Raw genomic sequence first — 57,671 nt, 5'->3', positions numbered from 1 at the left:
GCGGAGGTTCTCCAGGCAGGTCATGTCGCTGATGATCCGGCGCCCCTCCATCACCTGGAAGATGCCCTTGCGGACGATCTGGTGCGCCTCGATGCCATTAAGGCGCTCGCCGGCGAAGCGGATGTCGCCGCGCGTCACCTCCCCCTCCTCCGACTTCAGCAGGCCGGAGATCGCCTTCAGCGTGGTGGACTTGCCTGCGCCATTCGCACCCAGCAGCGCGACGATCTTTCCCTGGGGCACCGCCAGCGACAGGCCACGCAGCACGAGGATAACGTCGTTGTAGACGACCTCGATGTTGTTCACCTCCAGCAGAGGTGGCTCCCCCGTCGCCGGGGGAGCCTTCACGCCGAGGCCAGCCGTCTCGCTCACCAGCCGAGCCAGTCGCGGCGGCGGTCGAGTTCGACGACCGTCACCGGTTCGACCTTGATCGTTCCCGCCTGCACCAGTTCGGCCACGGAACCGGCCGAGGTATTGCCGCTGACGACGGCGCGGTAGATGCCGACGCGCAGCGTGCCGCGATGGTCATCCGGCGCGAAGTTGGAGGGGTTGCACACGCCCTCGAAGCCCCGCGGCACCCAGTTCTGCCGGGCGTAGAAGCCCTCCCGGATGCGCTCCGACGCCACCTGGCCGCCATTCGCCGCGGCGTGCTCCATCGCCTCCACCATCAGCATCGCGCTGCAGATGCCGGCGAGGTAGTGGACGGGTCGATAGGCCGTGCCGGCGCTGTCGGAGACGCGACTGATCTCCCGCACCGTGCGCATCCCCTGCACATCCTGGCCCCACACGGCGCCGGTGCGGACGGGGAAGACGACGCCATTCGCCGCCGTGCCCGCCGCCTTCATGGCGTTCTCGTCCATGCCCCAGACATTGCCCATGAACTGCACGTTCACGCCGGCGGTCTGGCAGGCCCGCAGCACGGAGATGTTGGACCCCGCCGTATTGCCGAGATAGGCGTAGTTGGCGCCGCCATTGCGCAGCGTCAGGCATTGCGCGGTGTAGTCGCCCGGCGTCAGCGCGAACTGGATGGCGGGCAGCACATCGAAGCCGAGCTCCCGCGCCAGCGTCTCACCCGCTTCCTTCGGCGAATTCGGATAGGGGTGGTTCGCGCCCATGTGGACGTATTTCGGCCGCCCCTGCTGGCCGCGCGCGCGCCAATCCTGCGCCGCCCATTGCAGCATGGCGCGCAGCGCATCCGAATAGGACGGGCCGTAGAAGAAGTTGAAGGGCGCGGCCTCCACGCCCTGTCGGCCGGAACGCCCCGCGGCATCCGTCAGCGTCGCGGCGTAGGATCCGCTGATATAGGGGATGCGGTCGCGCGTGACGAAGCGGACCAGCGCTTCCGTATCCGCCGTGCCCCAGCCCTGGATCGCGACGACGCGCTGGCGGCCCGTCCAGGCCTGGTACTGGCTGACGGCGCGCGGCGCGGCATAGCCATAGTCGAAGCCGGAGACGTCGAGCTGCCTTCCGTTGATCCCGTTGCGCGTGCGGTTCACCCACTGCAACGCATCCGCGACACCCTGGCCATAGGGCACACCGACATCGCTGGTGGCGCCGGAATTGTCCATGAGGTGCCCGACCGGGATGCGCTGCGCGGCCGCAGGCAGCGCCGCCGCCATCGCCGCCACGGCCCCCATCAGCAGATGCTTGACCTTCATCGCCTTGGTCCTCCCTAACGCCGGCTTCAGCCGGTCAGTGTGAATACGGGTAGAGTTTCCAGTACGCCTTGATCAGGCGCCACCGCCTCGCGAGCCCATCGGGCTCGAAGATCAGGAACAGGATGATGGCCGCGCCCACCACCATCTCCCGCAGGAAGGAGATGGAGGCGCCGAGCCTCAGCGCCTGGTCGATCGCACTCCCCGCCAACGCCTCCGCCCCCCATTGCGTCACTTCCGGCAGCATCACCATGAAGGCCGCGCCCATCAGGCTGCCCATGACGGAGCCGAGCCCGCCGATGATGACCATGCCGAGGAACTGGATGGAGAAGAGGATGTTGAAAGCCTCCACGCTGACGAAGAGCAGGTAGTGAGCGTAGAGCGCGCCGCCGATGCCGGCATAGAGGCTCGCGATGCCGAAGCTCAGCGTGCGGTAATAGGCCAGGTTGATGCCCATCATCTCCGCGGACAGATAGTGGTCCCGCACCGCCACCAGCGCCCGCCCGTCACGCGACCGCATGAGGTTGGCGGCGGCGACGAACATGATCACCACCCAGGCCAGCGTCAGGTAGAAGAAGGTCTCGTCCCGGTCGAAGGCGAAGCCGAACAGCACGGGGCTTTCCGTCATGCGCCCCGCGACGCCGCCGGTGAACCAGCGCGCGCGGGCGAAGAAATCCTCCAGGATGAACTGCGCGGCGAGCGTCGCGATGGCGAGATACAAGCCCTTAAGCCGCGCCGCCGGCGCCCCGAAGACCAGCCCGATCAGCGCCGTCACGATCCCCGCCAGCGGGATGCAGAGCATGACGGGAATGCCGAGATGCTCATGCAGCCAGGCGGAGGTGAAGGCGCCCAGCCCGAAGAAGGCGGCATGGCCGATGCTGATCTGCCCGGTGAAGCCCACCAGGATGTTGAGCCCGAGGGCGGCGATGCCGAGGAAGCCGATATTGATCAGCAGGCTCAGCTCATACCGCCCCAGCAGCAGCGGCGCGCAGCACAACAGGGCCAGGCCGATGAACAGCGCGATGCGGCTGTTGCGCGTCGGGAAAATGGTGGTGTCGGCGCGGTAGCTGGTGCGGTAGTCGCCAGCGGGGGTCATGGCCACCATGGGTCAGACGCGCTCGATATTCTTGGTGCCGAACAGGCCGTAGGGCTTGATCAGCAGGATGATGACCAGCGCGTAGAAGGGCGCGATCTGGAACATGTTGCCCCAGTTGAGCCATTCGCTGTCGATGTAGTGCGCCCAGTTCTCCAGCAGCCCCACGATGACGCCGCCCAGCACCGCGCCGATGATGCTGTCGAGCCCGCCCAGGATCACCGCCGGGAAGACCTTGATGCCATAGAAGGACAGGGCGGAGGACACGCCGTTCACCACGCCGACGACGACGCCGGCGACGGAGGACACGACGGCCGAGATCGCCCAGGACATGGCGAAGACCTTGGGCACGGAAACGCCGAGGGACTGCGCCACCTGCTGGTCGAAGGCCGTGGCCCGCATCGCCAGCCCGTGCTTCGACGCCGTGAAGAACCAGCCGAAGGCCGCCATGATGAGCAGCGAGATGCCGAGGCTCACCAGATAGACCGTCTGCACCTCCAGCCCCAGGAGGCTGACGCGCTCGGTCTCGAAGATCGGCGGGAAGGGCTTGGCGAAGACGCCGAAGATCCACTTCATCAGCGCCTGGAAGAAAATGCCGAGGCCGATGGTCGCCATGATCACGCTGATCACCGGCTCCCCGATCAGCGGCCGCAGCACCACCACCTGCAGCACCAGGCCGAACAGCGTCATGAAGACCAGGGTGAACAGGAAGCCGGCATAGAAGGGCAGCTGCCATTCCGTCAGGAACCACCAGCAGACCCAGGCGCCGACCAGGAGGAACTCCCCCTGCGCGAAGTTCACGACCTGGGACGCCTTGTAGATCAGCACGAAGGACATGGCGACGACGCCGTACAATGCACCGACGATCAGCCCGTTCAGCGTGAGTTGCAGCAGCAGCGCGAGATCCATGGCTTCCCCTTACTCCGCCGCCATCGCCGGCGCCGCCGCATCGGTCACGATCACGGCCAGCGTGGTGCGGATGCGCTGCTTCGTGCCGTCCTGGAAGGCGATCGTCGTATCCACCGGAATCGTCGCATCGCCGCGATAGATGGCCGCGATGATGTCGCCGTATTTCTGTGCGATGACGCCGCGGCGCACCTTGCGCGTGCGCGTCAGCTCCTCGTCATCCGCATCCAGCTCCTTGTAGAGCAGCACGAATTGCCTGAGGCGCTGCGCCGGCGGCAGGGTCGCGTTCACCTTCGCCACCTCCGCCCGCAGCAGGTCCAGCACCTGCGGGCGCGCGGCCAGGTCGGAATAGGTGGTGAAGGCGATGCGGTTGCGCTCCGCCCATTTGCTGACGATGGGGAAGCGGATGCAGATCATCGCGGCCAGATGCGGCTGCCCCGCGCCCAGCACCACCGCCTCCGCCACATAGGGCGAGAATTTCAGCTTGTTCTCGATGTATTGCGGGCTGAAGCGGTCGCCGCCGGTCGTCTCCGCGATGTCCTTGATTCGGTCGATGACGACCAGCTGCCCGCCCTTGCCGAAATAGCCGGCGTCGCCGGTGTGCAGCCAGCCATCGCGCAGATCGGCCGGCGCCTCCAGGCCGAAATAGCCGCTGAACATGTTGGGGTGGCGCGTCACGATCTCGCCGACGCCATTGGCGTCGGGCTCATGCACGCGCAGCTCGATCGTCTCGTCGAAGGGCACGCCGACCGTGTCGAAATCGACCTCGCCTGCCTTGTGGAGCGTATAGGCGCCGAGCAGCTCCGTCTGGCCATAGAGCTGGCGCAGCGGCACGCCCATGGCCTGGAAGAAGCGGAAGGTCTCCGGCCCCAGCGCGGCGCCGCCCGTGGCGGCCGAGGTCAAATTGGTGAAGCCGAGCCGGTCTCGCAGCGCACGGAACAGCAGCGTATCCGCCAGGCCGGACCGCGTGCCCCTCGCCACCGCCTCCAGCCCCAATCTCATACCCATGTCGAACATGCGCCGCTTCAGCGGTGACGCATCCATCACCCGCGCGCGGACCTCCGCCGCCAGCGCTTCCCAGACCCGGGGCGCAAACAGCACGAAGGTCGGGCCGATCTCCCGGAAATCGGCCATCATCGTCTCGGGCTCCTCGACGAAGTTGACCTTCATGCGCGCGATCAGCCCCCAGCCGAGGACGTAGATCTGCTCCATGATCCAGGGCAGCGGCAGGACGGAGACGTATTCGTCCTGCGGCCCCTTGGGGTCCGCCTGGAGGTAGGCGCGGCAATGCCGCACCAGCGCGGCACTCGTCAGCATGGCGAGCTTCGGCCGTGCCGTGGTGCCTGATGTCGTGCAGAGGATCGCGATATCCTCGGCATCCATCGCCGCCAGCAGCGCGTCATACCCGGCCGGGTCTTCGCCTGCGCCGATCCTGCAGAGCTCGTCCGCCGACATCAGCCGCGGATCGTCCAGCTTCCGCATCCCGCGCGGATCGCTGTAGATGATCCGCGTCAGCCCCGGCACCTGGTCCGAGACGGCGAGCAGCTTGTCCACCTGCTCCTCATCCTCGGCGAAGACGATGCTGGCGCCGGCATGCGCCAGCAGATAGGCCACTTCATCATCCAGCGCGTCGCGATAGATGCCGAGGCTGCGGCACCCCAGCGCATGGGCCGCGATCTCCCCCATCACCCAGTCCGGCCGGTTGTCGCCGATCAGCGCGATCACCTCGCCCCGCTGCACGCCGAGGCGCCTGAGCCCCAGCGCGAAGAGCCGCGTGCGCGCGTGGTAGTCGGCCCAGGTGACGCTGCGCCAGATGCCGAACTGCTTCTCCCGCAGCGCGATCTCGCCGCCGAACCTGGCAGCATTTTCCGCCAGCAATCTCGGCAGGGTGTCGGTCATGCGTCGATCTCGGCGGGATTCACCGCCTCGTCATCCACGCCGAGATAGGCGCGGCGGACCTGCGGATGCGCCATCACCTCCTCCGGCAGCCCCTCCGCGATCTTGCGGCCGAAATCCAGCACCATGACGCGGTGGCTGATATCCATCACCACGCCCATGTCGTGCTCGATCATCAGCACGGTCATGCCCCATTCCTGGTTCAGATCCAGGATGAAGCGGGCCATGTCCTCCTTCTCCTCGAGGTTCATGCCCGCCATCGGCTCATCCAGAAGGATCAGCTTCGGCTTCAGCGCCACCGCGCGCGCCAGTTCCACGCGCTTGCGCAGCCCATAGGGCAGCGTGCCGGCCTGCGCCTTGCGCACATGCTGGATCTCGAGGAAGTCGATGATCTCCTCGACTTCCGCGCGATGCGCGAGTTCCTCCCGCTGCGCGCCGCCCCACCAATAGACCATGCCGCGCAGGAAGCCGGCCTTCAGCAGGTGGTGTCGCCCGACCATGATGTTGTCGAGCACGCTCATGTGGCCGAACAGCGCCAGGTTCTGGAAGGTGCGGCCGATGCCGAGCCCCGCGCGGCGATTGGGGCCGAGCTTCGTGATATCCTGCCCGTCGAACAGGATGCGTCCCTCGGTCGGGCGGTAGCGGCCGGAGACGCAATTGACCATGGAGGTCTTGCCCGCGCCGTTCGGGCCGATGATGGAGAAGACCTCGCCCTTGCGGACGTTGAAGGAGACGTCGGTCAGCGCCTTCACGCCGCCGAAGCGCAGGCTCACGCCCTCCGCCGACAGAATCGGTTCTTCGCCGGCCACGCCGCCGTGTCCCCCCTGGTTTGTCTCCTTGGGGGGAAGCTTACGCATGCGGCGCGGCTGGCCGCAACCCGTTACACCGCGTCCGCCAACTCGCCCATCGTGTGAGACATGTTACGCCGCGCCGTCCCGCATCGCGATGGCCAGCGGCGGGTCGTCGGTGGCGAAGATGTCGACGCCGATCTCCAGCATCCGCCGGATGCTGGGCGCGTGGTTCGCCCCCCAGGTGCCGACGCCGAGCCCCGCCGCGCGGCAGCGCGCCAGGAACTCCGCATCGATCACGCCCTCCGTCACGCCGATCTCGGGGAAGCCGTGCTGCTTCGCCACCGCGATGATGCCGTCGAGCCCGATGTCGCGAAGCGTCGAGAGCTCCGACAGCCAGGCGACGCCCGCCAGCCCACCCGCCCGCAGCGCCTCCGCCATGGTGTCGGCCTGGAAGCCGATGATCCAGCTGCGCGCACGCTGGCCGCTGGCATCCAGCGCCTGCATGACCTTGGGCACGATCCCGGGATGCGGGCGGTTGTCGGCGCCGACCTTGATCTCGACCCGCGGCGCGACCGGCGTCGGCGCCAGGATCGCCAGGTACTCCGCCAGCGTTGGCGGTGCCTCCCCCGCCGTGCCGCGGACACGCACGCGTGACAGCTCCGCGGCCGTCAGCGCGGCGACGGGCCCCCGCGTATCGGTGGTGCGGTCCAGCGTCGCGTCATGCATCACGATGACCTCCCCGTCGGCGGAAAGGTGCACGTCGCATTCCGCCTGTTCGACGGCCAGGCGGGCGGATTCGCTGAAGGCCCGGGCGCTGTTCTCGGGCCAGAGGAAGAGGCCGCCGCGATGCGCGGCGATCAGGGTGCGGTGTGGCATGGCGGGATGCTGCCGCGCCCCGCCGCTGAAATCCAGCCGGGGAAATCCAGCCTGGGTGGAGGAACCGTTGCCCCCCTTTCGCGCTACGGGCGGGCACGGAGTTGTCAGCGGCGCGTGGCAGGCTGGATGCCATATTGCACTGCACAATCGTGCTCGCGTTCACGTCGTTCGCGTCCCTGGCCAAGGATCACTGCCCTGCGACTCCCAGCCTCCCGCTCCCCCGCATGGGTCCTGGCGGAGACGGCGACCTCCGCCGTGTTCTCGCTGATGTCGATGCTGGTCATCGGCAGGGTCATCGGGCCTGAAGCCACCGGCACCGGCATGATGGCGATTGCGGCCTTCATGCTGCTGGACGTCGCGGGCGCCACCCTCTTCACCGATGCGGTGGTGCAGCATCCGCGCCTGACGCCGCGCCACGCCGGCAGCGCGCTGATCGGCGCCACGCTGGTGGGCTGCGTCGCGGCCGTCATCCTGGTCCTGGGCGCGCCGCTGCTCGCGAGTTCCGCCGATGCGCCGGCCGTCGCCGCGCTGGCGCTCACCCTCGCGCCGCTGCTGCCGATCTCGGCCTTCGCGGGCTGCGCCTCCGGCCTCGTGCTGCGGCAGCAGCGCTTCATGCTACTGGCCGCCCGCGTGCTGGTCGGCCAGCCACTCGCGCTGGCGGTCGGGCTCGGCCTGGCTGCCACGGGGCACGGCCCCTGGGCCATGATCGGCAACCAGGTCGTCGCCACCATCACCGCCTTCCTGCTGCTGGTCTGCCTCGGCCGCTTCGTGGCGCGGCCGGCGATCGACCGGGAATCGCTCAAGGCGCTCTGGCCCGTCGCGGGCCCGCAGGTGCTGGCCGTCTTCGTCATGGTCGGACGCTACCGGCTGTTCCTGCTGGCACTCGGCCTCGTGACGACGGAGGCGGTGCTGGCGGTCTGCCACTTCGCCTTCCGGATGCTGGATGCCGCCCTCGTCATGGTGTGGCAGGCGACGTCGCGCATCGCCATGCCGCGGCTCTGCGGCCTTCAGGGCGATGACCACGCGCAGGCCGAGGCCTTCGGGGATCTGGCGCAGCTGCAGGCGCTGCTCGGCATGCCGCTGGCGGCCGGCATCGCGCTGACGGCGCCGGACCTGGTGCAGGCACTGCTCGGCCCCGCCTGGTACCAGACGGCGCATGCCGCGCAGATCGTCGGGCTCAGCGCCATCGTCACCTTCATCCATGGCGACACCACCAGCCTTTTCGTGGCGCGGGGCAAGCCCAAGCGGAACGTGACGGTCGCGGCCGCCGCGACCATCATCCCGCTGACGGCGCTGGCGGTCTTCCAGCCCGCCACGCCCTCCGGCGTCGCGCTCGCCTGGGCATCCCAGGCGCTGATCATGCCGCCGATCCTGACCTGGATGGTGCTGCGGGAAGTGAACCGCCCGGCCTCCTGGCTGCTGGCCCGCATCGCGCCCGCGCTGGTGGCGACCGGTGCGCTGGCCGCGGTGGTGATCGCGCTGGAACTGACGCTGAAGATGTCGGCGCTGACGGAGCTGATCGTGGCCGCGATCGCCGGCGCCAGCGTCTATGGCGCCGTCGCCTGGATGATGCTGCGCGGCCGCCTGCCGCGCGCGCTGTCCGGCCGCGCCACCGTCATCGCCGCCGAATAGCCCGCATGAGGCGCAGGATGCCCGCCCGCACGCTGCTGCTGTTGCAGACGCACTACTTCGACGCCGGATCGGAACGCGCCTTCCGCCGGCTGGTGCGGCAGGCGCCGTCCCATTTCGACTGCCGCGTGCTGATCCACCTGCCGCCCGGCAAGCCCGTGCCGCCGCGCCTGCTGCGCCACCCCCACCACGTGGTCCGCACCGATGAGCTGCGCGCCATGCCCTATCCCCGCAAGAACGCGGCGGAGGACTGGACCGGCCGGCCCTGGGAACTCTGGGGCGGCGGCCATTGCGACCTGATCCCGCTGCACGCCATGCGCGCACTGCCGGATTTCGACCGCTGCTGGGTGATGGAATACGACGTCGCCTTCACCGGCCATTGGGGCCGCTTCTTCGACGCGTTCGAGGCCAGCGAGGCCGATCTGCTGACCACCTGCGTGCGGTCGCGGCAGCACGACCCGCACTGGGTCTGCTGGCCCTCGCTGGCAGGGATCGAGACGCCGGAGGCGCTGTCACAGGCCGCCACCGCCGCCTTCCTGCCGCTGTTCCGCGTCAGCCAGCGCATGTTCCGCGCGATGGACGAGGCCTATGCCGCCGGCTTCGGCGGGCACCTGGAAGCCACCTGGTCCACGCTGGCGGCGCTGCGCGGCTTCGCGATCGAGGATATCGGCGGCGAGGGCCCCTTCGTCGCGCCGGGCAATGAGCGGCGCTTCTACACCTCCGCCGCCTCCAGCGCCGTGCAGTTCTACCTCGCGCCCGGCACCTTCTTCGCCAAGCCCGCGATGTACCGCGTCGGCACGCGCCGGGACACGCTGTGGCATCCCGTGAAGCCATGGCACTGGAAGGACGAGATCGGCGCGGGCTTCCGCGAATGGCGGGTCATCGCCGGCGCCAAGCGCCGCGCGCTGCTCGCCTGGATCGCCCGGCGCCGGGGTGGACCGGCGCCAGGCTGAAGCGCGTCAGGCCGCGCTGGCGGCGACCTCATTCGCGGGCTGCGCCACGTTTCCCGTCTGCCGGCGCAGCTCGCCATCGATGCGGCCGCGGTTGCGCAGCGCGTCCAGCACGCGCAGGCGGATGAAGCGGCCTTCGCGGTAGTGACGGTCGGCGAAGCCGATGGCGTTCAGCCCATCCCGCAGGCCCTGGATCGCCTCGCTCACGCCGATGCGGGGCTGGTGGTTCGGCGCCAGGCTGCGGAACAGGCCGAAATCGACGCGGTAGCTGCGCTTGTCCGGCGGCGCGTCCGCATTGATGGAAAGCCGCGTGCCGGGGATTTCCCGCACGCAGGCCTCGGCCAGGTCCTTCACCTGCAGGTTCCAGCCATCCGATCCCGCATTCACGCTCAGCACACGGCCGCCCGCGCCGGGATCGCGCGTGATCGCCCATTCGATGGCTCGCGCCATGTCGCGCACCTCGATCAACGGGCGCCAGGGCGTGCCATCCGACAGCACGCTGATCTCGCCATTGGCCAGCGCGCCCGCGACGAAGTCGTTCAGCACCAGGTCGAGCCGCGTGCGGGGGGAGGCACCGCAGGCGGTGGCGAAGCGCAGGCAGGTCACGGTCATGTCGCGCGGCGCCATGGCATGCAGCCCTTCCTCCGTCGCCACCTTGCTGCGGGCATAGGCGGTCAGCGGGTTCAGCGCATCGCCTTCCTTCCGCGGCCCGCCCTCGGCGAAGCCGTAGATGGAGCAGGAGGAGGCGAAGACGAAGCGCGAGACGCCGGCTTCCCGCGCCAGCGCGGCAAGGCGGAGGGAGGCGCGCGCATTGATCTCCGCCGTCGGCGCCTCATACCGCAGGCCCATCGGGTCGTTGGAGATGGCGGCCAGGTGCACCACCGCGTCCACATCCTGCAGCAGGGCGGAGGGCAGGTCGCGCACATCGCCGAAATGCTGCGCGTCGAGCACCGACTCCGGCAGGCCCTCCGGCGTCGTCAGGCAATCCGCGAAGAAGGCGGCGTCGTAGCCGATCAGCGTGGCGCCGGGGATCGTCGCGCGCAGATGCGCCGCGACCACGGGCCCGACATAGCCCATGTTGCCGGTGATCAGGATGCGCATGGAATTCTTCCTCAGAAGATGTCGATGGTGGGAAGAGGCACGACATAGCGTCCGCCCCAGGCCCGGATGTCGGGCAGGCCGGAAGCAAGCTCCGCGCGGGATACGGCGGACAGCACGAGGACGTAGTCCGGCCGCGCGGCGACGAGCGCGGAGGGCGGGCGGATCGGGATGCTGGTGCCGGGCAGCACCATCCCCTCATGCCGCGGGTCGTCGTCCACGGTGAAGGCCAGCAGTTCGGGTCCGACTCCGCACCAGGTCAGCAGCGTCGCCGCGCCATCCGGCACGCCGATCCCCACCACGTGTCGTCCGCCGCGCTGCGCGCCGACCAGGAAATCGAGCAGCGCGCATTTCGCCTCCACCAGCTGCCGCGCGAAGTCGCGATAGGCCGCGGCGGCGCCAAGGCCGGCGGCCGTCTCCTCCCGCCGCAGGGCCTCGATCGTCGAGGTCAGCGGCTTGAAGCGGTCCTCCGCATGGCGGGCCAGCAGCCGCAGCCCGCCGCCCTCGCGCCCGGTGCGGGCGACATCGAAGATGACGAGGCCGTGTTGCGCCAGCACCATCTCCGCCGTCGCCAGCGTGAACCAGGACAGGCGCCCATGCCGCACCAGGTTGATCCGCCTTCCTTCCATCAGGCGTTGCAGCGACGGCATCTCCAGCACCGCGATGCCACCCGGCGCCAGCCATTCGCGGATGCCCGCGACAAGATCGTGCAGCGCCGCGACCTCCGCCATCGCGTCGGGCACCAGCAACAGGACGGGCTCCAGCCCCTCCGCCCGCAATCGCCGCGCCTCGCCGATGCCGAAGCCCTGCGCGTCCTGCCGCAGCGTCGGGATCCCGCGCCGGGCGAAGGCCGGCAGCATGGCGCCTGGGCCGATCTCCGCCACCGGCGTCCAGCCATCCAGGCGCAGCCCGGCGATGGCCTCCGCCGCGAAGGCTTCCTCGCGCCACGGGGGGGGTGACTGCGGTGGCGGCGCCTGCGGGATGCAGCCGGGCTGCTGCACCAGCCGGCAGTCGGAACAGACAAGGAGCCGCAGCGGATGGAAGGGCAGTGCCGCATCCGCCGGCACCGGCCCGGAGGCCATCGGTGCCAGGCCGAAATCCGCGACCCCTTCTTCCAATCCCAGGCCGCAGCAGCGGCAGGTCGGCGCCATCGGGGCGCCGAGCGGCGCACCCCGCCAGGGCGCCTCCCCCAGCCTCGGCATGCCGGCGAACCTCAGGCCGTGACGATGGAGGGCGCGCGTTCCATGCGGGGCTGCTTCATCCAGGGCGCGTCGCCGGCGCTCCAGAGGGATTCCAGCGCCCGCTTGTCCCGCAGCGTGTCCATGGAATGCCAGAAGCCGTCATGCTCCCAGGCCATCAGTTCGCCATCCTCGGCGAGGCGCTCCATCGGCTCCTTCTCGAACACCGTCTCGTCGCCGGGGATGTAGTCCAGCACCTGGGGCGAGAGGATGAAGAAGCCCCCGTTGATCCGCATGCCATCGCCCGGCGGCTTTTCCCGGAACCTGCGCACCTGGCCGTTGCTGTCCGTCTCCAGCGCGCCGAAGCGGCTGGGCGGGCGAACCGCGGTCACGGTCGCGGCGCGGCCATGGCTTTCGTGGTAGCGGATGAGGCCACCGATATCGATCTGCGCGACGCCGTCGCCATAGGTCATGCAGAAGGGCTCGTCACCGACGTAATCGGCCAGCCGCTTCAGGCGCCCGCCGGTCATCGTCTCCGCCCCCGTATCCACCAGCGTCACCTTCCAGGCTTCCGCGCGGCCGACATGGGTGGAGATGTCGTTGCGGCCGTAGTCGAAGGTCACGTCCGACATGTGCAGACGGTAGTTCGCGAAGAACTCCTTGATCATGTAGCCCTTGTAGCCCAGCGCGATCACGAATTCGTTGATCCCGTGCGCCGAGTAGATCTTCATGATGTGCCAGAGGATCGGCCGCCCGCCGATCTCGACCATCGGTTTCGGCCGCGTCTCCGTCTCCTCCATCAGCCTCGTGCCGTAGCCGCCGGCGAGGATGACTGCCTTGCGCACTGTCATGACGAAATTCCCTGATGGTCCGGCCATGCAGCACAGCCGGAACGACTGTCCGGGGAGCGCTGCCGGAACAAGAAGGTTCCGCAACTCACGCGGTTGCTAGACAGCCGCTCGCAACCGCGTGCGTCGCGGCTTGTTGAGGCGCAATGCCCACGCCGACCGCGCAGGTTGCGTCTGCACGACCGCGCACGTCCCGCGCGCGGCACGGAGCCTCGCGCGCCCCGCGCGTGGCAGGGAGCAGAGCCTCGCATGCCGCCAACCACCGCGCTGCTGTTCCAGACCCATTTCTTCGACCGCTGGGCGGCGCGCGCCTTCGACCGCCTGCGCGCCGCCTGCCCCGCCCATTACCGGCCCGTGGTGATCATCCACCTGGGCCCGGGCGCGCCGGTCCCGAAGCGCCTCGCCGACGTGCCACACCACATCGTCCGCACGCCGGAGATGCGGTTCCCGGGCTACCCCGCGAAATCCGGGGGCGAGGCCTGGACGCTCTGGGCCGGCGGGCACACGGACCTGATCGCGCTGCACTACTACCGCGCCCAGCCGCAGCATGCGCGCTACTGGGTGGTGGAATACGATGTCCGCTACTCCGGCCGCTGGCGCCGCTTCCTCGACGCCTTCGAGGATGATGAGGCCGACCTGCTGGCGCCCGGCCTGATCCCGCGCGACAGCGATCCGGACTGGTACAACTGGCCCTCGCTCAGCGCGCCGATGCCGCTGCCGGAATCGCGCCAGTGGCGCGCCTTCCTGCCGATATACCGCGCCTCCGCCGCCATGATGCGTGTGATGGATGCCGCCTACCGCGAAGGCTGGGGCGGCCATTGCGAGGCGACCTGGCCGACGCTCGGCATGGAAGCCGGCCTCACGGTCATCGACCTCGGCGGCGACGGGCCGATGACGCCGCAGCGCTATCGCGGCCGCCACTACACCAACACGCCGCTGCAGGTGAACCTCTCCCCCGGCACGCTGGTCTTCAAGCCGCCGCTCTACCGGATGGGCACGCGGCCCGACATGCTGTGGCACCCCGTGAAGCCCTTCTTCTGGCGGACCGAGGTGAAGGAGGGGCTGCGCGACATCAAGCGGCGCGCCGGCATCGTGGTGCGCGGCACGCTTGCCTGGTGGCGCGGGCGCCGGGCGGCCGCGCCGGCCAGCGTCGCCGCCGAGACCACGGGCAGCGCCTCCCCCAGCTGAGCCACCACCGTGGCGCAAGCCGCAACCGGGCCGCAGTCGTCACGTTACGCTGCCCTGCCGCCCGATGGACCGGAGAACGCCTTGACCGTGACCGCCACTCGTTCTCCTCCCGCGGCCCTTGCCGAGGCACTCGCCCCGCCGCTCGCGGGGGTGGTGGTGCTGGGCGCCGCCGCGCGGGTGGCGGACCGGCTGGCAGGCTGGGGCGCCCGCCCGGTCAGCGCGGATGACGGGCCGGCGCTGCGCCAGGCCCTCTCCGACCCCGCCCTGGTCGCGCTGGCCTGGCTGCCACCCGGCGCGCTGCCGGTCCGGCCGCCGGCGGAGATCGCGGCCGCGCTGCGGGCGGGCGACCATCCTGGCCGGGACGCCGGCGATGCCTGGTGCTTGTCCGCGGCAACCGCCAGGCGCCTCGGTGACGGCGCGGCGGATGCCGCCGCCCTGGCGGAGCGGGCACGCAGCGCCCTGCCGCGCCCCGCCGCCCCGCTGGCGCATCGGCGGCCCGATGGGGCCGCGCTCTCCCTGGCCGACCTGCCGGCCGCCTTCGGCAGCGGCCTGCCTTTCGCCGGCCCCTTCGGCGACGATCCCGTCATCGCTGCCCGCGCCCTGGCGGGCACCAGCGCCCAGGCGCGGGCCCCCGTGCCGAGCCTGCCGGACGGCCTGGCCCCGATCGGCCCGCCACCCGCGCCGCGGCCGGGCGAGATCCTCGCCCTGCTGGTGGTGCGGAACGAGGAGTTGCGCCTGCCGGCGGCCATCGAGGCGGCGCGCCAGCTCGGCGTCGACCGCTTCATCGTCATCGACAACCGCTCCACCGATGGAACCCGCGACGTGGCGCAGAGGGCGGGCGCGCACCTGATCGACGCGCCTGGTGACTATGCGGCCTCCTCCTTCGGCATCACCTGGACGAATGCGGTGCTGGATGCCTGGGGCCGCGGCCACTGGGCCCTGGTGCTGGACGCGGACGAGCAGCTGGTCTTCCCCGGCAGCGACCGTGTCGGCCTGCCGGCCCTGACACGCCACCTGGACGCCCAGGGGGCCGAGGCCTTTCGCACGATCATGCTGGACTGCTTCCCTCGCGGCCCCCTGACCGACTGCGCCTATCGGCCGGGCGAGGATCTGAGCGAAGCCGCCCCGCTGTTCGAGCCGCCCCGGCTGCGGCGGGAGCGGATCGAGGACTTTCCCGGCACGCTGGACTATGGCGGGATCAGGGAGCGGCTGTTCTTCCCGGAAGCCGATCCGGCCAATGGCCTGCGCTGGCTGCGACAGAAGCTGTTCAACCTTGGCCTGCGCGTCCCCGGCCTGCGCGTGTCCGCCCGCTTCCGGGCCTGGGCCCCGCCGCGATCGCCGACCGTCACCAAGCTGCCACTGATCCGTTGGCGGGAAGGCGCGGCGCTGCTCGCCTCCACCCACAGGATCGCGCCGATGCGCCTGGCCGCCGAACAGCCGAGCGGCGTGCTGCTGCACTACAAATTCCTGCAGGATTTCCATGAGCGGGCCGTGGATGCGGTGACGCGGGGCATCCACTACGACGGGTCCCGGGAATACCGGCGCTACCTCCGCAAGCTGGAAGCGGACCCGGCCTTCTCCCTCGCAGGGCCGCTGGCGCGCCCCTTCACCGGCCCCGATGCGCTGGTGGAGCTTGGCCTGATGGAGGACACCCTCGCCTGGCGGCAGGATCGGGCAGCGGCCGGCCTGTAGCAGGCCGGGCCCTCGGCTCGCCGCGCATCACCGGCCGCATCGCGGGCTTCACGGCGCCACGGATTGCGGCGACAATCCAGCCATGAGCCTGTCCCTCGTCATCCATCGCCCCGATGCCGCCGATGCCGAAGGCGCGAGCCCCGAGGCCGGCGGGGCGGAGGGCATGCGCAAGGCCGTTCGCGACGCGATCTGGGAGGTGGCGGACGCCCATTGGGCGGTGGCCGATGACAGCATCCTCGTCTCCACCGACCTCTCCCCCTCCTACCTCGTGAGCCATTTCCAGCGCGCGCTGGCGCGGCGGGGCTTCCGGCGCACGGGCCTGCTGCTGGTGACGACTGTCGGCCCCAAGGCGTCCTGGGCGGGCCTGCCGCCGGACTCGGAAGCCTGGCTGCGCGACATGCTGCCCTGAGAGGCGGCGACCCCGATCCGGGGTAAAGCCTTGCCCAATCGCGTGGCAAAATCCGCCGTTTTCGCATGAACACGCGATGGCGATTGCGCTGACTCGCGTTAGGGTTGTCGCAATCGTTAAAGAAATTGCTATACCACGTGGTGAGACTGACCCTGGCGCCCCCTGCGCCGGACCGTCAGGATGATCGTCGCTTCTCCGGGGAATTCCGCATGGCTTCGGCACGTCGCCGGTTCGGTCTTGCAGTCGCGTCCGTGCTGGCGCTTGCAACGCTCGGGTCCCCGCCGGCCCAGGCGCAGCAGGAACCCCAGGCACGGCTGAAGGTGGTCGGCGGCCTCGCCGATGTCAGCCAGTATGTCCGCTATGAGGAGCCGTTCTGGCGCCGGCGGATCACGGAGCTGACGCAGGGCCGCGTGGTGGCGGAGATCGCCCCCTTCGACCGCAGCGGCATCCGCGGTCAGGAGATGCTGCAGCTCATGCGGCTCGGCGTCGTGCCCTTCGGCACCGCCCTGCTGGCCGTGGTGGCGACCGAGGAGCCGGAATTCAACGCGGTGGACCTGCCGGCCCTGTCGCCGGACATGCGCACGCTGCGCCAGACCGTCGGCGCCTACCGCCCCCATATCGAGCAGGTGCTGCGGGAGCGCTATTCGATCGAGCTGCTGGGCATCTACACCTACCCGGCCCAGGTCGTCTTCTGCACCCGCCCCTTCAACGGCCTGTCGGACCTGGCGGGCCGGCGCATCCGCACCTCCTCCGTCGGGCAGTCGGAGATGGTGCAGGCGCTGGGCGCGACGCCGGTCGTGACCCCCTTCGCGGAGATGGTGCAGGCGATCCGCGGCGGCGTCGTCGAATGCGCCATCACCGGCACCCTGTCCGGCAATGCCGTCGGGCTGCATGAGGTGACGAGCCACGTCCACGCCATGGCCATCACCTGGGGCATTTCCATCTTCGGCGCCAACCAGACCGCCTGGGCCGCCTTGTCCCCTGACATCCAGGAGATCATCCGCCGCGGCGTCGCCGACCTGGAGCCGGAGATCTGGAACGCCGCTGACCGGGAGACGGGCGATGGCCTCGCCTGCAATGCCGGCCAGCCCGCCTGCACCACCGGCCGCCGCGGCAGCATGACCGTCGTACCGGTCACCGCCGCCGATGACGACCGCCGCCGCCGCCTGCTGACGGAGGTGGTGCTGCCGCGCTGGGTCAACCGCTGCGGCATGGATTGCGTGGAGGCCTGGAACGAACACCTGGCGCCCACCCTCGGCATCAGGGCGAAGCCCGAATAGCATGCAGACAGCGCGCCGCCTCCGCCTCGCCGTCCTCGGTGCCGTCTTCGCCATCCTGCTCGCGCAGGTGGTGGCGACGGCCCTGCTGCTGGAGCGGTCGCGCGACGCGGCGCTGACGGCCGCGAGCGACACCGCCAACCGGGTCGCCCGCGCGGTCGAAGCCTCCATCAACCGCAACTTCGTGCAGGTCGATGCCATGCTGGCGGGCCTGCCGGCCATCCTGGCGCCCTACACGCGGGACGGCCGGTTCGACGCGAATGGCGCCGGCCGCGTGATGCGGGAGCTGAACAACCAGAATTTCACCTTCCGCGACGTGCTGCTGGTGGGGTCGGATGGCATGCCGATCTCGACCGCGCTCGCCGTCTCCCGCCGCCGTCCCCTGCCGCTGCCCCTCGGCCCCGCCTTCACCGATGCGGCGCCGCATGCGGGCAGCGTGATGATCGGCGGGCCGGTGCAGAATCCCGCCACCGGCGAATGGGCCCTGTTCTTCGCGCGCCCCATCCGCATGCCCGTCATCGGCAACGTCACCGCGGTGGCGGAAGTGCCGGTGCCGCTGGTGGGCTCCCTGCTCTCGGTGGGTGGCGAGGCGCCGGGCATGCGCGTCACGCTGGAACGGGACGACGGCACGCTGCTGGCCGCGCTGCCGCATGACGAGACGCGCATCGGAAGGCGGCTCGCGGTGCCCTCCGGCGCGCTCGGCAACGGCACCCAGGCGCGCAGCCGCTTCAACGACGAACCGGTGCTGGTCGCCGTCCGCCCGACGCTCTACCCCTCCCTCTCCGTCGTCACGACGGTGGAGCGCAGCGCGGCCCTGGCGGGCTGGGAATTCGACCGGGAGCGCGCGCTGCTGGTCTCCGGCGCCTTCGCCGCCCTGGTGCTGGCGCTGGCCGCCGCCCTGCTGCTCGGCCTGCGGCAGAGGGAGAAGGTGGAGGCGGAACGCGCCCGCTGGCGCTCCACGCTCGAGAATGCGCTGGAGAGCATGTCGGACGGCTTCGTCATGTTCGGCCCGGACGACCGCCTGATCGCCTGCAACCAGCGCTACAAGGAATTCTACGCGATCTCGGCGCCCTTCATCAAAGCGGGCGCTTCCTTCCGCGACATCATGCGCGAAGGCGCCAGGCGCGGGCAGTATCCCCAGGCCGTCGGCGACATCGAGGCCTTCATCGACGAGATGGATGCCTGGCGCCACGCCAACAACCCGCCGATCGAGCGCCTGCTGCCCGATGGCCGCTGGGTGCTGATCACCGAACGCAGCACGCCGGATGGCGGCACCGTCGGCATCCGCACCGACATCACGCCGCTGAAGCGCGCGATGGATGAGCTGGCCGCCGCCCGCGACGGCGCCCGCGCGGCGGGCGAGGCGAAGTCCCAGTTCCTGGCGCGCATGTCGCACGAACTCCGCACGCCGCTGAACGGCGTGCTGGGCTTCGCCCAGGTCCTGCTGCGCGACCCCAACCTGACGGAGGAGCAGCGGGAGCAGGTGGAGACCCTGCACGATGCCGGCCGCCACCTGCTGGAACTGGTGAACAGCCTTCTCGACCTCTCGAAGATCGAGGCCGGGAAGCTCGACCTCCATCTCCGCGACGTCGCCGTGCGCCCGATGCTCGACGCCTGCGCCGGGCTGCTGGCGCCGGAGGTGGACCGCAAGGGCCTGACGCTGACGCTGCACATCGACCCCGGCACGCCGCCGGCGGTGGAGGCGGATGCGACGCGGCTGCGGCAGATGCTGCTGAACCTGCTGTCCAATGCCGTGAAGTTCACGCCGCCCGGCGGGCGCGTGGATTTCCGCGCCCTGCCGCTGTCCGGTGGCCGGCCGGGCCTCCGGATCGAGGTGAAGGATACCGGCCCGGGCGTGCCGCCGGAAAAGCGGCACCTGCTGTTCGAGGATTTCTCCCAGCTCTTCCCGGTCGCGGGGCAGGACGGCGCCGGCACCGGCCTCGGCCTTGCCATCTCCGCCCGCCTCGCCGCCGCCATGGGCGGGGAGATCGGCTGCGACAGCGAAGCCGGCCAGGGCGCGCTGTTCTGGGTGGAGTTGCCGCTGCGGGAAGTCCCGATGCCGGCCGCCGCCCTGGCCGCCGCGCCCGCGGACATCCTGCCGCCCGCGCCCGGCCGCAGCCTCCGCGTGCTGGTCGCCGACGATGTCGCGGCCAACCGCATGGTGGCCCGCGCCATGCTGGTCGCCGCCGGGCACCGCGTGGACAGCGCCGCCGACGGCGCCGAAGCCCTCGCCGCGGTGCAGCGGGACAGCTACGACGTGGTGCTGATGGATGTGCAGATGCCGGTGATGGATGGCCTCGAGGCCACGCGCCGGATCCGCCAGCTGGACGGTGCCCGGCAGCGCGTGCCGGTGCTGGCCGTCACCGCCTCCGCCCTGCCGGAACAGGTCGCGGCCTGCCGCGCCGCGGGCATGGATGGGCACCTGGCCAAGCCGATCGACCGGGAAAGCCTGCTGGCCGCGGTGCAGCGCCTGGCCGCCGGCCACCCGCTGGACGGCGCCGGCGCCGCCGTGTCCAGGGAGATGCAGCAGCCGCTGCTGGACGATGCGGCGCTGCGCAACCTGGCCGCCGATCTCGGTCCCACCGCCGATGTCGTCATCAGCGAATTCGTGGGCGAGGTCCGGCTGGGCTACGAGACGCTTTCCTCCCCCGCCATCGCGGATGACCCGCCCCGGCTGCGCCACGCCGCCCACCGGATGCTGGGCGCCGCCCGCACGCTGGGGGCGCGCCGACTCGGCGCCGTCACCGAGGCCATGCAGGCGGAGATCCATGCCGGCCGCGACCCCAGCGCCAGCCTCCGCCAGGTGCTGGAAGTGGCGGCCGCGACGCTGCCGCTGATCGAGGCCCCGATGGTGCGCGCCGCCACCAATGACGCCGCGCCCCCGCCCCGCATGGCGCAGGGCGTGGGGGATTAGGGCAGCGGCGCGATCCGCGCCGCCAGCAGGTCGAAGAAGCGCGGCGCGTCCAGCGTCTCCATCAGCGCCAGGTTGGCAGGCCGCCCGAGCCGGTTCCAGCGGTCGATCACCGTCCGCCCGCGGGAGGGTCCGGGCGTGCAGTCCACCTCCGCCGCCGCGTCCTTCACGCCGAACAGATGCGGCGCGATCACCCAGGCGATGGCGCAGGGATCATGCAGGGGGAAGCCCTGCCCATTCATGCGGCGCGACATCGGCAGCGCCCGCAGGATCGCCAGCGCCGCGCGCCAGCAGGCGCCACCCTCCCGCGCGGCCAGCGCCTCGATCACCGCCGGCGTCACCCTGGCCTGGAAGGTCAGGTCGAGCGTCGCGATCGCGACCTTCAGGCCGAGATTCAGCAGGATGGCCAGCGCCTCCGGGTCGTTCCAGGCGTTGAACTCGGCGGCGGGGGTGATGTTGCCCTCCGACCAGGCGCCCGACATCAGCACCAGATCCTGCACCCGATCCACCAGCGCCGGCTCCGCGGCGAAGGCCAGCGCCAGGTTGGTGACGGGACCAAGCCCGATCACGGTGACGGAGGCCGGCGGCGAAGCCCGCAGCAGGTCGCGGATCGCATCGGCCGCGATGCCGGGCGCCAGCGGCGGGCCCTCCGGCAGCATGACGCCGCCGAGGCCGTCATTGCCGTGCACCGCCGTCTCCGCCCGGAAGGGCGCCATCAGCGACCGCTCGGCGCCGGCCACGATGGGCACCGCCTTGCCCGCCAGCCCGACCACGGCGCGCGCATTGGCGGTGGTGCGGTCCAGCCCGACATTGCCGCCCGCGACGGTGATGAGCTTCACATCCAGCTCCGGCGACCCCAGCGCCAGCCACAGCGCGATGGCGTCGTCTGTCCCGGGATCGCAGTCGATGATGGTGGTGCGCGGCATGGCGGGTCCCGGGTTGCGGTGTCGCGCCGCAGCATGCCACGTTGCGGCGTCGCGCCGCAGCATGCCACGTTGCGGCGTCGCGCCGCACCATGCCACGGTGCGTTCCCCTCGCCCAACGGGATCCCTGATGGAGTTCTGGCAGAGCTTCGAGGCGCCTGAGCCGGCGCCCGAAGCCTTCTTCGCGTTCTACCCCGCCCCCCTGCCTGATGGCCGGGTGCTGCCGCTGCCGATCCGCGATTTCGGCGACTTCGCCGTGGCCGGGCTGATCGCCAACCAGGCGAGCTTCCCCGTGGTCCGCGCCCTGGCCGGCTGGATGACGGCGGCGGCGCGCCCGCTGGGCGCGGAGGTCGTGGTCGGCCTGCCGAGCCTCGGCCAGGTCTTCGCCCCCCTGGTCGCCGAAGCGCTCGGCCACCCGAACTGGGTGGCGCCCGGCTGGTCCCGCAAGCGCTGGTACGAGGAACGGCTCTCCGTCCCCGTCCACTCCATCACCTCCCCCATCGAGCGCCGGCTCTGGCTCGACCCGCGCATCGTGCATCGGCTTGAAGGCCGGCGCGTGCTGCTGGTGGATGACGTGGTCAGCACCGGTGCCTCGGCGCTGGCGGGCCTCGCGCTGCTGCAGGCCGTGGGAGTCACGCCGGTCGGGCTGCTGGTCGCCATGGCGCAGGGCCATCGCTGGCAGCAGGCCTGGCCGGAGGCCATTCCCGTCCGCGCCGCCTTCGCCACGCCGATCCTCCGCCGCGCTGGCACCGGCTGGCTGCCGGAAGCCGGCACGGCGCCGCACAATCTCTGCCCCTCCCTGGACCACGCCGCATGATCAAGACGCTTCGCGCCGCCCTGCTGGCAGCGCCGCTCCTCGCCAGCCCCGCCGTCGCACAGGATTCCATCCGCATCGGGGTGGAGGCCGGGCCCACCAGCCTCGACCCGCATTTCGCCAGCCTGATCACCAACATCGCCTTCAGCCGGCATGTCTTCCAGCCGCTGATGGAACAGGATGCCCGCCAGGCGCTGCGCCCCGCCATCGCGACCAGCATGCGCGCGGTGGATGAGCTGACCTGGGAGGTGAAGCTCGACCCCGTGGCGCGCTTCCATGATGGCGCGCCGGTCACGGTGGAGGATGTGGCCTTCACCATCGCCCGCGCCGGCGACGTGCCGAACTCACCGTCCAGCTTCCGCTACGCCACGCGCCCGATCTCCTCGGTGGAGGCGGTGGATGCGACGACGCTGCGCATCCGCACCACGCAGCCGACGCCGCTGCTGCCGAACTTCCTTGCGCTCGTCATGATCGTGTCGAGGAAGCACGGCGAGGGCGCGACGACGCAGGACTACAATGCGGGCCGCGTCATGGTCGGCACCGGGCCCTTCCGCCACGTCTCCTGGCAGCCCGGCAGCCCCGTGGTGATGGAGCGCAACCCGAACTTCCACGGCCCCGCCCCCGCCTTCGCCCGCGTGGAGTTCCGCCCCATCGCCAATGCCGGCGCGCGCAGCGCCGCGCTGCAGGCCGGCGATGTCGACCTGATCGAGATCGTGCCGCCCGACCAGCTGACGCGCTTCCGCGCGGATCCCGCGCGCTTCACCGTCGCCGAAAGCCCCTCCAACCGCCTGCTGTTCCTGACCTTGGACAGCGACCGGGAGGACAGCCCGCATATCCGCGCCAAGGATGGCAGCCGCATCCCGAACCCGCTGCGCGATGCCCGCGTGCGCCGCGCCCTGTCGCTCGCCATCAACCGGGAAGCCCTGACCAGCCGCATCCTGCAGGGCCAGGGGACGCCGGCCGGGGACCTCGGCCCGCCCGGCTATTTCGGCACCTCGCCCGACATGACGCCGCCGCCCTTCAACCTGGAGGAGGCGCGGCGCCTGCTGGCGGAGGCGGGCTTCGCGCAGGGCTTCGCCGTGCAGGTCAACGGCCCCAATGACCGCTTCGTCAATGACGAGCAGGTGGTGCAGGCGATCGCGCAGATGTGGACGCGCCTCGGCCTGACCACCACGGTGGAAACCCGCACCCGCGCCGTCTGGCTGAGCGAAGCCGCGCAGCTGCGCTACAGCGTGAACCTGGCCGGCTTCTCCCCGAACCCGGAACTGCTCGGGATGCTGGAGACGCAGATCCACAGCTGGAACACGACGCTCGGCCTTGGCACTGCCAATCGCGGGCGGTTCTCCAACGCGGAGGTCGATGCGCTGATCCAGCAGGCGCGCACCACCATCGACGACGAACAGCGGCGCGCGCTCACGCAGCGCGCGACGCGCCTGGCGCTGGTGGATCACACCGCGCTGATCCCGCTCTACTTCGCGCAGAACACCTGGGCGATGCGCCGCGGCTTCACCTACGAACCCCGCACCGATGAGATGACGCTGGCCTTCAGCGCCGGAAGGGCTGCCCGATGACCCACGACCCCGTCGATCCCGCGCTCCGCGCCCGCGCCGTCCAGGCCGCGCGGGGTTCCGCCCGCTTCGACCTGCTGCTGATGGGCGGCACCGTCGTCGATGTCGCGACCGGCGAACTCCGCGCCGCGGATGTCGGCATCGTCGGCCCGATCATCGCCTCCGTCCACGCGCCCGGATCGCGGGAGGATGCGGAGCGCATCGAGGATGTGTCGGGCAAATTCCTCGCGCCGGGCTTCATCGACAGCCACCTGCATTACGAAAGCAGCCTGATGGCGCCGGCGGATTACGCCGCGAGCGTGGTGCCCGCCGGCACCACCACCTGCGTCTGGGATCCGCATGAACTCGCCAATGTGCTCGGCCTGCCCGGCGTCCGCTGGGCCATCGATGCCTCCCGCGACCTGCCGCTGCGGAGCCTGGTGGCCGCGCCCTCCTGCGTGCCCTCCGCGCCGGGGCTGGAAGTGGCGGGTGCCGATATCGGCCCGGCGGAGATGGCGGAGATGCTGTCCTGGCCGGAGATCGCCGGCGTCGCGGAGGTGATGGACATGCCCGGCGTGCTGCGCGGCACGCCGCATATGGCGGGGATCGTCGGCGCGGGCCTGGCTTCCGGCAAGAACGTCAACGGCCATGCCCGCGGCATGGTGGATGGCGACCTGCAGGCCTATGCGAGCGCGGGCGTGACCAGCTGCCATGAGATCGTGGGGCCGGAGGATTTCCTGCAGAAGCTCCGCACCGGCATGACGGTGGAGCTGCGCGGCAGCCACGACTATGTGCTGCCTGGCGTGCTGACGGCGCTGGCCGCGCTGCCGATGCTGCCGCCCAACCTCGTCTTCTGCACCGACGACATCTTCCCGGATGAGCTGCTGGAGAAGGGCGGGCTGCGCGACACGATGGCGCGCATCATCGCGCGCGGGATGAATCCCATCGCCGCGATCCGCTGCGCGACCTTCCACGCGGCGATGCGCCTCAAGCGCGACGATCTCGGCCTGATCGGCGCGGGGCGGCAGGCGGATATTGTCGTGCTGTCGGACCTGCCCTCCGTGACGGTGGAGCGCGTCTTCACGGCGGGCAAGCTCGTCGCGAAGGACGGCAAGCTGCTGGAGGCGCCGCGTCGGACGAAGGGCCCGACCGACACGGTGAAGCTGTCCGTCCAGCCCATCGAATCCTTCATGCCGCGCGTGAATGGCGTGGGCGATGGCACCGCGCGCCTGCGAAAGATTGTCGGCGCGCGGCATGGGAAGTGGGGCAGCGTGGAGGTCGCGGTGCGCAACGGCTTCGCCGTCCTGCCGCCCGACCATGCCTGCATCACCATCATCCACCGCCATGGCCGCGTCCCCGCCATTCCCCAGACCGCCATCATCGAGGGCTGGGGCAATCCCCGCGGCGCCATCGCCACCACTATCAGCCATGACAGCCACAATTTGCTCGTCCTCGGCCGCGACCCCGCCGACATGCAGGCCGCCGCCAATGCGCTGATCGAGTGCGGCGGCGGCATGGCCGTGGCGCGCAACGGCAAGGTGACCGCGCTGGTCCCGCTGCCCATCGCCGGCCTGCTGGCGGAGACGCCGCCGGAGGTCACCGCCGCCAACTTCGCCGCCCTGCGGACGGAGGCCGACCAGGTCATCGACTGGCAGGGCCCCTTCCGGGTGTTCCGGGCGATGACGGGCCTGTCGCTGGCCTGCAACCCGGCGCCGCACCCGACCGACCTCGGCCTGACCGATGGCGCCACGGGCGAGATCTTCGACCCCGCGGAGCCGCTTCCCGCCTGATGGGACTTGTTGCGCCGCACCGGGCTCCGTAGCCTTCGCGTCCAAGGCAACGGAGACCACGGATGCGGCGTCGCCACTGGCTGATGGGCAGCCTCGCTGCCCTTCCCCTTCCCGCCTTCGCCCAGGCGTCGCGGACCTGGTCGCCACCGACCCGCATGATCATCGGCTATGGCGCCGGCAACATCACGGACCAGGTGGCGCGCGTGCTGCTGGAGGTGATGGGCCAGCGCCATGGCTGGCGTACCGCGGCGGAGAACCTGCCCGGCGCCGGCGGCATGCTGGGCGCCAACAACCTGATCCGCGCGCCCGCCGATGGCAGCGTCTGCGGCGTGGTGGCGGCCGCGGCGCTCACCATCCTGCCGCATATCCAGCGCAACCCGCGCTTCGATCCCTTCCCCGATCTGCAGGCAGTGACGGGGCTGGCCATCTCCAGCTCCTTCCTCGCCGTCAATGCCGCGCTGCCGGTGCGCAGCCTGGCCGAACTCGCGGCCTATGCCCGGTCACGCCCCGCGGACAGCCCGGTCTTCTACTACTCCCCCGGCAACGCCACCGTGCCGCATCTGAACCTGGAGGCGCTGGCGCGGGGACTCGACTTCCCGATGCAGCACGTGCCCTACCGCACCAGCGCGGCCGGCAACACCGACCTGCTCGCCAACCGCGTGCAGGTCACGATGGACAGCTTCTCCATCACCCTGCCGCATATCCAGTCCGGGGCGCTGCGGCCGCTGGCCTTCAACGGCACGGAACGCCATCCGCTGCTGCCGGAAGTGCCGACCCTGGCGGAGGCCGCGCCAGGCATCCAGCTCATGAATGCCTGGATGGCGGTCTTCTTCCCGAAGGCCACGCCCGCCGCCACGGTGGATCGCGCGGCGGCGGATATCCTGGACGCCGTGAGGTCCCCCGCCTTCGCGGAGAAGCTGCCGATCGGCACCGCGCCCTTCGCGCTCGGCCCCGCCGAACTGGCGGAGCGCGTCAGGACCGAAAGCGCGCGGATCGGCCGCCTGATCACGGAGATCGGGCTGACGCCGGACTGACGCCCGTCAGCAGCAGGCGATGCAGTCGATCGAGACGAGGAAGTCGGGATGCGCCAGGCGCCGGCTCTCGATCGTCTGCCGCGCGGGGTAGTTGCCGGGCTCGAAATAGGTCTTGAAGATCGCGTCGAACTCCGCGTAGCGGTCCATGTCGGTCAGCGCGATATTCATCTTCACCGCGCGGTCGAGCCCCGTGCCCGCCTCCTCCAGGATGGCGATGATGTTCTTCATGACCTGGTGGAGCTGCGCGGCGAAGTCGCCCTTTGCGATCTGCCGGTCGCCATGGAAGGGCGTCGCGCCCGTCACATAGACCATGTCGCCCGCCCGCACGGCGTGGGAGACGCCGGAGCGCATCCAGGTGACCTTGGATGAGGTGATGACCTGCCTGTCCAACGCATAGCCTCCTGACGGTGGATCAGGACTGTAGCCGGCCCGTCCGACACGGGAACCCACTCCGCTGTTGAATCCGTCCCGCAATCCGGCAAACTCTCTGCAATCGATTTCGGAGGGAACGGACGCCATGATCCGCATCACGCGACGCCTGCTGCTCGGCACCACCGCCGCCGCGCTTGCCGCGCCCGGCCTTGCCCGCGCGCAGGCCACCACGCTGAAGGTGAAGGTCTTCCCGGGCCTGGCCAACCTGCCGCTCTTCGCGGGCCAGCACACCGGCGCCTTCGAACGGCGCGGGCTGAACGTGGTGATCGAGAACACGCCCAATTCCGACGTGCTGCGCAACGGCCTCGCCGCCGGGGACCACCAGCTGGTCGTGGCCGGCGTGGACAATGCGGTGGCGATGGCGGAGGCCGGGCATGACATCGGCATCCTCATCGGCGGCGACAGCGCCTTCAACGCCTTCTACGTGAAGCCGGAGATCCAGAACTGGGCCGACCTGCGTGGCAAGACGCTGATCGTCGATGCGCCCAACACCGCCTATGCGCTGGTCGGCTACAAGATGCTGGCGATGAACGGCCTGCCGCGCGGCAGCTACGAGATCCGGCCGACGGGCGGCACCTTCGCCCGCTACGAGCTGATGTTCAACGACCCGACCGCGCATGCCTCCATGCTCAACCCGCCCTTCAGCCTGCAAGCGGAGGATCGCGGGTTGCGGCGGCTGTCCACGGTGACGGAGGCGGTCGGCCCCTATCTCGGCAATGCGGGCTGGGCGATGCGGGCCTGGTCGGCGGCGAACCGGGACGTGGTCCACCGCTACCTCCAGGGCTATGTCGAGGGCATCCGCTGGATGCTGGCGCCGGCCAATACGGACGCCGTCACGGCGCTGCTGGCGGAGCGGCTGCGCATCCCGCAGCCGCTGGCGCGCCGCAACCTGGCACTGCTGACGGCGCCGGAAACCGGCTCCGCCATCGATGGCCGCTTCGACCTGCAGGGCTTCCGCACCGTGCTGGCCGTGCGGGCGGAGGTGCTGGGCAGCTGGGGCGGGACGCCGCCCGCGCCCGATCGCTACCTCGACCTCGGCTACTGGGAACGCGCCGTCGCCTCCCTGTAGGAGACGCTCCGGTCGCCTTCGCGCCAGCGCGCGAAGGCGATGAGGATGGCGATGCCCGCCGGGATCAGCGCGAGATCCAGCAGCATCCGATCCGCCGGGAACAGGCGGAACAGCGCCGCCACGATCCAGGACAGGAACAGGCCCAGGCAGAAGACCTGCAGGCTGTTCCGCCCGATCGCCGCCATGGCCTGCGGGAAGGCCTGCTGCATCCAGCGTGCCTCCCGCGGCACCAGGATGGAGACCAGCCAGGCCAGCGACAGCGCATGCGCGAGCCGCAGCGGCGCCAGCACATCTTTGTCCGTCAGCGCCAGCACCCAGGCCGGCATCTCCGGCGCGAAGCCATGCATGGACAGCTTCACCCAGAAGCCCAGCAGCACCACCGACACCGCCAGCGACACCAGCCACCAGGGCCGCGCAAGCGGGCCCGCGCCATGCAGCGCCCGCCAGCCGAGCCAGATGCCCGTCATGAACAGCACCTGCCAGGCCAGCGGATCGAAGGCGATATAGGTGCCGCCCAGCGCCGGCGGCCGCAGCTCGAAGACCTGCGTCGCGATGTAGAGCCCCCAGGGCAGGATCAGCGCCCGCGCGCCGAAACGCGTCAGCAGCAGCACGAAGCCCGGCAGCAGCAGCATGCAGAGGACAAACAGCGGCAGCACGCCCATGAAGTCCGGCTGATAGAGCCCGACCATCGCGCCGGGGATGGCGAACCAGGGCTCGCTTGCCAGCCAGCACCAGCCGCCCGCCTCCACCACGCCGTCCAGCGGCGTGAAGAGGTCGAAGCCGAAGACCATGGCGGCGAAGGCGAAGAAGACCAGCAGATGCATGCGCCAGAGCCGGGCGGCCCGCATGCCGATATCCCGCCAGGCCGCGCCGAACCCGTCCCGCGCGAATTTCAGCGAGAAGACGGAGCCCAACACCAGCCCCGAGAGCAGCACGAACTGCTCGGAGCTGTCGGAGACCCCCCAGGCCGCATGGATGCCCCAGGCGAAGGCGGTGCCGAAGGCGTGGCTGACGAAGATGGAGACCTGCATCCACCCCCGCAGCACGTCCAGCCTGAGATCCCTCGGCGGACGCTTCAGCACCGCGCCGCTCACGCCGCCACCGGCAGGAACCGCGCCTTCAGCCGCGCCAGCAGCGCCACCGCCTCCGCCCGATGGGCGAAGAGGACGAAGAGCGACATGAACCAGGTGAAAACCGCTTCCTTGAACAGCTGCCCGCCATCGCCATAGGGATCGATGCCGAGCGGGCTGACCGTGTGGAAGAAGATCGCGCCCGACATCGTCACCAGCGACCCCACCGCGCCGATCATCCGCGTGCGGGGGATCAGCACCAGCACCGCGCAGATGATCTCCTGGATCGCGACGAAGAGCCGGAAGGGCTTCTCCCCGCCCGGCGTGCCGAGCCAGTCGGAGAGGATGGTGAAGAGGTACACGGACCCCTCATTGCCCGTCAGCTTGTACTGCTCGTACCAGAGGAATTCGAAGGCGATCCAGATCGCCGCCGGCCAGGCCAGCAGCAGCAGGATGCGGTCAGCCTTGGGCGAGAGCGGGATGAAGGGCGACATGGGCGGCGTCTCCGGTTCGGATCATGCCCCCTGCTTCGCCGCCCCACGTCGCCCCGTTACGACACGAGATGCGTGAACATTTCGTCAGACGGCTCCACCCCCAGCCCCGGCCCGTCCGGCAGGACATAGGCCCCCGCCTCGCACGCCATGTGCCGCGTGCCCGTGGGCTTCGTCAGGCGCAGGTTGGGGTCGAAGATGCTGTGCTGGTATTCGTGGCAGGGAAGTTTCTGCTGCGCGCTCGAGGCCTGAAGGCTCGCCGCCATGAAGAGGCCGACGCCGATCGTCGCATGCGGCATGACCTCGACATTGTAGGCGTGGCACAGCGCGCCGATCCGGGCGAACTCCGTGATGCCGGTGCGCCCCATCTCCGGCTGGCCGATGCCGAAGGCGCGGCGTTCCAGGCGCGGCAGCCATTCGAAGACCGTGCGCAATTCCTCGCCGAGTGCCACCGGCACGCCGACGCTGCGCGCGACCAGCGTCGTGCCCTCGATATCCTCCGGCGCGCAGGGTGCCTCCGCGAAGGCAAGCCCATGCGGCTCCAGCCGCCGGATCAGGCGGATGGCTTCCGGCGCCGTGTATTTCCAGTGCAGGTCCGCCATGATCCGCGCGCGCGGGCCGAGCCCTTCCCGCAGCGCCGCGATCTCCGCCTCCGCGCCCTCATCCGCCACGACGGCGGCGAACTTGAACCCGTCGAAGCCCTTCGCCTGCCACTCCCGCGCGAAGGCCACGCGCTCATCCAGCGTCGCCTTCGGCAGGCCGGAGACATAGGCCGGGATGCGCCCGTGCCGCCGCCCGCCGAGCAGGGTCGAGACCGGCACGCCGAGCGACCTGCCCAGCAGGTCCCACAGCGCGATGTCCACCGCCGCCAGCGCATCCCCGTAGAAGCCGCCGAAGAAGCCGCGCACGCGCATGAGGTCGTAGAGGTCCTCATGGATCACCGCCGGCGCCGCGGGATCCCGCCCTTCCAGCACCGGCGCCAGCACGTCATCCACGATGGCGCGCACCGCCTCCGGCGCGACGATCCCGTAGGTCTCGCCCCAGCCCGTCAGCCCCTTCTCCGTGTCGATGCGCAGCACCACGCTGCGATCCTTCGTCGGATAGAGCGTTCGGTTGCCCTTCCGCACGATGTAGCCCGCGCGGTTGACGAATTCCCCGTCGCGCAGCGGGCCGAGATAGGGCACCTCGCGCGGGATCTCGATGACGAAGGCGCTGACCTTCTCGATGCGATCAGGCATGGGGCGGATACATCGTCATGGCCGGCCGCGCCGTCTCGATCAGCTCCCCGATCTCCGCCAGGTCGCCCGCATCGAATTTCGGGCCGGCGGCGCGCGCGCCGGTGTGGTCCAGCAGGCCGCGGCGCTTCAGCACCTCCTTCGTCGCGCGCACCCGGAACGTCATCTGGAAGGCCAGCAGCGGCAGCGTGTCGCGGTAGATCGCGCGCGCCGTCGCGCGGTCACCCGCCTTCCACGCCCGCCACAGCGCGGCATGCGCATCGGCCAGTTCCAGCGCCGGCATGGTGCCGTTGGCACCGCGCGCCAGTTCATCCAGCACGAAGCGCGCGCCCGCGCCGCCCATCACGCCATCCAGCCTGCCATCGGCGGCGGCCAGGATGCGCGTGACATGCTGGCCGCAGGGCAGCGTCTCCTCCTTCACGTAGCGGATCGCCGGTACGGCGGCGGCGACGGCCGCGACCGCTTCCGGCGACAGCGCCGCGCCATTCGGCGCCGGCGCGTTCTGCAGCATGAGGGCGATGCCGGGCGCGGCCTCCGCCACCGCCGCGTAGAAGGCCGCCTGCCTGCCCACATCCTGCCCGGCATGGGGCGGCGCCATGATCATGGCGGCCACCGCGCCGGCCGCCATGCCCTCCCGCGCCCGTGCCGCGCTTTCGGCGGGATCGGCGTGGGAAGCTCCGACGATGAAGGGCAGGCGCCCGGCCAGATGATCCCCCAGCACCGCCACCATCCGCCCGCGCTCGGCGGCCGACAGCGTCTCCACCTCGCTCGCCATGCCGGGGAAGACGATGCCGTCGGACCCCGCCTCCACCGCGAAATCGATCAGCCGGCGGAAGGCGGCCTCATCCACCTGGTTGTCCGGCGTGAAGGGCGTGGGCAGCACGGGAAAGACGCCCGAGAGGCTGGTCATGCGGTTCGTTTCCTCATCCCTGGAAGTCGGGTTCCGGCAGGCCGCGAAGCCCGCCGGTCTCGATGGCGAAGACGCTGCCGGAGAGCGGCGCCGCGGCAAGCTCCGCCGCGGAGAGCCGCACGCGCGCGCTGGTGACGAAGAGCGTGTCGAAGCCCTCCCCCCCGAAAGCCACGCTGGTCGGCCGCGGCACGGGCAGGTGGATCACGCGGTCGGGCCGCCCATCCGGGGCGAAGCGCGCCACGCGCCAGCCATCCCAGAGCGCGACCCAGACGAAGCCATCGCTATCCACCGTCAGCCCATCCGGCACGCCCTCCCCCTCCGCGAAGCGCGCGAAGGGGCGGCGGTTGGCGATCTCGCCGGTGGCGACATCGAAATCGAAGGCATCGATCCGCCGCGCCGCACTGTCCGCGAGGTAGAGCACCCGGTCATCCGGGCTGAAGCCGATCCCGTTCGCGACATGCAGCCCCGCCTGCATCACCCGCGCCGTGCCATCGGCATCGATCCGGTGCAGCGCCCCCGCATCCGGCGTCGAATCCAGCGCGAGGCTGCCGACCCAGAAGCGCCCCGCGCGGTCGCATTTCCCGTCGTTCAGGCGCAGCCCCGCGCCCTCCGCCAGCGGCGCCGCCAGCACGGCGCCGAGGCCGCGCCCATCCAGCGCCCGCACCCCGCTCCGCGCCGCCGCCACCAGCCCGCCGCCGCGCCGGGGCGCCAGCGCCGCGACCAGTTCCTCCACGGGCGTCACCTGGTCCTCGCCGGTCTCGGGGTCGCTGCGATGCAGCGCGGGGGCCAGGATATCCACCCAGTGCAGCCGCCCCTGATGCCAGAGCGGGCCTTCCCCCAGCAGCGCCTCCGCCCGCACCGCGACGGTGACGCCGGGGGAGACGGCGGCCGGCCGCGGCGCGACCGTCAGCGTCATGGCGCTGCCCGCGGCATTGCCGGAGATGCGGCGCGCCGCCTCCATCACCTCCCGCCCCAGTGCGTGCAGCCTGGCCTCGCCCAGCCGGAAGGCCGGCCCCACCAGGCAGATGGCACCCAGCGGCCGGGCGCGGCGGTCCAGCACCGCGGCGGCCACGCCATTCACCCCCGCCGTCGCCTCCTCCAGCGACAGGGCGTAGCCCCGCGCGGCGGCGATGGTCAGGTCGCGCTCCAGCGCCGTGGCATCGGCCAGGGTGCGCGGCCCGGGCGAGGCCAGCGGCGCGATCCGGTCCAGCAGCGCGCGACGTTCGGCGGCGGGCAGCTGCGCCAGCATGGCCTTGCCGCAGGCGCTGGCATGGGGATGGGCGCGGGCGCCGACGCGGTTGACCAGGCGCACCGCCTCCTGCTCCGCCTCCCGCTGGTCCACGTACAGCACGCCATCGCCATCGAGCACCGCGAGCCGCGCCGTCTCCCCGGCCAGGCGCGCCAGGCGTTCCAGCTCCGGCGCGGCGGTGGCGCGCAGGTCGAAGCCGTCCCAGACGCGGTGCGCCATCTCCAGGAAGCGGGAGCCCAGCGCATAGGTCTGGGTCAGCGGGTCATGCCGCAGCATCCGCGCCTCCACCAGCGCGGCCAGGATGCGATGCGCGGTCGGGCGCGCGAGTCCGGCGCGGTCCGCGATCTCCGCGAAGCGCGGCGGGGTTGGCGCATCGGCGACGAGGTTCAGCAGCGCGATGCCGCGCGTCAGGGCCTGGGTGCCCTGCACGCCACCCGTCGCTGCTTCCTCGTCCTCGTTCGGCTTGCGCCGGTTCATGGCCTTCCTTCGCTGGCACGGGTGGGGGTCATCGACACACCCGATTGACCCCGCCCGACCCTGTCCATATCCTGGAACCAAGTTCCACGGCCCGCAAGGCCAGCAGGGAACACCCAGGAGGAAGCCCCCATGCGTGCCACCCGCCGCAGCCTCATCCTCGCCACGCTCGCCATCCCGGCGGTCGCCCGCGCGCAGGACGCCTGGCCGAGCCGCCCCGTCCGCTTCATCGTCCCCTTCCCGCCCGGCGGCGCGGCGGACCTGGTCGGGCGCATGCTCGCCGCGCATTTCCAGGCGGCCTTCAACCGGGGCTTCGTGATCGAGAATCGTGGCGGCGCGGGCAGCTCCATCGGCGTGGATGCGCTCGCGAAGGCGGCGCCCGATGGCTACACGATCGGCCTCATCAACATCGCCGCCAACGCCATCCTGCCCGCGGTGCGGCGCATCCCCCTGCCCTATCGCCCGATCGAGGATTTCTCCCCGATCTCCAACCTGGCGGTGACGCCGGCGCTGGTGCTGGTGAATCCGCAGAAGCTGCCGGAGGTCCGCACCATCGCGGACCTCGTCGCCGCGGCGAAGGCGCGGCCGGAGGCGCTGAACTACGGCTCCTCCGGCGTCGGCTCCTCGCTGCATCTCGGCGTCGAGCTCTTCATGGCCAAGGCCGGCATCCGCATGACGCATGTGCCCTTCAATGGCGGCGGGCCGCTGCTGCAGGCCCTCGTCGCCGGCACCATCGACCTCAGCTTCGACGTCGCCGCCACCACCGCCCAGCTGCTGCGCGAAGGCCGGCTGCGCGCGCTGGCCACCACCGCCCCCGCCCGCATGCCGGACTACCCCGACCTGCCCGCGCTGAACGAAAGCTACCCGGGCGCGGAGCTCGCCTCCTGGCACGGCCTCGCCGCCCCCGCCGGCACGCCCGCGCCCATCCTGGCCCGCCTGGCGCAGGAGACGCAGGTCTTCCTCCGCAGCGCGGAGACCGCCGCCCGCTACAAGCAGCTCTTCCTCGAGATGCCGCAGCAGACGGAGCCCGAGGTCTTCGCCGCCTTCATGGCCCGCGAACTCGCGACCTTCCGCGACCTCGCCCGCGCCCAGAACATCGTGGTGGAGTGACGCGCATGCTGCGCCGATCGCTGCTTGCCTCGCCCTTCCTCGCCGCCCCCCTCATCGCCGTGATGCCGGCCCGCGCGCAGGCGCCATGGCCCGACAAGCCCGTCACCCTCATCGTCGGCTATGGCGCGGGCGGCGCCACCGACATCATCGCCCGCACCTTCGCGGAGCGGATGCAGCCCCTGCTCGGCCAGCCCATGGTGGTGCAGAACGTCACCGGCGCGGGCGGCACCATCGCCTCCGACCGCGTGGCCAAGGCGGCACCCGATGGCCACACCATCCTGCTGATCCCGAACGCCCATGCGGTGGCGCCCGGCCTCTATGCCCGCCTGCCCTACGACACCGCGGGCGACTTCACCGCCCTCTTCTTCGCCGGCAATTCCGCCAATGTGCTGGTGGTGCCGGCCGGGTCACCGGACCGGGACCTGGCCGCGCTCGCCGCCCGCGGCCGCGCCGCCAGCGCCCCCTTGCAGACCGGCAGCGCCGCGCTGGCCGGCTGGCAGCCCGCCCACCAGATCATGAAGGAGGCGCTGGGCCTCACCCTGGAACACGTGCCCTATCGCAGCGGGCCACAGGGGCAGACGGACCTCATCGCCGGGCGGCTCGATTTCATGGTCTCCAACGTGCTGGAGGTGGCGGAGCATGTCCGCGCCGGCCGCCTGCGCGCGCTCGCCGTGACCAGCCCGACGCGCAGCCCCCTGCTGCCGGAGGTCCCGACCTTCGCCGAACTCGGCGTCACGGCGCTGCAGGCCGATAGCTGGTTCGGCGTCATCGCGCCCCGCGGAACGCCCGCCGCGGCGCTGGACCGCATGCATGCCGCCTTCACCAGCATCGCGGGGGTCCCGGAGGTCGCGTCGCGCCTCCAGACCCTCGGCCTGATCCCGGCGCCGATGGAGCGCGAGGCCTGGCAGCGATTCTACCTGGCGGAGGTGGAGAAATGGTCCGCCGTGCCGCGCCGGGCCAATATCCGCATCGAGTGATACCAACGGCCGCTTGCAGCGACTCGTTGGTAGTCGTCTTTTCTGCCTCAATCGCCGGCGCCCGCTCCGCGGGCTTGGCTTCGCGGCACTGGCCGCGGGCCGCATTCCGGGACCCCATGCACGTTGCGGAGCAACGCGCATGGGCACCCGTCGCGGCCTCGGCCGGCTTCGCCGGCCGCAGGTCACTCGATCGTGCCGTTCGTATGCACGCGATCCGGACGCCTTCTGTCAATTCTCCTTGACACCGGCGTCTGAATGGCTGGACGCTCGGCCCGCCAATGGTGCCCGGGTGTCACGCCCCGGGTGAAAAGGGAAGACGGAAGGGCCATCGCCCAGGCCGTCGCTGCCCCCGCAACTGTGAGCGGCGAATCAGGCTCCACCAGAGTCACTGGGCCCCGGCCCGGGAAGACGGGGCCCGGTACCGACCCGCGAGCCAGGAGACCTGCCATGGCACAGAGGATCACCGGACGGGGTGTGCCGGGTGGGTCTTGGCCTGCGCGACGCCTCTAGGCCGTCGGCGGCTGACCCTGCACGCATGCCCGTCCGGCCGCCATGGGCCGGAGGAAGACGTGCATGCCAGTGGTCGCGCTTCCCGCCTCGCAGACGGCAACCCCGCATCCCACTCGCCTGACGCGGCTCGTCTATCGCAGCCGCGCCGTGCTGCCGCTGGCGGCCGGCCCCCTCGGTGACCTGCTGGCCGCCGCGCGCCGGCGCAACCACCGTGAGGGCGTGACCGGCCTGCTGATCGCGGATCGCGGGCATTACCTGCAATGGCTGGAAGGCCCACCCGCCGGCGTCGCCACCCTCATGCGCTCGATCGCGCTGGATCGCCGGCATGACTCGATCGAGGTGGTGTCGGAGGGCCCGGTCGCCTCGCGCTGCTTCGCCGGCTGGGACATGCGCCTTGCCGCCGACGCCGCGGCACCCGCCGCGCTGCACCTGCCGGGACCGCTGATCGAGGCCCTCCACGCCGAGCCGGACCGGCTGACGGAGACGATGGCGACGCTCGGCCTGGCGCCGCGCGACGGGTCCGAACCGCAGCCTGGCACCGCCCTGCTGCCGCTCATCCGGGGCGCCGTGCCGCGCACCACCCCGGTCATGGCCGGCGCGGAGGACCTAGCCCGCTTCCTCGCCCTGCTCGGCGAACCCGGGATCGCGGTGGAGGACATCGCGCTGCCGGCCGGCCGCGGCGACGGAAGGCGCCATGTCGCCACCCTCTTCGAACCTGCCGCGCGCCGCCTGGGCGACCTCTGGGTGGAGGATGCGCTCTCGGAGTGGGAGGTGACGATCGCGCTCGGACGCCTGCAGGCGCTCGTCCGGCATCTCGGGCGTTCCACGGGGATCGTGGCGCCGCGCCCGCTGCTGCCGTCCGTGCTGGTCGCACCGATGCCCGGGGAACCGCATGGCCTCGGCGCCACCCTCGCCTCCGAATGGCTGTGGATGTCGGGCTGGGCGCATGGCTTCGAGATCGAGGAGAACGACATGGCGCTGGCGCGCCACCTGCGGGCGGGGCGCTACGACCTGCTCGACCTGTCGCTCAGCCCGAGCTTCGAGCGGCTGGACGGCGCCGGGCTGTTGCGCCGGCGGCTCGGCCGCTTCCGCGAGGCCTCCGCCAACAAGGCGCTGCGCATCCGCCTGTCGGGGCGCCTCTTCGCGCAGCGCCCCTGGCTGGCCGGGCTGGTCGGGGCCGATGCGGTGTCCGGCACCGCCCACGGGCTCGATACCGTGCTGCGGCGACTGGCGGGCGACGCGGCGCGTGGCTGAGCCGCCGGATGGGGAGGTCGCCTCCCCCTGCCGCCGCAGCTGCCGCTATCGGCCCGATCTTGGCCTTTGCGATGGCTGCGGACGGACCCTGGCCGAGATCGAGGCCTGGCCGACGGCCGATGCCGCAGCCCGGCGGGCGATCATCGGCCTAGCCGCGGCGCGGCTCTCCGCCCTGGGGCGCGGCGGGGCCGAGGGCTGATCGGCCGCGGAGAAAACACTTGCAGCGCGCCTTATGTTCGCTCTATGTTCCGGCCATCCTGCGCCTGCACTGCATCCAGCCCGCCCTGCCCCCTGGCACCTTCGCCGCCGCCCTCGAAAATCGGTGCTAAACGCCCATAATCGGCAGAACCGGCTAAAAGGGCTTAGTGACTAAAAGGCCACTGCCGCCCGCTATTCGGCAGCGGCGGCCACCGCGCAGACGGCACAGTCGCCATCCGTTCCCAGCGTCGCGCCAGCGGCCACCATCTGCGACAGCCGGGCCAGGGATTGCAGCCGCCGAGGCGCCGTCGCCACCGGACGCAGGCCGAGCACCGCCTGCATCTCCGCCACCTTCAGCGCCACGCCCAGCGGGTTCAGGATTGGCACCGCCGCCCTCAGCCGATCCGCGATCGGGGACATGCAGGTGCAGCCGAGGATGATGGCATCCACCGCATCCTCCGCCACCGCCGCGTCGCAGGCGGCCTGGATACGGGCCAGGATGTCGCCCTGCCCATTCTGCAGCGCGCTGACATAGCCATCCGGCCGCGCGCTGCCCGCCACCACCTCCTCCGCCCCCACATGCCGGATGCGGACGCAGCCACCCTCCGCCCCCGCCTCCCGCATCACCTGGCGCGGCATGTAGTCGAGCGAGGGCGGCCAGACCGTGACGATCGCGAAGCGCGGGCCGAGCGTGCCGACGAAGCGCAGCGTCGCCTCCGCCGCCCCCACCACGGGGATGTCCACCGCGGCCTTCAGCGCGGCGATCCCGTAGTCGGAGAAGGAATTGATCACCAGCGCGTCGCAGCCCGCGGCCGCGGCCGCGACGCCCGCCTCCACCGTGTTCAGCGCCTGCATGGCGAATTCCAGGGGCGTATGCGCGAAGACCGGCATGCGCGTCGGGAAGGCCTGGATCTCCGTCCCCGGCGCCGCGATGGCGGCGAGTTCGCGGGGGGCGCCGAGCCCCGCCACCGCGGCCTGGGTGGCACCGACGAGGCCGATCTTCATGGGCGATCCTCCGCTGACCGGCGCCACGCTACGCCCGGCCGGAACTCCCGCTCAAGTCACGGCACCGCGCCGGTCGTCGCGCCCCAGATCGGGGTCGAGGCCAGCACCGCGTCGCGCAGGTCGCGCGGTTCGCGGAAGCCTTGCGCCGCGGGCTCCCCCAGCACCGCGGCGCGGGAGAAGGCGACCATGCGTTCGCCCACGATGCGCATCGCCTCCGGCGCCTGCGTGTTGAGCTGGTGCGGGCCGCGAAAGAGGTGGATCTCCCTGAGGCCCCGCGCGCGGTGGAAGGCGGCGAAGGAGCCTTCCAGGCCCTCCACGTAGTCGTAGGTGCCCTTCACCACCATCAGCGCGGGCCATTGCGCGATGCCGGCATAGACCTCCCCATCCGGGTAGTAGGTGGTGTTGCGCTCCGTGCGCAGCGCCGCCTCGATCATGTCATGGCCCGCGAGCCGCCAGCCGAGGCCGCCGGCGTTCGGGCCATAGAGGATCGCGCCGCGGATGTTGGGCTGGCCGCGCGGCGGTGCGCAGGCGGTGCCGGGCTGGTCGCGGTTGCAGTCCTCCACGAAGTTCTGGTGCATGGCCCAGGCCGTCGTGTAGCTGCCGCGGGAATAGCCGCCGATGACGATGGGGATGCCCGCCGCCCCCATGCCGGCCAGCAGCCGGCCGCCGGCGGCGCGGCCTTCCAGCAGCTGGCCGTCAGGGGTCAGCATCCTGAGGCCATCCCCCGTCTCCAGCTGCTGCAATTGCCGCCAGATGTCGCGCGCCTGTTCCGCCGTGTTGAAGCCGGACACGCCGCCGGAGATGCCGTTGCCGCGGCGGTCGCTGACCAGCACGTCGAAGCCCGCCGCGTTCAGCGCGGCGGCGAAGCCGCGCCAGTGCCGCATGCCCGGCTGTTCGGACCGCGTGGCGGCGGCGGCATCGGGCACGAAGGCGCCCTGAGCGTTGCGCGTGACGCCATTCGCCTCGGGGTCGTCGATGCCGGTGATCTCGTTGCCGCCGCCATTGTTGAGCATGACGAGGGCACGGCGACGCCCCGCGCCCACCTCGATCCCCTGCCCCTCCAGGTACCAGCCGCGCAGCCTGATGGGATCGTGCCGGTTCAGGTGCAGGCGCTCATAGCTGTCCCGCGGCACGGTGAACTCCACCGTGAAGGTGCGGGACTCGGCCGCAGCGATCGGCTCCTGCCAGCGGGCGAAGAAGGCGGGGCGGCGGATGGCACGAAGATCGACCGCGCCCTGCGGGTCCACCAGGCCACTCGCATCCACCGTGCCGGTGCGGCGCCGCTCCGCGGAGGTGAAGGTGGTGGCGCCAGCCCGCGCAGCGGCAAGGCAGCCGGCATCCGCCTGGCAGGCGACGTAGCGCGCGCGGATGCGTGCATCCGTGAACTCATCGGCATGGAAGTCGCCGCGATACCCCGGCGGCGTGAACTGGGCGGTCGGCATGAAGGGGATGCAGACGGCCTGGCCGCCTTCCTCCGCCCGGTAGCCCGGCATCACGACGTTGCGGTCGAAGCCCACCATCCGCTCGCAATCCGGCTGGGGCGTGCCGGGATGCACGGCCTGGCGAGGCTGCGCGGCAGCGCCCTGCGCCATGCCGATCGCCAGCAGCGCCGCCAGCGCGGCGCGTGAACCAGGCAGCATCGTTTCCATCCCCAACTTCCTTGACAACCAGCTTCCGCCCCGCTGGCGACACCGGTCAAGGGAGGGTGGCGATCACGCCATCAGGGCCATGGCCTCCTCGCTCGGCGGGTCGTCCCAGATGTCGGCGGCGTCGCGGATCCTGAAGCGGGCGCGCAATTCATCGACGCTCGTCTCCCAGTCCCGATGGTAGTCCCAGCCGACCAGGCAGGTGCTCTCCATGCCGCGCTGGAAGGCGTTGGCGAATTCGCGCGGGTTGAGGTTGCCGGTGGAGGCCGCGTACTTCCCGCTCTGGTCCAGCCCGCCCTTGTTGTGGAAGGACAGCAGTCCCGTCACGGCGATCATCAGCGCATGCTTCGGCATGGAGCCGCCGGCGAAGGCATTGGCGCAGATCTCGCCGTTCGCGTCGGTGTTGTAGCCCGACAGCATGTGGGTGATGTCGTGCAGCGCCAGCAGATCCTCCGGCATGCAGCCGGGCTCCCCGGGCAGGGCGAAGCCGCGGGCGCGGTGGAAGCGGTAGAAGACATTGCCGAGCGTGCGTTCCGGCAGCCGGCCCAGCGCCTGGAAGCGCGCGGCCTTGGCGGCGTCTCCCCGGTTCTCCCGCAGCATGCGGATGGCGCGCGCCACCTGCGTCACCGGCCCGCCGGGCAGCAGCTTCGGCAGCAGCTTTCGCGCGATGCAGAACTGGCTGGCGCGCACATGCTGGTGCGCGATGTTGTCGAGGAATTTCAGCGCATCGCTGCCGCGGCCGACGAAGGCGAAATATTCCCGCACCAGCTCCGCCTTCGCGGGCTCGATGTCCACGTCCACATAGGGGACGATGGTGAGGTATTCGAGCGCGCGCTCGCGATGCTCCGTCACCGGCACCAGCGCCGCGAATTCGCCGGGCCCGACCGGCCGCACCGCCAGCGGATCGAGCTCAGGCTGACGGAAGACGGCATCGCGCATGGCCAGCAGGAACTCGGCATGGATCGGCGCGAGGTCCCGCTTGCCGTAGAGGGTGAAGACCGCCTTCATGGCGGCCAGCGCCAGTTCCGCGTCGCGCCGCGACCAGTCCAGCGGATGCATGGCCCACCACCCCCGGTTGCCGTTCCCCCTTCCTGCTTATCGCGTCCGGCGGCCGGGCTTCAACAGGCGCGTTCCGTTGTCAGGAGGACGCCGCGACCGGAGGCTCAGCCGAGCGCCATCTCGATGGCGCCCAAGCGTCGCCTGTCGATACCGAAGGTCAGCCGAGCGCCATCTCGATGAAGAAGGGGTAGTGGTCGCTGCCCGTCGCATCATCGCCGATCCAGGCGCGTTGCAGCGCAGGGGCGAGCATCGGGTGGAGGAAGGCATAGTCGATCCGCCCGCCCGGCTCTCCCTTCCATTCGGCCAGCGTGCAGCCCGTGCGCTCCGCATGGCCCGCTTGCACCCAGGCATCGACGAACTGCCCGCGCAGCGGCACGCGCGGCCCCGAAAGGCCGAGGTCGCCGACCAGCAGCGGATATTCCGGGTCGGAAGGGCGCAAATTGAAGTCGCCGAACAGGATGCAGGGCTCGGGCGGCGCGGGCTCCGCCCAGCCCTCGGCCCAGGTCGGGTCGGTGTTGCGCTCATTGGCCCAGGCCATGCCGTCCCGCGGCGCGCTGGCGACCATCGCCTTCAGCGCCTCCACCTGCGGGGTCCGCGTGCCGGGCGTGAGGTGGGAGAGGTGCAGCGAATAGACGCGGATCGGCCCGCCGGGGAGGTCCAGCACCGCCTCCACCGCGCAGCGCTGGATGTCCTGGTCCCGCGCCGGCGGGTTGAAGGGCAGCACCAGCGTCCGCGTCGATCGGATCGGCCAGCGGGAGAGCACCGCATTGCCGAAGCGCCGGCGGCGATTCACCACGCGCCCCGTCGCGGCATCGCGGTAGCTGGCATCGACGTCATAGGGCGCGCCGTAGACGGCGTAGCGATCGAGCCTTTCGGCGAACCAGGCCGCCTGGTCGACGAAATCGTTGCGCGCGAAGCCGGTCGCCACCTCCTGCAGCGCGATGACGTCGGCGGCCTCCACCTCCCGCGCGATGCGCTCCAGGTCGTAGGCGCCGTCCTGCCCCTTGCCGTACTGGATGTTGTAGGTGGCGAAGGTGATGGTCACGCGACCTGCTCCTCATCCACGGGCACGAGATCGACGCTGACCTCCAGCCCCTGCCGCCCGCCGCCGAGCAGGATGCCCTTGACCGGGCTGACATCGGCATAGTCCCGCCCCCAGCCCAGCAGCAGGTGCTCATCCGACACCACCAGGTCGTTGGTGGGGTCGAGGTCCACCCAGCCCTGCGCGGGGCCGAGCCAGCAGCCGACCCAGGCATGCGACTGGTCCGCCCCCTGGCGCCGCTTCTGGCCGGGCGGCGGGCGCGTGCGGACATAGCCGCTGGTGTAGCGCGCGGGCAGGCCGAGGGCCCGCAGCCCCGCGATCATCAGATGCGCGAAGTCCTGGCAGACGCCGGCGCGCAGCGCGAGCACGGTCGCCACCGGCGTCGAGATGGTGGTGACGCCCGGCTTGAAGGCGAAGTCCCGCCTGATGCGGGCGCAGAGGTCGCGCAGCCCCGCCAGCACCGGCAGCCCCGCCGGGAAGGATCGCGCGGCATAGAGCCCCGCCGCGCGATCGGCCGGCGCCAGGGCGGAGGGCAGCGCGAACTCCGCGGCCTCCCACCCCTCCGGCCGCATCGCGGCATCGCGCACGGCTTCCCAGGGCGGCGTCGCGGCATCGGGCGGCGGCGGCGCGAAGGCGACATCGACGGTCGCTTCCAGCGTCACCTCGAAGGCAGCGTGCGGGGCTTCCAGGAACAGCCAGGTGACGCCGTTGCCGAAATGGTCGTGGCCATCGACGCGGTAGCCGAATTCTGGGGCCACGTGCAGCGCGGCGGCCTCCACGCGCTGGCCGGGCACCGCGCGCGGCGTCAGGTGCAGCAGGTGGGACGCCAGGTCCACCGCCCTGCCATAGCTGTACGCCGTGTGGTGCCGCAGCGCGTATCGCGTCATGCCAAGCGCCGCCTTCGGCGACCGCTTGGCATTGCTTTTCTGCCCTCAGGCGCCGGGCGCGCGCTCCGCGCGCCAGGCTCGCCGGACAACCGGCGGGCCGCATTCGCGGCCTCGGCCGCGAGACGCGGCCGGGGGGCATCGCGATCGCCCAGTCGTTTCATGCCGCTCCCCCCGTCTCGTCCTCGTCCAGCGCGCGGGCGCGGACATGGCTGACATAGCGCCGCGCGACGGCGTCGGACAGCGCCGCGGTCTCATGCTCCAGCGCCAGCAGGGCATCGGGCAGGCGGGCGGCGGCGGCGTCGCGGTCCACCTCCATCAGCACCTCATCCACCAGCCGCTGCGGCCGGGCGGCGAGGACGGAGGCGGTCGCGGCCAGCGCATCATCGGCGCCGCCGATCTCCGCCAGGCGGTCCTTCACCGCATTAAGCTGGAAGCCGAGCGCGCGGGGATTGCCGGGATCGGCCAGCACCAGGTCCAGCACCGGCGCGGGCTGCACGGTGGCGAGGTAGCGGGCGCGGTAGGTCAGTGCGCTGTCGCAGATCTCGAGCGCGAGGCGAAGCCCGGCCTCCATCCGGCGCGGCGGCTGGTCCAGCGCATGGGCCAGGTTGCGCGCGGTGGTGGTGGCGCGCTCGATCCGCCGTCCGAGGTCGAGGAACATCCAGGCGCCGCCGCGCACCATGTTCTCCGCCGCGATGCCTGACAGGCCCGTGCAGGCGCGGATGATGGCGCCCATCGCCTCCACCAGCGCATCCAGCCCCGTAGTGCCGGCGGCGAGCCGGGCGCGGCCTTCCTGGCTCAACTGCGCGAAGGCGGCCCACATGTCATGCGTCAGCCGGTCCCGCACCGCGGCCTGGGGGCGTTCCACCATCTCCAGCAGCGTGGTCAGCGCGCCGGCGGGGCTGGCGGCGGCCAGGAGCGCGCGCGGCAGGCTGGTGCCATCCGCGGGGCTCGCCGCCGCTTCCGCATCCAGGATGCCCGAGGCATGCAGGCAGCGCGTCAGGGCGCGGATCTCGGCCAGTTCGCGCGGCAGGGCGGCGCCGCGCAGCAGCCGCGCCAGCAGCGCGCGGGTCAGCCGGGCATTGGCTTCCAGCCGTTCCAGGTAGCGGCCGAGCCAGTAGAGGTCATCCGCGACGCGGGACGGCAATTCGCCGGAGGAGCGGCGGATCGGCAGCGTCGCCACGCGCGGCGCGGCGGGGCCGAGGATGTCGCCCCCATCCTCCGCCAGCACCCAGACATCCTTGGCGGCGCCGCGGCGCGGGGGCGGCCCGGCGATGCGCTGCGGCTCCGCGCCCCCGCCTTCCAGCACATGCGCGAGGCCCCCCGGCATGGCGCGCCAGGCGCCGCCGGCATCGCGCGCGAGGAACATGCGCAGCACCACAGGGGCGGGGTCCAGCCTCTCCCCCATCAGCCGCGGCGCACCGGAGGGCGCCATGGGTCGCGTCGCCGCCACCATCCAGGGCGGCGTCGTGCCGCGACCCGAGAAGACGTCGAGCGCCCCGAGCGCCACGGGCTGCGCGGGATCGAAGGCGGAGCGCAGCCGCCAGGCATCGGGGTCCGCCTGCACGATGCGGCGCGACTCCTCGTCGCCCAGCCACAGCGTTTCCAGCGCGCCGAGCGAGAGCGTCTCCCCCAGCAGGAACCGCGCGCAGGCGGGGAGGTAGGGGGCGGCGCCGGGCGCCTCCACCAGCATGGAGCCCGGCGCGTTCACGAGGCGCACGGCCCCGGCGCGCAGCACCTGCATCAGCCCCGGCACGCCCCATCCCGCATTGAATTCCAGCGGGTCCGACTGCTCCCCCTTGATGCGGCGGAGGATGACGTCGATGCGGCGCAGCCCGCGCAGCGTCTTCAGGAAGACCTGGCCGTCCCGCACCGTGAGGTCGCCGGGCTCCACCAGTTCCAGGCCGAGTTCACGCGACAGCAGCAGGTGCTCCAGCCAGGTCTCCTGCTTGGCGCCCGGCGTCAGCAGCGCCATGCGGGGATTGTCCACGCCGGGCGGCGCCAGGTTCTGCAGCCCGTCGAGCCAGGCATCGAAGAAGGGGCGCAGCGGCCGCACCTGCACGGCGCGGAAGGCTTCCGGCAGCACGCGGGCCAGCAGCGCGCGGTTCTCCGCCGCGAAGCCCACGCCATTGGCGCCGCCGCAGCGATCCGCCACCACGCGCCATTCGCCATCCGGGCCGCGCAGCAGGTCGGCCCCGTAGAACATCAGCCGCGGGAAGGGCTGCGGCGCGGGGGCGCGGCAGGGGCGGAGGAAATGCGGGTTGCCCGCCACCAGCGCCGCCGGCAGCACGCCTTCCCGCAGCAGCGCCTGCGGGCCGTAGAGGTCGTCCAGCATGGCGGCGAGCAGTCGCGCGCGCTGGGCAAGGCCGCCTTCCAGCGCCTCGAACTCCTCCGCCCGCAGGATCAGGGGCACGGGGTCGCAGCGCCAGGGGCGGCGGGATCGCGGGCCGCCGCCGCTGGCATCCGCGGCCAGCACCGTCGCCACGCCCTCCTCCTCGAAGGCGCGGTCCAGGCGACGGGCGCGCTCCGCCACGGCGGGGTAGCCGAGGGAGGAATAGGCGCCGAGCAGCCCGCGCCAATGCGGGCGCACGCGGCCGCGGCCATCCACCATCTCGTCCAGCTGGGCATCCTCCAGCCGGAGCGGGGCTTCACCCGCCGGCGCCGCCAGGTGGGTCAGCTGGCGCGCCTCAGGTCGAGGGTGCGCGGCGTGGCGCGGCTGGTGACGATTTGCGGCGGCGCCATCGGGCCGGGGGTATGGCCGATGGGCAGGAAGAGCGCGCGGCGCCGCGCCTCGGCCTCGTTCGCATTGACCGGGAAGGTCTGGTAGTTGCGCCCGCCGGGATGCGCCACGTGATGCGTGCAGCCACCGAGCGACCGGCCCGTCCAGCCGTCATAGACATCGAAGGTCAGCGGCGCCTGGGCGCGGATGGTGGGATGCAGGGCGGAGGGCGGGTCCCAGGCCTTGAAGCGCACGCCGGCGACGTATTCGCCTTCGGTCCCCGTGGGCTGCAGCGGCACGGCGACGCCGTTGCAGGCGAGGGTGAAGCGTTCCTCCACCCAGCCCGTGACGCGCGCCTGCAGCCGCTCCACGCTGCTGTCGACATAGCGCGTGGTGCCGCCGGCGGAGGCTTCCTCGCCCAGCACATGCCAGGGTTCCAGCGCGTTGCGCAGCTCAAGCTCCATGCCGCGCACCGCAATCGTGCCGACCTTGGGGAAGCGGAACTCGAAATGGGGCGCGAACCATGCGGGGTCCAGCTGGAAGCCGAGGCCCGATAGTTCCTCAAGCACGTCACCGAAATCCTGCCGGCAATAGTGTTCCAGCATGAAATCGTCATGCAGCCGCGTGCCCCACTTGATGAGGCGCCGCTCATAGGGGCGCTGCCAGAAGCCGGCGACCAGGCTGCGGAGCAGCACCTGCTGCGCCAGCGACATGCGCCAATGCGGCGGCATCTCGAAGCCCCGGAACTCCACCAGGCCGCGCCGGCCGGAGGGGCCGGAGGGGTCATACATCTTGTCGATGCAGAACTCCGTCCGGTGGGTGTTGCCGGTCATGTCCACCAGCAGGTTGCGGAAGATGCGGTCCACCATCCAGGGCGGCGTCTGCGTCCCCGGCGGCGGCACCTGGGCGAGTGCCGTCTCCAGCTCATGCACCGCATCGCCGCGCGCCTCGTCCACGCGGGGATGCTGGCTGGTGGGGCCGATGAACATGCCGCTGAAGAGGTAGGAGAGGCTCGGATGATTGTGCCAGAAGCCGACGAGCGACTTCAGCAGGTCCGGCCGCCGCAGGAAGGGGCTGTCCGCCACCTCCGCCGCGCCCATGACCATGTGGTTGCCGCCGCCGGTGCCGACATGCCGGCCATCCAGCATGAACTTCTGCGAATCCAGCCCGACCTGGCGGGCTTCCTCGTAGAGCTGTTCGGTGCGGGTGCTGAGGTCCTGCCAGCCGGTCGCCGGGTGGATGTTCACCTCGATCACGCCGGGGTCGGGCGTGACGGAGAAATGCAGCAGGCGGGGGTCGGAGGGCGCGAGATAGCCCTCGAGGAAGACCTTGCGCCCCGTGTCGCGCGCCGTCGCCTCGATGGCCGCGACCAGGTCCAGCCAGTCATCGCCCAAGGTCAGCGGCGGCAGGAAGCAGTGGATCAGCCCGTTGCGGGCCTCCACGCAGAGCGCGGTGCGCACCACGCCCGGCTCCTCCCGCCCCGGCTCGGGCGAGGGCTGCTCGACGATGCGGGCGCGGCCCTCCGGCAGGTCGCGGCGCGGGCGCAGCTTTTCGCGGCGGGTGAAGGGATCGGGCTCCGGCTCGGCCTCGATCGCCTCCTCGCTCGCCCAGGGCAGGCTGTCCAGCGGCAGGCGGTAGCCGATGGGGCTGTCGCCGGGGATGAGGAACAGCTCCCCTTCCCGCAGCGCCCAGGTGCCGGATTCCCAGGCACGGGCCGCGCCCTCCCCCCAGCGGCGCAGCGGCAGCACGCTGCCGACCTCCGCATTCAGCCCCTGGCCGAACAGCTTCGCGAGCCGCGCGCGCTCCATGGGGTCGCGCAGCTTGGCATCCTCGGCCAGGACATTGGCGGGCAGCTTCTTCTCCCGCCAGAGGTAGTAGTGGATGTCCTCATAGGCCGGGATGCGGAGCGTCGGGTCGATGCCAAGATGGCTGGCCAGCACGGTCGCGAACTCGGCGGCATCCTGCGCCGTGGCATCGCCCTTGTCGTCGTCGCTGGCCAGCAGCGCGGGATCGGTCCAGACCGGCTCCCCATCCGCGCGCCAATGGCAGTAGAGGCCCCAGCGCGGCAGCTGCTCCCCCGGATACCACTTGCCCTGCGCATAGGTCAGCGCCGCGCCGGGCGCCCAGAGAGGCGCGAGGCGCCGCAGCAGCCGGCCGGCATAGGCGCGCTTGGTCGGGCCGAGCGCCGCCGTGTTCCATTCCGCCCCGTCGCGATCGGCCTCCGCCACGAAGGTGGGCTCCCCGCCGACCGTGAGCCGCACATCACCGGCGATCAGCGCCTCATCGACCTTCGCGCCGAGGGCGGCGATCCTGGCCCAGGCTTCCTCGGTATAGGGCTTGGTGACGCGGGGCGTCTCCTCGACGCGCCGGACTTCCATGTGGAAGCCGAACTCCGTCTCCGCCTTGTCCACGCCGCCGGTGATGGGGGCGGCGGAGGCAGGTTCCGGCGTCGCGGCCAGTGGGATATGCCCCTCCCCGGCCAGCAGGCCGGAGGTCGGGTCGAGGCCGATCCAGCCCGCACCGGGCACATAGACCTCGCACCAGGCATGGAGGTCGGTGAAGTCGACGGAGGTGCCGACCGGGCCTGTCACGGACTTCACGTCGGGCACGAGCTGGATCAGGTAGCCCGAGACGAAGCGCGCGGCGAAACCGAGGTGCCGCAGGATCTGCACCAGCAGCCAGCCCGAGTCGCGGCAGGAGCCCTTGCGGTTCCCCAGCACCTCCTCCGGCGTCCAGACCCCGGGCTCCATGCGCACGATGTAGCCGATCTCGGTGGAGAGCCTCTGGTTCAGGTCGACCAGGTAGTTGACCGTGTTGGGCGCGGTGCGCGGGATGTCCTTGAGATAGGCCTCCAGCAGCGGGCCCGGGGCGTCCACCCGGCGGAAGGGGGCGAGTTCCTGCGCCAGCACGGGATCGTACTCGAAGGGGAAGGCCTCGGCCTGCGGCTCCACGAAGAAGTCGAAGGGGTTGATCGTCGCCAAATCGGCGAGGAGATCGACCGTCACCTCGAACTTGCGGACGCGGTCGGGGAAGACGACGCGGGCGATGAAGTTGCCCTGGGGGTCCTGCACCCAGTTGAGGAAATGCGGCTTCGGCTGGATGTCGAGCGAGTAGGAGAGGATGGGGGTCCGGCAATGGGGTGCCGGGCGCAGCCGGATCAACTGCGGGGACATGCCGACCAGCCGGTCGTAGCTGTAGGTTGTCCGGTGCGTCAGCGCGGCGTGGATGCTCATGGGGCGATTTTGTCCGGCGGGGAGACGGTAATCTTTGCTATCCCATCGGAATGCCCCGCGCCGCAAGGCCGCAGCGCAGCATGGGGGTCAGGCGGAGCCCGCCAGGCCTGGCCTGGGTGGACATGAAGGGGCCGGGCGATCCACCCTGCGCGCCGAAACATCCCAGGGGGAAACCATCATGGCCCAGAAATATGCGCTCGTGACCGGCGCCGGATCGGGCGTGGGACGCGCCGCCTCCATCGCGCTGGCGGCGGATGGCTGGACCGTGGCCCTGCTCGGCCGCCGGCGCGACGCGCTGGAGGAGACGGCGGGGCTCTGCAAGGGCAAGACCCTGGTCGTCCCCGCCGACGTCACCGAGCCGTCACAGATCGACGCCGCCTTCGCCACGATCGAGAAGGAATTCGGCCGGCTGGACCTGCTGTTCAACAATGCCGGGAACAACGTGCCCGGCACGCCGTTCGAGGAGCTGACGGCGGAGCAGTGGTTCAAGGTGGTGAACGTCAACCTCAACGGCGTGTTCCTGTGCGCCCATGCGGCGTTCAAGATGATGGCGAAGCAGTCCCCGCAGGGCGGCCGCATCATCAACAACGGCTCCATCAGCGCCCATGCGCCGCGGCCCGGCAGCGCGCCCTATACCTCCACCAAGCATGCGGTGACGGGGCTGACCAAGTCCATGAACCTCGATGGCCGCCGCTTCGACATCGCGGTCGGGCAGATCGACATCGGCAATGCCGCGACGCCCATGGCGGAACGCATGGCGCGCGGCGTGCCGCAGGCGGACTGGTCCATCAAGGCGGAACCGCTGATGGATGTGGACCATGTCGGCCAGGCGGTGGCGCAGATGGCGGCCTGGCCGCTGGCGACCAACGTCCTGACCATGACCATCATGGCCACGAAGATGCCCTTCGTCGGCCGTGGCTGAGGAGCACGCGCGATGAACAAGCTCGATCTCCAGGGCCGCGTCGGCATCGTCACGGGCGGCGCGCGGGGCATCGGCCTCGCGGTGGCGCGGCGCATGGTGCAGTCCGGCGCCAGCGTCTCCATCTGGGACATGGACCCCGCCAAGGCCGAGGAAAGCCGCGCCGCGCTGGCCGCCGATGGCAATGTGACGGCGGAGGTGCTGGACCTGGCGGATGAGGCCGCGGTGGCGGAGGCCACGCGGCGGACGGTCGCGGCGCATGGCAAGGTGGACCTGCTGGTCAACAATGCCGGCATCACCGGCGGCAACATGCCGTCCTGGGAGATCCCCGTGGCGCAGTGGCGCCGCGTGATCGACGTGAACCTCAACGCGCCCTTCATCGTGGCCAGCGCGGTGGTGCCGCACCTCATCGCCAATGGCTGGGGGCGCGTGGTCAATGTCGCCTCCGTCGCCGGCAAGGAAGGCAACCCCAACGCGGCGCATTACTCCGCCAGCAAGGCGGGCCTCATCGGCTATACCAAGTCGCTGGCGAAGGAGCTGGCGACGAAGAACGTGCTGGTGAACTGCGTCTGCCCCGCGGCCGCCAAGACCGACATCTTCAACCAGATGACGGAAGCCCACATCGCCTTCATGCTGTCCAAGATCCCCATGGGCCGCTTCGTGGAGGTGGAGGAGATCGCGGCGCTGATCTGCTGGCTCTGCACGGCGGATTGCAGCTTCTCCACCGGCGCGGTCTTCGACATCTCGGGCGGCCGCGCCACCTACTGAGCAGGGATTGATCCGGCGCAATGAGCATCGTATCGGCAGCGCCTAGCCTGGAGTCGTCCCGGATGATCCGGGAAGGAGACCAGGATGAGACCGATGCGCCTGCTTCTGCTGGCGGTGATCGCGGCGCTGCCCGCGGCGGCGCATGCCGACGAAGCAGCGGAGCGCGGCGAGTGGCTGGCGCGGCAGGTCTGCAGCAACTGCCACACCATCTCGGCCCGCGCGCCCGCTGGCCGGAACCCGCGATCTCCGCCCTTTTCCGCCATCGCGGCGCGGCCGGACGTCACGGCAGGCACCATCGCCACCTATGTCCGCCAGCCCCATGCCAACATGCCGGACCACGGGCTGACGGCGCGGCAGGCGCAGGACCTCGCGGCCTTCATCCTGGCTCAGAAGCCGCGCTGAAGGCTGCGGCATGAGGGCGCTGCTGGCCGATATCGGCGGCACCAACGCCCGCTTCGCCCTGCTGGCGGAGGACCGGATCGGCCCGCCCGTGATCCTGCCCGTCTCCCGCTTCCCGACGCCGGAAGCCGCGATGGCGGCGGCACTGGAACGGCTGGCGCCGGGCCAGATGATCGATGCCGCCGTGCTGGCGGTCGCGGGCCCTGTTTCGGGCGGCACGGCGCGGCTGACCAATGCGCCCTGGCGGTTCGAGGAGGCGGCGATCGCCGCCCATTTCGGGGTCCGCCGGGCCCGGCTGGTGAATGATTTCCAGGCCCTGGCGCATGCCCTGCCCCACCTGCCACCGACGGACCTGGTGGCGATCGGCGCCGGCGTGGCGGACCCCTCCGCGCCCATGCTGGTCCTGGGCCCGGGCACCGGCCTCGGCTGCGCGGCCCTGGTGCCGACCGCCGCCGGCCCGCAGGTGGTGCCGACGGAGGGCGGCCATATCGGCCTGGCACCGACCGATGCGGTGGAGGATGCGGTGGTGGCGGGGCTCCGCGCCCGCTGCGGCCGCGCGGGGGCGGAGGAAGCGCTTTCGGGTCGCGGTATCGCCAATCTGCACGCCGTGGTGGCGGCGCTGCATGGCGCTGCGGTGCCGGAACGGGATGCCGCCGCGGTCGTGGGGGCCGCCGAAGAATGCCCGGTGGCGGCGGAGGCGATGCGCCATTTCCTCATGCTGCTCGCGGGCTTCGCGGGCGATGTCGCCCTGGCCTGGGGGGCGCGCGGCGGCGTTTTCCTCGCCGGCGGCATCATGCCGCGCCTGGCCGCCACGCTGGACCGCGCGGCGTTCCGCGCCCGCTTCGAGGACAAGGCCCCGATGGCCGGCTGGATGGCTGGCGTGCCGCTCGCCATCGTCACGCATCCCGCGCCGGCCTTCCCGGGCCTGGCGGCCATTGCCGCGGCGGAATAGGGCAGTCGCAATCAACTAACCACCCCGCCGCTATTCCTGTGCTTTGATCTCGGCGCAAGCCCATGCAAATTGTTGCATCGCAGCGCGTTGGGACGACCATCGCCTATCGGCACCCAGGAAGGAGCCACCCGCCCATGGACACCCCGACGACGTCGAGCGCACCCCCCATCATGGCCAAGCCCGGGGAAAGCGCCGATGCCGCCGCGCTGCGCGGGGCGATCCTGCAGAAGCTGACCTATGACCTGGGCAAGAGCCGCCTCGGCGCGCGGGACCGCGACTGGTTCATCGCCACCGCGCTGGCGGTGCGCGACCGCATCGTCGATCGCTGGATCGACCTGACGCGCGCCACCTACCAGTCCGGCGCGAAGCAGGTCTACTACCTCAGCCTGGAGTTCCTCATCGGCCGGCTGCTGCGCGACAATGTCAGCAACCTGAACCTGCTCGACACGCTGCGGGATGCGCTGGAACCGCTCGGCGTGGATCTCGAGAAGCTGCGCATCGCGGAGCCCGATGCGGCGCTGGGGAATGGCGGCCTCGGGCGGCTCGCGGCCTGCTTCATGGAAAGCATGGCGACGCTCTCCATCCCCGCCTTCGGCTATGGCATCCGCTACGATCACGGGCTGTTCCGCCAGATCATCCGCGATGGCTGGCAGCGCGAATACCCCGAGGACTGGCTGAACGACGGCAACCCCTGGGAATTCGCCCGGCCCGAGATCGCGCATGAGATCGGCTTCGGCGGCACGGTGGAAGCCGTGACGATCAGCGAAGCCCGCGTGAAGCATGTGTGGAAGCCGAGCGAGACGGTGCAGGCGGTGGCCTATGACACGCCGATCGTCGGCTGGCGCGGCGCGCATGTGAACACGCTGCGGCTGTGGTCCGCCCGCGCCATGGATCCGCTGCGGCTCGATGCCTTCAACTCCGGCGACCATGTCGGTGCGCTGGCGAACAAGGTGAAGGCGGAGAGCATCTCCAAGCTGCTCTACCCCTCGGACGAAAGCGCCTCGGGGCAGGAATTGCGGCTGCGGCAGGAATACTTCTTCTCCTCCGCCGCGCTGCAGGACCTCATCCGGCGGCATCTGCGGGTCTATGGCGATCTGCGCTCCCTGCCCGACCGCGTCTCCATCCAGCTGAACGACACGCACCCCGCCATCGTGGTGGCGGAGCTGCTGCGCATCCTGGTCGACCTGCACGACATCCCCTGGGACGAGGCCTGGCCGATTACGCAGAAGACGATCAGCTACACCAACCACACGCTGCTGCCGGAGGCCCTGGAAAGCTGGCCGGTGCCGCTGATGGAACGCCTGCTGCCGCGGCACATGCAGCTGATCTACCTGGTCAACGCCTTCCACCTGGACAGCGTGCGGCTGCAATACCCCGGCGACGGTCGTCTGCTCTCCTCCGTCTCCCTGATCGAGGAAGGGCATGGCCGCCGCGTGCGCATGGGGCACCTGGCGGTGGTCGGATCGCACAAGGTGAACGGCGTTTCCGCCCTGCATTCGGACCTGCTGAAGCAGACGGTCTTCGCGGATTTCCACCGGCTCTTCCCGGATCGCCTGACCAACAAGACCAACGGCATCACCTTCCGGCGCTGGCTGCAGCAGTGCAACCCGGGCCTGACCTCCCTGCTGGTGGACGCCGTGGGGCCGGAGGTGCTGGACGATGCCGGGGCGTTGGTGAAGCTGAAGCCGCTCGCCGGCGACAAGGCCTTCCAGGAGAAATTCGCGGCAGTGAAGCGCGCCAACAAGCAGGCGCTGGCGGCGCTGGTGCGGGACCGCTTCCAGCTGCGGCTCGACCCCGACGCCATCTTCGACGTGCAGATCAAGCGCATCCACGAATACAAGCGCCAGCTGCTGAACGTGCTGGAAGCCGTGGCCCTCTATGACGAGATCCGCAGCCAGCCGACCAAGGACTGGACGCCGCGGGTCAAGATCATGGCCGGCAAGGCGGCGGCCAGCTACCACCGCGCCAAGCTCATCATCAAGCTGGCGCATGACGTGGCGCGCGTGATCAACAGCGACCCCACCGTGCGCAACCTGCTGAAGGTGGTGTTCCTGCCGAACTACAACGTCTCCCTCGCGGAGATGATCGTGCCGGCGGCCGATTTGTCGGAGCAGATCAGCACCGCGGGGATGGAGGCGTCCGGCACCGGCAACATGAAGTTCGCGCTGAATGGCGCCTTGACCATCGGCACGCTGGACGGCGCCAATGTCGAGATCAAGGAGCATGTCGGGGACGAGAACATCTTCATCTTCGGCCTGACGACGCCGGAGGTGGAGAAGCGCCGGCGGGAGGGCTGGCAGGGCCAGCGTGCCGTCGACCAGTCCCGCCGCCTGCAGGAGGCGCTGGAGCAGATCGAGGCCGGCGTCTTCTCCCCCGACGATCCCACGCGGTATCGTGACCTGGTGCGCGACCTCCGTGGCAGCGACTACTTCCTCGTGACCGCGGATTTCGACAGCTACTACGACGCGCAGCGCGCGGTCGCGGAACGCTGGCGGAACCCGGAGGCGTGGTGGAAGTCGGCGGTGATCAATACCGCCAGCATGGGCTGGTTCTCCTCCGACCGCACCATCGCCGAATATGCGCAGGAGATCTGGAACGTCCCGGTGAAGCGGTGAGCATGGAGGCCTGGCGCGCGCCGCCGGGGGCCGTGGAGGCCCTGCTCGCCGCGCGCCATGGCGACCCCTTCGCCGTGCTGGGCCCGCATGCGGCGCCGGGCGGCCTCGTGATCCGCGCGCTGGTGCCGGATGTGGAGGCGCTGTGGGTGGTGCCGGCGGATGGCAGCGCGGCCACCCCCCTGCCCCGCCGCGACGGTGCGTGTTTCGAGGGGTTGCTGCCCGGCCGGGCGCTGCCCTTCGGCTACCGGCTGCGGGCCGAGCGCCATGGCGGCGCGTGGGAGTTCGAGGATCCCTACCGCTTCGGGGAGACGCTCGGCCCCCTCGACGACCACCTGATGCTGGAAGGCACGCATCGGCGGCTGCACCAGCGGCTGGGTGCGCACCACACCCTGCATGAGGGCGTGGACGGCACGCGGTTCGCGGTCTGGGCGCCGAATGCGGCGCGCGTTTCCGTCGTCGGCGCCTTCAACGGCTGGGATGGCCGGCGCCATCCCATGCGCAAGCGCGTGGACAGCGGGGTGTGGGAGCTGTTCATCCCCGGCCTCGGCGCCGGCACGCCCTACAAATACGAGATCCTGTCGCGCGACGGCGTGGTGCAGCCGCTGAAGGCGGACCCTTTCGGCCGCGCGGCGGAAATGCGCCCTTCGACCGCGTCGCTGGTGCCGGCGGACGCACCCTTCGCGTGGGACGATGCGGATTTCGTCGCCGCGCGGCCGGGGACGCAATCGCGCCGCGCGCCGATCTCGATCTATGAGGTTCATGCGCCGTCATGGCGCCGGCATCCCGACCAGCGCTTCTACGACTGGGATGACCTCATCGCCTCCCTCATCCCGCATGTCGCCTGGATGGGCTTCACGCATATCGAGCTGATGCCGGTGATGGAGCATCCGCTGGACGAAAGCTGGGGCTACCAGCCGATCGGCCTGCATGCGCCGACCGCGCGGCTCGGCGACCCCGAGGGTCTGAAGCGCTTCATCGCGGCCTGCCACGCCCAGGGCATCGGCGTGCTGCTGGACTGGGTGCCGGCGCATTTCCCGAAGGATGCGCATGGGCTGGCACGCTTCGATGGCGGCACGCTCTACGAACATCCCGATCCCCTGCGCGGCTTCCATCGCGCCTGGGGCACGGCCGTCTTCGACTATGGACGGCGGGAGGTCGCGGCCTTCCTTGCCTCCAACGCGCTCTACTGGATGGAGGAGTTCCACGCGGACGGGCTGCGCGTCGATGCCGTCTCCACCATGGTGCATCTCGACCACGGCCGCGCGCCGGGCGAGTGGACGCCGAACAAGGAGGGCGGGACGGAGAATCCCGAAGCCGTCGCGTTCCTCCGTCAGGTGAATGCGCTGGTGGAGGAGGAGCATCCCGGCGCCATCATGGTCGCGGAGGAGGCGACGTCCTGGCCCGGTGTTTCCCGCCCCGCGTCCAAGGGCGGGCTCGGCTTCCGCTACAAGTGGAACATGGGCTGGATGAACGACACGCTGCGCTACGTGGCGATCGATCCCATCCACCGGCGCTGGCACCACAAGCTTATCACCTTCGGGATGATGTACGCCTTCTCCGAGGATTTCGTGCTGCCGCTCAGCCATGACGAGGTCGTGCACGGCAAGGGATCGCTGCTCGGGCGCCTGCCCGGCGACGACTGGCAGCGCTTCGCGACGCTCCGCGCCTATTACGCGATGATGTGGGCGCATCCCGGCAAGAAGCTGCTGTTCATGGGCGGTGAGATCGCGCAGTGGCGGGAATGGTCGGAGGCGCGGGAGATCGACTGGTGGCTGCTGCAATTCGCCCCCCACCAGGGCGTGCAGCGGCTCGTCCGCGATCTCAACCTGCTGTACCGGTCGATGCCCGCGCTGCACGCCAGGGATGCAGAGCCCGAGGGGTTTCGCTGGATCGATGCGGATGACGAGGCGCGATCGATCTTTTCCTGGCTCCGTTTTGACGGAGAGGGTGGCGCGCCGGTGGCGATGATCTGCAACATGACGCCGGTGCCGCATGTCGGGCTGCGCTTCGGCCTGCCGCGTGCCGGGGTTTGGCGGGAGGTGCTGAATACCGACGCCGCGGAGTATGGCGGATCGGGCGTCGGCAATCTCGGTGGCGTCGTCGCGGAACGTCTGGCCTTCCAGGGCTTTCCTGCTTCCGCGACGGTTACGGTGCCGCCGCTCGGCACCATCTGGCTGGTGGCGGAGGGTCCGGCGCCCGAGGAAGAGGCGCCGGAGGACGAGAAAGGGGAGAGCGATGCCGAATAGCAGGACCCAGGCGAGTGCCCCGCTGGCGAGGACGGCGATGGCCTTCGTGCTGGCGGGCGGGCGGGGCTCGCGCCTCATGGAACTCACGGACCGCCGGGCCAAGCCCGCGGTCTATTTCGGCGGCAAGTCGCGCATCATCGACTTCGCGCTGTCGAATGCCATGAATTCCGGCATCCGACGCCTGGCCGTCGCCACGCAATACAAGGCGCACAGCCTGATCCGCCACCTGCAGCGCGGCTGGAACTTCCTGCGGCCGGAGCGGAACGAGACCTTCGACATCCTGCCCGCGAGCCAGCGCGGCGATGGCGCGAACTGGTATCTCGGCACCGCCGATGCCGTGTACCAGAACATCGACATCATCGAGGATCTGGCCCCGCGCCACATGGTGATCCTGGCAGGCGACCACATCTACAAGCAGGATTACGAGCACATGCTGCAGCAGCATGTGGAGAGCGGCGCCGATGTCACGGTGGGCTGCATCGCCGTGCCACGCCTCGACGCGCGCGGCTTCGGCGTCATGCATGTGGACCAGGATGCACGGATCGTCGATTTCCTGGAGAAGCCCAAGGACCCGCCCGGGATCCCGGGGCGTGAGGACCTGGCCCTCGCCTCCATGGGAATCTACGTCTTCGAGACGAAGTTCCTCTTCGACCAATTGCGGCGCGACGCGGCGGACCCGAATTCCCAGCGCGATTTCGGCCAC

47 protein-coding genes and 1 riboswitch (2 of these 48 cut by a window edge) are annotated in these 57,671 nt (G+C 71.0%); of the genes, 23 read left to right on the top strand and 24 right to left on the bottom strand.

From position 1 onward, the window contains the following. From G3576_RS09690 to G3576_RS09660, 7 genes are all read right to left on the bottom strand, one after another. A protein-coding gene (locus tag G3576_RS09690) for an ABC transporter ATP-binding protein (RefSeq protein ID WP_164694186.1) crosses the window boundary here: on the bottom strand, window positions 1-369 show its 5' end (the start). 474 nt of this gene lie to the left of the window's left edge; the window shows 369 of its 843 coding nt (coding positions 1-369); the start codon lies at window positions 367-369; its stop codon lies beyond the left edge, outside the window. After that, window positions 366-1,655: an ABC transporter substrate-binding protein gene (locus G3576_RS09685; protein WP_164694185.1), complete on the bottom strand. Its 1,290-nt coding sequence runs from the start codon at window positions 1,653-1,655 to the stop codon at window positions 366-368. Before G3576_RS09685 ends, G3576_RS09690 begins: the two co-directional genes overlap by 4 nt. 34 nt (window positions 1,656-1,689) lie before the next feature. Then, window positions 1,690-2,748, bottom strand: coding sequence for a branched-chain amino acid ABC transporter permease (locus G3576_RS09680; RefSeq protein WP_456237332.1), 1,059 nt, complete (start codon window positions 2,746-2,748; stop codon window positions 1,690-1,692). A 12-nt stretch (window positions 2,749-2,760) separates the two neighbouring features. Then, entirely contained in the window at window positions 2,761-3,654 is an 894-nt protein-coding gene (locus tag G3576_RS09675) for a branched-chain amino acid ABC transporter permease (RefSeq protein WP_164694183.1), read from the bottom strand. 9 nt (window positions 3,655-3,663) lie between these two features. Beyond that, window positions 3,664-5,550: an AMP-binding protein gene (locus G3576_RS09670; protein ID WP_164694182.1), complete on the bottom strand. Its 1,887-nt coding sequence runs from the start codon at window positions 5,548-5,550 to the stop codon at window positions 3,664-3,666. Beyond that, window positions 5,547-6,356, bottom strand: a complete 810-nt coding sequence (locus G3576_RS09665) for an ABC transporter ATP-binding protein (protein WP_164694181.1) — start codon at window positions 6,354-6,356, stop codon at window positions 5,547-5,549. Before G3576_RS09665 ends, G3576_RS09670 begins: the two co-directional genes overlap by 4 nt. 111 nt (window positions 6,357-6,467) lie before the next feature. Beyond that, a complete protein-coding gene (locus G3576_RS09660; RefSeq protein ID WP_164694180.1) occupies window positions 6,468-7,214 on the bottom strand; it encodes a glycerophosphodiester phosphodiesterase in 747 nt (248 codons plus the stop codon). Between the two features lie 255 nt (window positions 7,215-7,469). On the opposite strand from G3576_RS09660, the gene G3576_RS09655 reads away from it, so the two are divergent. Beyond that, window positions 7,470-8,846: an oligosaccharide flippase family protein gene (locus G3576_RS09655; protein WP_164694179.1), complete on the top strand. Its 1,377-nt coding sequence runs from the start codon at window positions 7,470-7,472 to the stop codon at window positions 8,844-8,846. 5 nt (window positions 8,847-8,851) lie between these two features. After that, window positions 8,852-9,796, top strand: a complete 945-nt coding sequence (locus G3576_RS09650; RefSeq protein ID WP_164694178.1) for a hypothetical protein — start codon at window positions 8,852-8,854, stop codon at window positions 9,794-9,796. Window positions 9,797-9,802: 6 nt separating this feature from the next. On the opposite strand, the gene G3576_RS09645 is transcribed toward G3576_RS09650, so the two are convergent. The 3 genes from G3576_RS09645 to rfbF are packed head-to-tail and all read right to left on the bottom strand — an operon-like array spanning window position 9,803 to window position 12,920. Then, a complete protein-coding gene (locus G3576_RS09645) occupies window positions 9,803-10,894 on the bottom strand; it encodes an NAD-dependent epimerase/dehydratase family protein (RefSeq protein ID WP_164694177.1) in 1,092 nt (363 codons plus the stop codon). Window positions 10,895-10,905: 11 nt separating this feature from the next. After that, complete coding sequence (locus G3576_RS09640) at window positions 10,906-12,093, bottom strand: SAM-dependent methyltransferase (protein WP_164694176.1); 1,188 nt, start codon at window positions 12,091-12,093, stop codon at window positions 10,906-10,908. Window positions 12,094-12,104: 11 nt separating this feature from the next. Further along, on the bottom strand, window positions 12,105-12,920 hold the full coding sequence (gene rfbF / locus G3576_RS09635; protein ID WP_164694175.1) for a glucose-1-phosphate cytidylyltransferase: 816 nt from the start codon (window positions 12,918-12,920) through the stop codon (window positions 12,105-12,107). Between the two features lie 246 nt (window positions 12,921-13,166). Here rfbF and G3576_RS09630 point away from each other — a divergent pair, with 246 nt between their 5' ends. From G3576_RS09630 to G3576_RS09610, 5 genes are all read left to right on the top strand, one after another. Beyond that, window positions 13,167-14,105 (top strand): hypothetical protein, encoded by a 939-nt coding sequence (locus G3576_RS09630; RefSeq protein WP_164694174.1) that lies wholly within the window; start codon window positions 13,167-13,169, stop codon window positions 14,103-14,105. Between the two features lie 87 nt (window positions 14,106-14,192). Beyond that, window positions 14,193-15,797, top strand: coding sequence for a glycosyltransferase family 2 protein (locus G3576_RS32530; protein ID WP_164694173.1), 1,605 nt, complete (start codon window positions 14,193-14,195; stop codon window positions 15,795-15,797). A gap of 82 nt (window positions 15,798-15,879) precedes the next feature. Beyond that, window positions 15,880-16,206, top strand: a complete 327-nt coding sequence (locus G3576_RS09620) for a hypothetical protein (protein WP_164694172.1) — start codon at window positions 15,880-15,882, stop codon at window positions 16,204-16,206. Window positions 16,207-16,457: 251 nt separating this feature from the next. Continuing rightward, a complete protein-coding gene (locus G3576_RS09615) occupies window positions 16,458-17,486 on the top strand; it encodes a TRAP transporter substrate-binding protein (protein WP_328728777.1) in 1,029 nt (342 codons plus the stop codon). 1 nt (window position 17,487) lies between these two features. After that, window positions 17,488-20,397, top strand: a complete 2,910-nt coding sequence (locus G3576_RS09610; protein WP_164694170.1) for a response regulator — start codon at window positions 17,488-17,490, stop codon at window positions 20,395-20,397. Here G3576_RS09610 and G3576_RS09605 read toward each other — a convergent pair. After that, on the bottom strand, window positions 20,394-21,320 hold the full coding sequence (locus tag G3576_RS09605) for a nucleoside hydrolase (RefSeq protein WP_164694169.1): 927 nt from the start codon (window positions 21,318-21,320) through the stop codon (window positions 20,394-20,396). The two genes, G3576_RS09610 and G3576_RS09605, sit on opposite strands and share 4 nt — an antisense overlap. 127 nt (window positions 21,321-21,447) lie before the next feature. On the opposite strand from G3576_RS09605, the gene G3576_RS09600 reads away from it, so the two are divergent. The 4 genes from G3576_RS09600 (at window position 21,448) to G3576_RS09585 (ending at window position 26,502) form a co-directional block, all read left to right on the top strand. Beyond that, window positions 21,448-22,134 carry a phosphoribosyltransferase gene (locus tag G3576_RS09600; protein ID WP_164694168.1) on the top strand — a complete coding sequence of 229 codons (687 nt, stop codon included), beginning with the start codon at window positions 21,448-21,450 and terminating at the stop codon, window positions 22,132-22,134. Continuing rightward, window positions 22,131-23,702 carry an ABC transporter substrate-binding protein gene (locus G3576_RS09595; RefSeq protein WP_164694167.1) on the top strand — a complete coding sequence of 524 codons (1,572 nt, stop codon included), beginning with the start codon at window positions 22,131-22,133 and terminating at the stop codon, window positions 23,700-23,702. The genes G3576_RS09600 and G3576_RS09595 overlap by 4 nt, the downstream gene beginning before the upstream one ends. Beyond that, window positions 23,699-25,468 (top strand): adenine deaminase, encoded by a 1,770-nt coding sequence (locus G3576_RS09590; protein WP_164694166.1) that lies wholly within the window; start codon window positions 23,699-23,701, stop codon window positions 25,466-25,468. Before G3576_RS09595 ends, G3576_RS09590 begins: the two co-directional genes overlap by 4 nt. 62 nt (window positions 25,469-25,530) lie before the next feature. Next, a complete protein-coding gene (locus G3576_RS09585) occupies window positions 25,531-26,502 on the top strand; it encodes a Bug family tripartite tricarboxylate transporter substrate binding protein (RefSeq protein WP_164694165.1) in 972 nt (323 codons plus the stop codon). A gap of 6 nt (window positions 26,503-26,508) precedes the next feature. On the opposite strand, the gene G3576_RS09580 is transcribed toward G3576_RS09585, so the two are convergent. After that, window positions 26,509-26,892: a RidA family protein gene (locus tag G3576_RS09580; protein ID WP_164694164.1), complete on the bottom strand. Its 384-nt coding sequence runs from the start codon at window positions 26,890-26,892 to the stop codon at window positions 26,509-26,511. Between the two features lie 127 nt (window positions 26,893-27,019). On the opposite strand from G3576_RS09580, the gene G3576_RS09575 reads away from it, so the two are divergent. Continuing rightward, window positions 27,020-28,003 (top strand): ABC transporter substrate-binding protein, encoded by a 984-nt coding sequence (locus G3576_RS09575; protein WP_164694163.1) that lies wholly within the window; start codon window positions 27,020-27,022, stop codon window positions 28,001-28,003. Here G3576_RS09575 and G3576_RS09570 read toward each other — a convergent pair. From G3576_RS09570 to G3576_RS09550, 5 genes are read right to left on the bottom strand one after another with little or no spacing between them, the layout of a single operon-like run. Then, on the bottom strand, window positions 27,973-29,085 hold the full coding sequence (locus G3576_RS09570; protein ID WP_164694162.1) for an OpgC family protein: 1,113 nt from the start codon (window positions 29,083-29,085) through the stop codon (window positions 27,973-27,975). The two genes, G3576_RS09575 and G3576_RS09570, sit on opposite strands and share 31 nt — an antisense overlap. Window positions 29,086-29,093: 8 nt before the next feature. Beyond that, entirely contained in the window at window positions 29,094-29,567 is a 474-nt protein-coding gene (locus G3576_RS09565; RefSeq protein WP_164694161.1) for a DoxX family protein, read from the bottom strand. Between the two features lie 56 nt (window positions 29,568-29,623). Continuing rightward, complete coding sequence (locus G3576_RS09560; RefSeq protein ID WP_164694160.1) at window positions 29,624-30,802, bottom strand: mandelate racemase/muconate lactonizing enzyme family protein; 1,179 nt, start codon at window positions 30,800-30,802, stop codon at window positions 29,624-29,626. Next, window positions 30,795-31,709 (bottom strand): dihydrodipicolinate synthase family protein, encoded by a 915-nt coding sequence (locus tag G3576_RS09555; RefSeq protein WP_164694159.1) that lies wholly within the window; start codon window positions 31,707-31,709, stop codon window positions 30,795-30,797. Before G3576_RS09555 ends, G3576_RS09560 begins: the two co-directional genes overlap by 8 nt. Before the next feature lie 13 nt (window positions 31,710-31,722). Further along, window positions 31,723-33,435, bottom strand: coding sequence for an SMP-30/gluconolactonase/LRE family protein (locus tag G3576_RS09550; protein ID WP_164694158.1), 1,713 nt, complete (start codon window positions 33,433-33,435; stop codon window positions 31,723-31,725). Window positions 33,436-33,564: 129 nt separating this feature from the next. Here G3576_RS09550 and G3576_RS09545 point away from each other — a divergent pair, with 129 nt between their 5' ends. The 4 genes from G3576_RS09545 (at window position 33,565) to G3576_RS09530 (ending at window position 37,482) form a co-directional block, all read left to right on the top strand. Further along, complete coding sequence (locus G3576_RS09545; RefSeq protein WP_164694157.1) at window positions 33,565-34,542, top strand: Bug family tripartite tricarboxylate transporter substrate binding protein; 978 nt, start codon at window positions 33,565-33,567, stop codon at window positions 34,540-34,542. A gap of 5 nt (window positions 34,543-34,547) precedes the next feature. Next, window positions 34,548-35,519, top strand: a complete 972-nt coding sequence (locus tag G3576_RS09540; RefSeq protein ID WP_164694156.1) for a Bug family tripartite tricarboxylate transporter substrate binding protein — start codon at window positions 34,548-34,550, stop codon at window positions 35,517-35,519. A gap of 262 nt (window positions 35,520-35,781) precedes the next feature. Continuing rightward, a riboswitch (cobalamin riboswitch) is annotated at window positions 35,782-35,983 on the top strand. Between the two features lie 109 nt (window positions 35,984-36,092). Beyond that, on the top strand, window positions 36,093-37,283 hold the full coding sequence (locus G3576_RS09535; protein ID WP_164694155.1) for a BLUF domain-containing protein: 1,191 nt from the start codon (window positions 36,093-36,095) through the stop codon (window positions 37,281-37,283). Further along, window positions 37,276-37,482, top strand: coding sequence for a DUF1289 domain-containing protein (locus tag G3576_RS09530; RefSeq protein ID WP_207622741.1), 207 nt, complete (start codon window positions 37,276-37,278; stop codon window positions 37,480-37,482). The genes G3576_RS09535 and G3576_RS09530 overlap by 8 nt, the downstream gene beginning before the upstream one ends. A gap of 191 nt (window positions 37,483-37,673) precedes the next feature. Here the strand turns inward: G3576_RS09530 and G3576_RS09525 are convergent, their stop codons facing one another. From G3576_RS09525 to G3576_RS09495, 7 genes are all read right to left on the bottom strand, one after another. After that, complete coding sequence (locus G3576_RS09525; protein WP_164694153.1) at window positions 37,674-38,486, bottom strand: aspartate/glutamate racemase family protein; 813 nt, start codon at window positions 38,484-38,486, stop codon at window positions 37,674-37,676. 56 nt (window positions 38,487-38,542) lie between these two features. Further along, window positions 38,543-40,126, bottom strand: a complete 1,584-nt coding sequence (locus G3576_RS09520; protein WP_235951709.1) for an alpha/beta hydrolase — start codon at window positions 40,124-40,126, stop codon at window positions 38,543-38,545. A 72-nt stretch (window positions 40,127-40,198) separates the two neighbouring features. After that, window positions 40,199-41,191, bottom strand: coding sequence for a Coq4 family protein (locus G3576_RS09515; RefSeq protein WP_164694152.1), 993 nt, complete (start codon window positions 41,189-41,191; stop codon window positions 40,199-40,201). A 157-nt stretch (window positions 41,192-41,348) separates the two neighbouring features. Continuing rightward, window positions 41,349-42,236, bottom strand: coding sequence for an endonuclease/exonuclease/phosphatase family protein (locus tag G3576_RS09510; protein WP_164694151.1), 888 nt, complete (start codon window positions 42,234-42,236; stop codon window positions 41,349-41,351). Next, window positions 42,233-43,120, bottom strand: a complete 888-nt coding sequence (locus tag G3576_RS09505; RefSeq protein WP_164694150.1) for a transglutaminase family protein — start codon at window positions 43,118-43,120, stop codon at window positions 42,233-42,235. Before G3576_RS09505 ends, G3576_RS09510 begins: the two co-directional genes overlap by 4 nt. A 157-nt stretch (window positions 43,121-43,277) precedes the next feature. Beyond that, the gene (locus G3576_RS09500) at window positions 43,278-45,728 is read right to left on the bottom strand and encodes a circularly permuted type 2 ATP-grasp protein (protein WP_164694149.1); all 2,451 of its coding nucleotides are present in this window, start codon (window positions 45,726-45,728) and stop codon (window positions 43,278-43,280) included. A 62-nt stretch (window positions 45,729-45,790) separates the two neighbouring features. Beyond that, window positions 45,791-49,069: a transglutaminase family protein gene (locus tag G3576_RS09495; protein ID WP_164694148.1), complete on the bottom strand. Its 3,279-nt coding sequence runs from the start codon at window positions 49,067-49,069 to the stop codon at window positions 45,791-45,793. 178 nt (window positions 49,070-49,247) lie between these two features. Between G3576_RS09495 and G3576_RS09490 the strand changes: the two genes are divergently transcribed. The 7 genes from G3576_RS09490 to glgC form a co-directional block, all read left to right on the top strand. Then, window positions 49,248-49,991, top strand: coding sequence for an SDR family oxidoreductase (locus G3576_RS09490; protein ID WP_164694147.1), 744 nt, complete (start codon window positions 49,248-49,250; stop codon window positions 49,989-49,991). A gap of 12 nt (window positions 49,992-50,003) precedes the next feature. Continuing rightward, window positions 50,004-50,756, top strand: a complete 753-nt coding sequence (locus G3576_RS09485; RefSeq protein WP_164694146.1) for an SDR family NAD(P)-dependent oxidoreductase — start codon at window positions 50,004-50,006, stop codon at window positions 50,754-50,756. Between the two features lie 93 nt (window positions 50,757-50,849). Further along, window positions 50,850-51,158, top strand: coding sequence for a c-type cytochrome (locus G3576_RS09480; protein WP_164694145.1), 309 nt, complete (start codon window positions 50,850-50,852; stop codon window positions 51,156-51,158). 10 nt (window positions 51,159-51,168) lie between these two features. Then, window positions 51,169-52,107, top strand: coding sequence for a glucokinase (locus G3576_RS09475; RefSeq protein WP_164694144.1), 939 nt, complete (start codon window positions 51,169-51,171; stop codon window positions 52,105-52,107). A 134-nt stretch (window positions 52,108-52,241) separates the two neighbouring features. Next, on the top strand, window positions 52,242-54,722 hold the full coding sequence (locus G3576_RS09470; RefSeq protein ID WP_164694143.1) for a glycogen/starch/alpha-glucan phosphorylase: 2,481 nt from the start codon (window positions 52,242-52,244) through the stop codon (window positions 54,720-54,722). A 2-nt stretch (window positions 54,723-54,724) separates the two neighbouring features. Next, on the top strand, window positions 54,725-56,968 hold the full coding sequence (gene glgB, locus G3576_RS09465) for a 1,4-alpha-glucan branching protein GlgB (protein WP_164694142.1): 2,244 nt from the start codon (window positions 54,725-54,727) through the stop codon (window positions 56,966-56,968). Continuing rightward, window positions 56,958-57,671, top strand: the 5' portion of a protein-coding gene (gene glgC, locus G3576_RS09460) for a glucose-1-phosphate adenylyltransferase (protein ID WP_164694141.1). It continues 558 nt past the right edge of the window; only the first 714 of its 1,272 coding nucleotides appear in the window; its start codon is at window positions 56,958-56,960; its stop codon lies off the right edge, out of view. Before glgB ends, glgC begins: the two co-directional genes overlap by 11 nt.

This window comes from Falsiroseomonas algicola, assembly GCF_011040385.1.
Taxonomy (GTDB): domain Bacteria; phylum Pseudomonadota; class Alphaproteobacteria; order Acetobacterales; family Acetobacteraceae; genus Falsiroseomonas; species Falsiroseomonas algicola.
This window is presented reverse-complemented; position numbering and strand designations above follow the sequence as displayed.

What these genes read in the sequence shown, in the direction of transcription:
- G3576_RS09605 (WP_164694169.1), bottom strand. Translation starts at nt 21,320, where the DNA reads ATGCCGCGCACCACCATCATCGACTGCGATCCCGGGACAGACGACGCC.
- rfbF (WP_164694175.1), bottom strand. Translation starts at nt 12,920, where the DNA reads ATGACAGTGCGCAAGGCAGTCATCCTCGCCGGCGGCTACGGCACGAGG.
- G3576_RS09470 (WP_164694143.1), top strand. Translation starts at nt 52,242, where the DNA reads ATGGACACCCCGACGACGTCGAGCGCACCCCCCATCATGGCCAAGCCC.
- G3576_RS09590 (WP_164694166.1), top strand. Translation starts at nt 23,699, where the DNA reads ATGACCCACGACCCCGTCGATCCCGCGCTCCGCGCCCGCGCCGTCCAG.
- G3576_RS09540 (WP_164694156.1), top strand. Translation starts at nt 34,548, where the DNA reads ATGCTGCGCCGATCGCTGCTTGCCTCGCCCTTCCTCGCCGCCCCCCTC.
- G3576_RS09565 (WP_164694161.1), bottom strand. Translation starts at nt 29,567, where the DNA reads ATGTCGCCCTTCATCCCGCTCTCGCCCAAGGCTGACCGCATCCTGCTG.
- G3576_RS09595 (WP_164694167.1), top strand. Translation starts at nt 22,131, where the DNA reads ATGATCAAGACGCTTCGCGCCGCCCTGCTGGCAGCGCCGCTCCTCGCC.
- G3576_RS09490 (WP_164694147.1), top strand. Translation starts at nt 49,248, where the DNA reads ATGGCCCAGAAATATGCGCTCGTGACCGGCGCCGGATCGGGCGTGGGA.
- G3576_RS09670 (WP_164694182.1), bottom strand. Translation starts at nt 5,550, where the DNA reads ATGACCGACACCCTGCCGAGATTGCTGGCGGAAAATGCTGCCAGGTTC.
- G3576_RS09645 (WP_164694177.1), bottom strand. Translation starts at nt 10,894, where the DNA reads ATGCGCATCCTGATCACCGGCAACATGGGCTATGTCGGGCCCGTGGTC.
- glgB (WP_164694142.1), top strand. Translation starts at nt 54,725, where the DNA reads ATGGAGGCCTGGCGCGCGCCGCCGGGGGCCGTGGAGGCCCTGCTCGCC.
- G3576_RS09545 (WP_164694157.1), top strand. Translation starts at nt 33,565, where the DNA reads ATGCGTGCCACCCGCCGCAGCCTCATCCTCGCCACGCTCGCCATCCCG.
- G3576_RS09550 (WP_164694158.1), bottom strand. Translation starts at nt 33,435, where the DNA reads ATGAACCGGCGCAAGCCGAACGAGGACGAGGAAGCAGCGACGGGTGGC.
- G3576_RS09675 (WP_164694183.1), bottom strand. Translation starts at nt 3,654, where the DNA reads ATGGATCTCGCGCTGCTGCTGCAACTCACGCTGAACGGGCTGATCGTC.
- G3576_RS09680 (WP_456237332.1), bottom strand. Translation starts at nt 2,748, where the DNA reads ATGACCCCCGCTGGCGACTACCGCACCAGCTACCGCGCCGACACCACC.
- G3576_RS09525 (WP_164694153.1), bottom strand. Translation starts at nt 38,486, where the DNA reads ATGAAGATCGGCCTCGTCGGTGCCACCCAGGCCGCGGTGGCGGGGCTC.
- G3576_RS09610 (WP_164694170.1), top strand. Translation starts at nt 17,488, where the DNA reads ATGCAGACAGCGCGCCGCCTCCGCCTCGCCGTCCTCGGTGCCGTCTTC.
- G3576_RS09685 (WP_164694185.1), bottom strand. Translation starts at nt 1,655, where the DNA reads ATGAAGGTCAAGCATCTGCTGATGGGGGCCGTGGCGGCGATGGCGGCG.
- G3576_RS09535 (WP_164694155.1), top strand. Translation starts at nt 36,093, where the DNA reads ATGCCAGTGGTCGCGCTTCCCGCCTCGCAGACGGCAACCCCGCATCCC.
- G3576_RS09495 (WP_164694148.1), bottom strand. Translation starts at nt 49,069, where the DNA reads ATGAGCATCCACGCCGCGCTGACGCACCGGACAACCTACAGCTACGAC.
- G3576_RS09630 (WP_164694174.1), top strand. Translation starts at nt 13,167, where the DNA reads ATGCCGCCAACCACCGCGCTGCTGTTCCAGACCCATTTCTTCGACCGC.
- G3576_RS09640 (WP_164694176.1), bottom strand. Translation starts at nt 12,093, where the DNA reads ATGCCGAGGCTGGGGGAGGCGCCCTGGCGGGGTGCGCCGCTCGGCGCC.
- G3576_RS09560 (WP_164694160.1), bottom strand. Translation starts at nt 30,802, where the DNA reads ATGCCTGATCGCATCGAGAAGGTCAGCGCCTTCGTCATCGAGATCCCG.
- G3576_RS09585 (WP_164694165.1), top strand. Translation starts at nt 25,531, where the DNA reads ATGCGGCGTCGCCACTGGCTGATGGGCAGCCTCGCTGCCCTTCCCCTT.
- G3576_RS09575 (WP_164694163.1), top strand. Translation starts at nt 27,020, where the DNA reads ATGATCCGCATCACGCGACGCCTGCTGCTCGGCACCACCGCCGCCGCG.
- G3576_RS09650 (WP_164694178.1), top strand. Translation starts at nt 8,852, where the DNA reads ATGAGGCGCAGGATGCCCGCCCGCACGCTGCTGCTGTTGCAGACGCAC.
- G3576_RS09500 (WP_164694149.1), bottom strand. Translation starts at nt 45,728, where the DNA reads ATGGTGGATGGCCGCGGCCGCGTGCGCCCGCATTGGCGCGGGCTGCTC.
- G3576_RS09660 (WP_164694180.1), bottom strand. Translation starts at nt 7,214, where the DNA reads ATGCCACACCGCACCCTGATCGCCGCGCATCGCGGCGGCCTCTTCCTC.
- G3576_RS09475 (WP_164694144.1), top strand. Translation starts at nt 51,169, where the DNA reads ATGAGGGCGCTGCTGGCCGATATCGGCGGCACCAACGCCCGCTTCGCC.
- G3576_RS09555 (WP_164694159.1), bottom strand. Translation starts at nt 31,709, where the DNA reads ATGACCAGCCTCTCGGGCGTCTTTCCCGTGCTGCCCACGCCCTTCACG.
- G3576_RS09620 (WP_164694172.1), top strand. Translation starts at nt 15,880, where the DNA reads ATGAGCCTGTCCCTCGTCATCCATCGCCCCGATGCCGCCGATGCCGAA.
- G3576_RS09600 (WP_164694168.1), top strand. Translation starts at nt 21,448, where the DNA reads ATGGAGTTCTGGCAGAGCTTCGAGGCGCCTGAGCCGGCGCCCGAAGCC.
- G3576_RS09485 (WP_164694146.1), top strand. Translation starts at nt 50,004, where the DNA reads ATGAACAAGCTCGATCTCCAGGGCCGCGTCGGCATCGTCACGGGCGGC.
- G3576_RS09520 (WP_235951709.1), bottom strand. Translation starts at nt 40,126, where the DNA reads ATGCTGCCTGGTTCACGCGCCGCGCTGGCGGCGCTGCTGGCGATCGGC.
- G3576_RS09505 (WP_164694150.1), bottom strand. Translation starts at nt 43,120, where the DNA reads ATGACGCGATACGCGCTGCGGCACCACACGGCGTACAGCTATGGCAGG.
- G3576_RS09480 (WP_164694145.1), top strand. Translation starts at nt 50,850, where the DNA reads ATGCGCCTGCTTCTGCTGGCGGTGATCGCGGCGCTGCCCGCGGCGGCG.
- G3576_RS09515 (WP_164694152.1), bottom strand. Translation starts at nt 41,191, where the DNA reads ATGCATCCGCTGGACTGGTCGCGGCGCGACGCGGAACTGGCGCTGGCC.